The sequence below is a fragment of the Gilliamella sp. ESL0232 genome (assembly GCF_013346885.1).
Taxonomy (GTDB): Bacteria; Pseudomonadota; Gammaproteobacteria; order Enterobacterales; family Orbaceae; genus Gilliamella; species Gilliamella bombi.
The window spans coordinates 57,672-109,773 of record NZ_JAAEDW010000002.1; the positions used below are offsets into that span (position 1 = coordinate 57,672).

Sequence of the window (52,102 nt, forward strand, 5' to 3'; positions counted from 1 at the left end):
TACCTACTTTATCAAGTTTGCAATCAATACCATGAGTTTTAGCAAAATCGACGATATATTTAGTTATCATTTGTTCATGGTGAGATGGGTGCGGAATTTTACAGATATCATTAAAAATCTGCCAAACAAATTTAGGCGTTAAGGTAGAAAGCATAATATAACCTCAATATTAAGTATGTAATAAATTAATGAGTGGTTTTTTTTATTGAATCACATTATAATAAGGTGCAATTTTACATCTATTTTTAGTTCATTAATATTTATTTATTCATACAATCGATTAAAATTGCAGGTTACTCAATGTCAACAGATCAAATTTTATTAACAGAAGAAGAAATCCAAGCCAAAAAACAACATAAAGCAGAACTTATTGCTGAAAAGAAAAAATTCAATGTTACTTGGGAAATGTTGCAATCCTATGGGCGCCAACTTTCTGAACGCTTATTACCTGCAAATCAATGGAAAGGTATTATTGCCGTTAGTCGTGGTGGATTAGTTCCAGCGGCAATTTTAGCGCGCGAATTAAGTATTCGTTATGTCGATACCGTTTGTATTTCAAGTTATGATCATGATCATCAACGTGAAAAACTAATATTAAAACAAGCTAATGGCGATGGTGAAGGTTTTATTGTTGTTGATGATTTAGTTGACACTGGTAACACTGCTCATACAATTCGCGAAATGTACCCTAAAGCTCACTTCGTAACTATTTTTGCAAAACCTGCTGGTAAACCACTTGTTGATGATTATGTTGTCGATATTGCACAAGATACTTGGATTGAACAGCCATGGGATACCGGTGTTATGTTTGTTAAACCTATTAGCGATCATAAATAATTGATAAGGAAGTTAAGGTTGTTATGGCAACTACCGAAAATCTAACTGAACAGATATTTAAACCACAATTTGATTATCCTGAAACTTCAACACTTATCAATCGCATTGATAATAGTAATGGTAGTAGCATTAGCGCCTTAGATGGGGAAGTTGACTCCAGATGGTATCGAATTATTAATCCTATTTTGTGGCATTGGCGTGGATTACCCAAATTAGAGGCTGAAGCGGTTTTATCAAAAATTGCCGCTTCAACTCGACGCCACACAAATGATACCTGGCTAGACACTGTTGCTGGTTATCAATCTGGCAACTGGGTCTATGAATTTTTAAATCAAGCGGCAGTATGGCAAGCTAAAGCTGAATCAATTGATGAAGCAAATCTTATAGATGAAAATAAAAATAATTTACACAATTATTATCTCATAGCCAGCATATATGCAAGTATTGCTAGTTATCCTCATTTTAAAAATGACCAACTAGCAATGTATGCCCAAACATGCGCTTATCAGTATTATGCAAAAGCTCTTCAATTTTCGCCATTTTTGATAAAAGAACTGGAATTTAAAGTCGATAATCGTAGTGTCAAAACAATTTTACATTTACCAAAATGCGAAGGGACTTGCCCTGTTGTGTTGATTTGTAATGCATTAGGCAATTTGCAGATCGATTATTATCGTTATTTTAGTGAATTTTTAGCGCCGCATGGATTTGCCATGCTAACTGTTGATCTACCAACTGTTGGTTATAGCCGTAACTTTGCTTTATCACAAAATAGTAGCCAAATTCATCAAGCTATATTAGAGCAGTTGTCTTCTGTTCCATGGATAGATGATCATCGGATTATTGTTGCTGGATTTAGGTTTGGTTCGCATATTGCCACACGTTTAGCTTATTTGATGCCAAATAAAATAAAAGGTATATTTAACTTTACTCCATTTATTCATCAAATCTTTGTTGATAAAGATCTGCAAAAAAATCTACCGAATAGTTATAAAGATATGTTAGCTAGCCGTTTGGGATTGCCTTCAATATCCAACCAACAATTGGCAGCAGAATTAAATTATTTTTCACTAAAAAATCAAGGACTTTTAACTCATACTTGTCATGTTCCTGTTATGAATATCATCTTTGAGGATGATAAGTTAAGTGATCTTTGTGAAGCAAAATTAATTCATTCAATCAAACAAAATAAAGTAATAACTGTACCTAAAACACAGTTACAAAAAAGTTTGCATCAGGCGTTAACACAATCAGTAAATTGGATGAAATCTGTTATATAACCTGAAAAAATAAGAATATGCTATGACTATTAAAAAACAACAAACCGTGGTTGTTAAATTAGGTACCAGTGTACTAACAGGTGGAACAAAACAACTTGATCGAGCACAAATAGTTGAGTTGATAAGACAATGCGCAAGTCTACATCAAGATGGACATAAAATTATCATTGTTACATCTGGTGCAATTTCAGCTGGACGCGAATATCTTAACTTCCCTACCCTACCTAATACTGTTGCTTCAAAGCAATTACTCGCTTCTGTTGGACAAAGTAAGCTTATTCAACTTTGGGAACAGCTATTTTCTATCTATAAGATCTATATTGGTCAAATGTTACTTACCCGTGCAGACCTTGAAGATCGTGAAAGATTTTTAAATGCGCAAGACGTTTTAAAAGCAATGTTAGATAATCATATTGTTCCTGTCATCAATGAAAATGATGCTGTTGCAACCGCAGAAATTAAAGTTGGCGATAATGATAACTTATCAGCGCTAGCTGCCATTTTAGCTGAAGCAGATAAGTTGATTTTATTAACCGATATTGAAGGTCTTTATACAGCCGATCCAAGATCTGATAAAAGTGCCAAGTTAATTCATGAAATTGATCATATTGACGATAATTTACGAAGTATCGCCGGTGGTAGTGTTTCAGGGCTTGGCACGGGTGGTATGAGCACAAAATTACAAGCAGCTGAAGTAGCAGGAAGTGCGGGTATAGAAGTTATTATCGCTGCAGGAAATAAACCAAATGTTATTATTGATATTGTCAATAATAAACCGATTGGAACACATTTTTTACCACAAAAAACACCACTAGAACATCGTAAACACTGGTTGTTTGGCGCACCAAAAGCAGGCAAAGTGTTATTAGATGATGGTGCTGTTAATGCGATTTTAAATAATGGTAGTTCGCTATTACCTAAAGGAATTATCAGCGTAGAGAAAGATTTTTCTCGCGGTGAAGTTATTGATATTTGCGACAAATTTGGCAAACGCATTGCGCGCGGTGTCAGTCGTTATAATAGTGATGCTTTAAGGCAAATTGCTGGGCATCATTCTCAAGAAATTAGTCAAATTATTGGCTATGAATATGGTCACGTTGCTGTTCATCGTGATGATATGATAATAAAATAAATAATAAACAAGGAAGGAAAATCATGGGATTAGCTATTGGAGGTATAATTGCTAATTGGTTAGCAGTAGATAGATTTAAATTATATGACTGATGATGATAAGCAATCATTATTAAAATAAATAAATAATATAAAACAACTAAATAGTAATATAAAATCGTGGTGATAACAATGTTACAGCAAATGGGTAAAACTGCTAAACTTGCTTCATATCAACTAGCACAATGTCCTACCGCAATGAAAAACAACACGTTGATGGTTATTGCTGATTTATTAGAACAGCATAGCGCAAGTATACTCATTGCAAATGAAAAGGACATCCAAGCGGCAAAAAAACAAAATTTAAACGAAGCCATTTTAGATCGTCTACTCTTAACACCCAAACGATTATCATCTATTGCCAATGATGTCCGTAAAATCATTTCATTAACTGATCCTATTGGTCAAATCATTGATGGTTCTACTTTAGAAAACGGCTTAAAGTTACACCGTCACAGAGTGCCACTTGGCGTTATTGGTGCGATTTACGAGGCTCGACCAAATGTAACAATTGATATTACAGCTCTTTGTTTAAAAACAGGCAATGCCGCAATACTTCGCGGGGGTAAAGAAACAATCAATACTAATATGGCCACAATTTCTGTTATTCAAAAAGCGTTAAAACAAGTTGGTTTACCCCAGACAGCTGTTCAATGTATTAATAATCCTGATCGTAAATATATTCATGAGTTACTTAAACTCGATAAGTATATCGATATGATTATCCCCCGAGGTGGTGCATCTTTACATAAATTATGCCGTGAACATTCAACAATACCTGTCATTACAGGTGGTATTGGAGTCTGTCACATTTTTGTTGATGAAAGTGCTGATGTTGATAATGCTCTACCAATTATTGTCAATGCCAAAACTCAGCGCCCAAGCACTTGTAATACGCTTGAAACGTTACTAGTTCACCGAAATATTGCGGAGCAGTTTTTACCAAAACTTTGTCAGGTCATGGCAGATAATAACGTCGTATTACATACTGACCAAAACTGTTATGACATATTAAAAACAGGTAATGCAACTATCCTACCGGTAAAAAATGAAGAATTACGGCAAGAATGGTTATCAAAAGATTTAAACGTGATCATTGTTGATTCACTTGAATTGGCTGTAGAGCATATCCGCGAGTATGGTACGGGGCATTCGGAATCCATTCTCACGCGTAACTTGCTTAATGCAGAACAGTTCGTAAATCAGGTTGATGCAGCTGCAGTTTATGTCAATGCATCAACACGTTTTACTGATGGTGGGCAATTTGGATTAGGTGCAGAAGTAGCAGTTAGTACACAAAAACTACATGCACGCGGACCAATGGGACTAGAAGCTTTAACTACCTATAAATGGATAGGTTATGGAGACAATTTAATTCGTCAATAATAAAATTCTGTTTAATATAACTGTTCGGACATCCCGAACAGTTTTTATGCTTAACCAAACTAATCAAAATTACGCATTAATAATGCATAATTTAAATCGATTTCTTCAGGAATCGGAATATAAACAATATGACCATCACCTAAACCAGCAGGAACAGGTTGCCCTTTTTTGTTTTCCATTCGCTCAATCGTGAAAGTTTTATTACCTTTCGGTGTCATCATTTCAACGCTATCCCCAACAGAGAATTTATTTTTTACGATAACTTCAGCCAATCCATTTAATCGCTCACCACTAAACTCACCAACAAATTGTTGCCTTTCCGAAACTGAATGGCTATGTTCGTAGTTTTGCATTTCTTCATGCTTATGGCGACGTAAAAATCCTTCCGTATACCCTCGATGAGCAAGTGCATTAAGCTCTTGTAACAAGCGAGGATCAAAAGGTTTACCTTCACTCGCCGCATCAATAGCTTGGCGATACACTTGTGCTGTTCTTGCACAATAATAAAAAGATTTAGTTCTTCCTTCAATCTTGAGCGAATGTACACCAATTTTTGTTAAATCATCTACTAGTTCCACTGCTCTTAAATCCTTTGAGTTCATAATATATGTACCATGCTCATCTTCGTAAGCTTGCATATATTCACCTGGGCGACCTGATTCTTCAAGCATAAATACTTTACTAGTAGTTTGACCAATTCCTAATGTTGGTTCAACTTGTTTTACCGAGATCGGTTCACATTTATGTACAATTTGCCCCACTTCGTCTTCTTTACCCTCAGCAACTTTATATTTCCAACGGCAGGCATTAGTACATGTCCCTTGATTTGAATCACGCTTATTAATATAGCCCGAAAGCAAGCAGCGCCCAGAATATGCCATACACAATGCACCATGGATAAACACTTCTAACTCCATTTCAGGAACTTTTTCACGGATTTCAGCAATTTCATCAAGTGATAATTCACGCGATAAAACGACTCGAGTTAATCCCATTTTATGCCAAAATTTTACTGTTGCCCAGTTAACAGCATTCGATTGTACAGATAAGTGAATTTCCATATCAGGAAAATGTTCGCGAACTAACATGATTAAACCTGGATCTGACATGATAAAGGCATCAGGTTTCATATTTACAATGGGTTCTAAATCACGAATAAAAGTTTTTAACTTCGAGTTATGTGGTGCTATATTCACAACTACATAAAACTTCTTACCTTGAGCATGTGCTTCGTTAATGCCAATTGCTAGATTTTCATGATTAAATTCATTATTACGAACTCGTAAACTATATCGCGGTTGGCCGGCATAAACAGCATCTGCACCATATGCGAAAGCATAACGCATATTTTTTAAAGAACCGGCAGGAGAAAGTAATTCTGGTTTTGCATATAAATTTGTCATTAAAAATGCCTCTGATTTCAGGTCAGTATTACTTATAAGTAATAGGTTAAGCAAAATAGGATGGGCATTTTACGCTTTAGCCTATCTGTTGGCAAATTTATTATATTCCAAGCTATAAAAAACTTTCAGTTATTGCTTTTCTCGACACTTCTCACTTTATTTAAGTATGATAAGTTAGGTTTTATTATTCAATAATGGTAAATATTCATCCCATCGGTATTCTCTAATTGGCATGGGATTAACCTCTTTAAAATATAAAACTAATGCAGGTTTAATACCATTCCAATTATCCACAAACTCATATCTAACAAGTTTACCATTTTTGATTAACTTCTTTGCTTTTGCATGATAATTAAAGTAGCCCATAAATAATGTTAATAAATTAGCTTACAAAATTAAAAAATAAATATAACTGAAAAAAATAAAAATTGATTAATTTAAAAAATGGAGGCGCGTCCCGGAGTCGAACCGAGGTAGACGGATTTGCAATCCGAAAACATATCATTATAAATCAATCTGTTACAAAAATAACTTAGAATATACAGTACTTTTTATCGATTTTTTCATCGTTAAATATCAATAAGTTATTCAATTATATTCTCACATATTCTAACACTTTTTGCGACCATTTTCTCAAAATTTCACATCACAAATTCACATCAAAATACAATCAATATAAAATACTCAAAAGTTCACGCTTTCGCTTATCATGATAACAATAAACTACACACTACCAATTTACATACGCATGACGCCCGAAGACTTCGAAAATGAAATTACGGGCGAATGCTACATTATTAACAGCGACGACGAGCACAATTATGTGTTCTATCAAACAGCAAAAACGCTATACGATATCGCCGATTTTGTGATGCTACATGACGCTGTTGAGTATTGTAAGTTGAAGATTGATAGTGTGTTTGTTAATATCTCAATTATTTAATTAACTTAAAAAGTTTTATGAAATACATACATATAATTAAATTTTTATTAACGCATGATCTGACTCATTTAAAAGAGTGCTGGCTTATTGAGCTAACTTCCGGCAAAAAAATATCTGTTTACCGAGTAATAAAATCATATCTTAAGACAAGATCGCCGCAAAAAAAATATTTATTTTGGTGGCGATTAGCTAACGAAATTTACATTCATGGCAATGATAAACAAAAAAGCGTTGCAAAAAAAATTCAATCTAAATTAATTAGTAAATTTGGTATTGATATAATGCTTGGTACTAAAATCGGTAAAAATCTATCAATTGCGCACCCATACTCGATAACCATAAATAAAAATGTAATTATAGGTGAAAATTTCACTATTCATCAAAACGTTACTATCGGAATTAGTCACGAGCCAACAAATATTGTAATTGGTGACAATGTTTACATTGGGGCAAATTCTGTGATTTTGGGGGGAAGAATAAAAATAGGTAATAATGTAAAAATCGGTGCAATGTCATTTGTAAATAAAGATGTTCCAGATAATTGCACTGTTTATACGCAAAAAACAAATACAATCATTCAGTAAGGATTAAACATGAAATTATATAGAGTTGAAGCTGTTCATAAAGATTATGATGCATACGAAGAAATCTATGTTTTCGCAAATGATGAAAAACAGGCTCATAAGTTAGCTATTGAATATTCAAAAATAGAAGACGAAACAAATTATTATAAAGATTGCGATTGTTTTTTGCCGGTGGGCGGCGGTTATGTTAGCAATTTTGTAAAAGTGAGAATAACAGAAATTCAACAACCGAAAAATCCGGAAGTGCTCACAGGACTGTGGGTGAAAGGTTAATGAACTCTACTATTTCAATTTTATTTTTCAACTATCTTATTGATAAAGGCTGATTGACGTTACATATTAATATCATAAGTAGCGAAAACAAGCCTTTATGATATTTTATTAAGGTTTTTCTGGCCAATCGATATCTGGCGCAGTATCAATATCAATACGATTTAGTAACGCACGATATTTTTTCCATGCAGCGTATAGCGTTTTCTCTTCGTCTGTAGCTATTTCTGTATCAATCGCATCTTGTAAATAATCAATCTGTGAGCTAGCTTCGCTTAATAGCTGTTTTTTCTGTGCTGCTGCTACAGCTACATAGTGCTGATGCTGTTTATTTTCATCTAACACCCACTTTTCACCGTCCCACCTGTCGAATTCGCTTGATGGCTTTAACAGCGTGTAATCTGTGGGAATGTCGCCAATTTCTGCCACTGTTGATTCTGCACCTGTTTCAGTTGAATAGATTTTTTTGCCCCGATGATCTGCTGGGTATACCCACTTGTCGCCATCCCTGATGATCGCGTGCTCGTCATCAACTGGCTTTGGTGCGTCTAAACACACATGATTGGGCAAACCGATACCCTCAGCAACATATTCGTATGTTGCGTTGATAAATTCACCAGTTTTTGTATCTGTGTTATAAATTAATGCCCAGCCCTCTACTACTACAAATCCCTCATTGTTAAACTGTGCCACTTTTGGTGTTAATTGATATTTCATTATAGATCTCCTAAATTATTCTGCTTTAAGTATGTACATAAATGCTAAGTTTCGAGGGTGGTTATCATGTGAAGTTGGTACAATTCTCGACGCATCAAAATTTAAAGCAACATTAGTACCTCTCCAAGACTCACCGACATGTCCACCCGAAGACGACAAAACATCGTGACCAAATGCGCCATTACTTAAAACTTGGCTGTAAAACTGAATTGTTGATGTTGAGCCATAGATGTTTCGAATTGCATCACCCTGCCAGCTCAATATGCCACGCCCAGGATCTGTACCTTTGCCATCGTCCCATCCTCTTATGAATTCACCGCGTAAATCCGGCAAATAACCCGATGGGTACACTTGCGCAAGCTTCGGATATTTATTTTTATCAAATTTCCAACCGTTGCATTTTAGCCAGCCGTCTGGAGGTGTGGTTGTTGGCCATGGTTGGGGAATGCCGACTGGCAGCAGGTAGTCATTAATATTTGCAGTTGTGATTTGTTCAACCCATCCATGCAACACCCAACCGTCTTTTGTTTTATGTGCCGTCGCTTTGTAAAATTTGTTATTGGACTGATTAATCTCTAATGTAGCACCCGCACCCGCATCGTGATATCTACGCGTTACGGTTAATGTCCCGGTAATGCCTGAAATAGGTGAGTTAATATAATTACCAGCAAGCGTAAATGACTGGCTAACAGATAGAATATCATCTGATAACAAATCAGTGCCAGATGCTAATAAAGGAGCTCTACTAAATAAGCCGCCGTCACCAGTTTTCAATACTGATTTATTGTTAATTTTCACATCATCGACGTTTTCAAAACGCCAAGTATTACCGTTGCTTACGTATCGCAGTTTGTTTGTCCACGTGTTTGATTCAGAATTGTGGTATGCGTATACAAAACTATCACCCGAGGGTCTTAAAACAAGCTCATTTCCATTTTCGTGCAAAAATTTTATACCGTATGACGTTGGTAAAAACCTCAACTGTCCTGTTATTTCATCGCCCGATTTTTTTACGGCATTTGATGCTAAATCATATGCAGATTTCACGGCTTTAGGTGTCGCAGCTTCTGTTTCTGATGTGCTATCAGTTGATGAGTTGAGCTTTACTATACCGCTTTGTGTTGTACTTGCTTTAGAAACTTCTGCTTGCGTTTTTTTCCATTTTGTAGTGCTTGCTGCTGGGTTCGAGTTATCATTTTCAACTATTGATGTGTATAAAACACCGTTATATTTAATAATTGCATTAGCTGGATATTTGACGCTTTCGCTCCATTCTGGTACGCCCTGCTGTAATAAATACAACATGTTTTTATCAACGCGATTAAATGCGCCGTTCATCCATTCTAACGGCGGTTTTGAGCCTGTTTGCTCAATAGTTACCCCCCATCCCCTGCTCACATCTGGAAAGTCCGAAACTTCGCCTTTTTTCGCAGATTCAGCAAAAATTAAATAATCTGGTTTTTCTTGAATTTTCATGAATTGATTCCTATTTCTTGAAGCCTTACAAATTTACCCGAATTAAACCCGTATGAATTTTTGTCATGCACAAAGCCAAACGGTTTGTTATTGACTAAAACTAAATAGCGATACATAACACCAATCGGTCGAACTAAAATATCCATTTTGCTAATTGCATATAGCGTTAATGAATTAAGCTGATCGCTATTTACTAGCACGTTCATCGTCATATCTTGCGCATCAATGATGTTTCCGTGTTCACCAATCATGAATTTAATTGATTTAACAATGTTTGATATTTCGCCATTCTGATAGTTTTTAGCTATGCGTGCTTTAATGAAAAAACGATAGTCACTATCATTTAAAACGACTGATGCATGTAATGCGTCACCATGTCGATAAAACTCACCGACACCGAACGATAGCGCTGTTTTATCCTTTAACCATCCGAAATACTCTTTCGCTATTGCTGTTGGTAAAATTCTTGATACACCGACATGACGACCAACTAGGTCCAACGCATATCCCGTCGCATCGTCAATGTTGAGAATATCTGCTAATTGAACAACATTTTTAAACGTGTTATCGGTTTCTGCATAGATAGCTCTAATCGTACCCAAGGCATTGGGTTTAGTACGATATTGCCAAATAATGAAGTTTTCCCTATTCATCTATCAGCACCTCGATATTATTTATCTGTGCATATTCTCTATAACCGATATTTGCTATATTTGAGCCATTAACTGCTAGCTCTTTAATATAAAAGCCGTCAACTAAATTAATGCTCGAAATAATGCGCGATGCATAAACATTCTCGCCGATTTCAAATTCCAAACTCTTTAAATTAGTTTTGATTTGCTCAGTATTAATATCATTAAATGATTTATAACGACCAATCACCATTGAGACGTTAACATCAATTTTTTTCGGTCTGTCAAAGTAAACTCTTCGAGGTATATCATCTAACAGATAAGACGTTTCAATTTCCCCAAATAGACCACATCCGCCAATTTTCTTCTTGGTGATCACTTCCGCTATTTTTTCATCAGCACCACCCAAAATAACGGCATTAAATGAGTGAGCAGGCACACCTTTTTCATCTTTTTTATTCGTGTAATTTTCATATACAACACATTTAGTCACGCCAGTTATATTCATTAGTGCGGACTGTATGCCTCGTCTATCGTCATAGTTATTAATTGAATGAGAAAGCATGAAACGTTTTAATAATTGTGCGTCTGTTTCTTCATCAACTCCGCCATAGCTTTTTGTGTTTGCTGTGACTTTATCAACGCCGATGATAATTGTGCTTGCCGTAAACTCATCAAGTGCGTTAACAGTGTAATTACCGAGTTCTAACGACCTGAACTTAACACGTGCGCTACCCAGATCGTTTAACATTATCGGCTCTGTCGTTACCCATTTGTTTTTATTTTTATCAATATAGATTGAATTGTTCGGTATTGTCGTTTTTGGTGAGCCAGTGAAAATAACCTCATCAATATAAGAATAAGATGCTGTAATTCGAGTTATTCCTGCGTACATTGCTCGCTGCTCTAGCCAGTGACCAGTTGCTTGGTATGGATCTAACATCTGAACGATAAACGAAACAGCTTGATGAATGTTTGCAAGCTCTTGCGAGAATAATCCAAGTAATTGACCGTCTGGCGTATCACTGTCAAGGTTGACATTCTCGCCGTAAATAGATTTAAATGCGCTAACCAATCGATTTTGAATAGTGTATAAGTCATCAATTTCGACGCCTTTATCTGTTATCTGTAACATTAAATGATGCCTCGTTAGTTTTGTTAAATTTATCTGTATAACTAATTTGTATTAGAAATTGTCGAGTATCGCTATCTAACAAAATATCGAAACTATCGATATTGATCACACCATCCACTTTAAAAATCTCCGCTTTTACATCAATTTCTAGCTGTTTTGTGTTTGGGTTTTTAGTGAGATAATCAAACCATGCGATACCATCCTCACGATTTAAAAACCAATCACGTTTTAGTGCTAATAACTTGGTTTTCACGCATTGCGCTATCGCCTCGGAACTATCTAAATAGTTACCTAAACCATGTCCAAACGTCCAATCGTGATTATCATCAAGCTGTCTTACAATCATGTCGGTGCTCCAGTTTTGTCATTGCCACTTTTTACATCTGTGTGAGTGTGCGTATTTAAGTCAATGCCTTTATTTGTTTTAACATCTTCTGCCGTTATCGTGCCCGAACTTGTTGTATTTCCGCCTGTTTGATTGTAGCTACCAATTTGCTCAGTATTACCCTCATGCTCGATATTACCTTTTATATAGATTGTTCCGTTTGTTAGTCGGATATGCGTTGAGCCGTCGTCTGTTTGCATTGATACGCCGTCGTGATAAAAATCAGGGATTTTATTAGGCACGCTATTGCAACCAACTATAAAAAAGCCATCGCTTAGGTCGTTAATTCGATTGTCCAATGGTTTTGACGCATTACCCGAAGCAAACCAACCATCAATACAACGGCTAGAAAAGACAACCAACCCCTCATCCCCTGCTTTTATCGGTACAGTAATGCAAAATCCGCCAGCATGTGGAAATTGGGCAGGGACATCCACTAAAGGTGGTATCGTTATTTCTTGCCCGTTTGCTACAACCCGATTAACCATCACTTGGCAGCTAACAGTATGACCGTCAAAGCTAATAACCTTGGCAGGTAGCGCAGTGTATATATTCGATTGAGCACGCTTTATTTGATTTTCAACCGCTTCAAATAGTGAATCTGTCATCTTTTCTCCGAACAATAAAAAACCCGCCGAAGCGGGTTAAGATCAATGCTGATCATGATATAAACTTAACTAATTGATAAATAATATTTTTAAGCGTGACGTGTTTTTATGCTTTTTATTAATGTTCTATTAATCAAATAGTTACGATTGTGATCAACTTTGGATTGATAATTCATTTTATACTTTTTCAAACTTTCCGCCTGTGCAAACTAGTTTGCTGTGCCAGTTAGTACCGTATAAATCGCCGTTATGCTCTATTGATTTGATTTTGTAATCACCGTTGTACTCCGAAAGCTTTGACTCAACACGAACAAGCGAACCAATTCTATAATGCGGATTGCATAGCGTTGTAATTTCTAGTCCGCCATTAGTTTTTTTTGGGCTTCCTATCATTCCTGTATTTTTAGATATTACCCAACCCTCATTATTAGCGAGGGCTTTATTTTTAGGGATAACAACTAGCTGATCATCTTGTATAGACCAATCAGCGTTATTGTTAATAGCGATTTTATGCATTGCTTCGCGTGTGTCGCACATGAGCACCTTACCACGAGGTAATACTCTATCATTAGGTAAATCAATGTTACCTTTCTGAACACCAAAACTACTTACTGCTTCGTTTAGAAAATCGCTATCTTTTTGCCCTTTTTGCATTGTTTTAATAATGGTTTTCTCGGTATAGGCTCGGTGTCCATCACCGCACCGCATCGTTGTGATGATATCCTGCCCTGTCAGTTTATTTTCTACTGTCAAAATATCGCCACAAAATATCAACCTTAGTAAATCTTCTTTATAGCAGACTGATAACTCTAAAAAATGATATTGTTTGCTAGTGATAAGGTTGCGGTTTGAATCATTAAGATTATAAACCGATATTTCGCCAGTGTTTGGCTCTGATGTTAGCGTTTTTTTAATTGAAAAAGCGACACGCAAATTATTAATAACAATGCTTTCTTTGCGATTACCGATTTTAAGCTCTAAAACCCTGCCGAATTGACGCACGATATTCTTCCTTAGTCATTATTAATAATTGCATACGATTATTAAGATCATCTTTAGATATAGCATTAATACCCAAACCAGATTTATCATCTAATACCAACACGAAAGGTAAATTGAACTCAATTAATGACGGGCTACCGACAGACAGCCCTTTGTTTTTCGTGATATATTCATCTTTATCAATATCAAATAAATCAAATTGATACCCAGTTGATATTGCGTTATATCTTAATGTTAACCGCAAGTTCATATCGTATAATGAAAATGATTGTTCTAACACATCATCGCTTGTTGTTTGTATGACATACATTTTAACCTCTAACAATATTATCTAGCCCCGATCGTTCTTCTTGCGGTTGAGTTTTGCCAAGGTTCCTTGTTTTCGGTTTTGGTACACTCAGGCCACTAGCGATTTGTGTTTCAACTATGAAAATTTCGCGAAACGTTAATACAAATTCACCACTTGTGTTTTGCTTTTGAGTAAGTCCAACAGACGTAAGTATCATGTTTTTATACTGCCGCGTATTTGTTTGTAGCATTACAGGCTCACCGCTTCGCTGTACAGCTAACAATTTTTCATGAGCATCAGCAATACGATCGGATGATAAACTATTCAACAGCGGAGACTGATAATCAGGCAGAAAATCAGCTACAACTTGATTAACAGCTTTCGCACCAGTTTTAAAGTGTGATGCAAAGCGATTTACCATATTTTCCGCCTGTGCCGTTATGGTTTTAATGGGCATCGGGAGAGGGTAATCTGAAAAATTAAAACCTAATAAATTATCAAATGAAAATGTATTAGTTTCGTACCCAACAACCAAGCCATATACTGTCACTTCTTTCGGGTCTAATACTGCATGATCCGCAATGTTAGCCCCGTTTTCGATCGGGTTTTCGGTTACTCTTAGCTTTGACGCATGCTGTTCAATAGTATTAATATCAAGACTAAATACCGTATTCTCGGTAATTATCAAACCGCTATCTTTTGATGATTTATTTAATATAGATTGAAACATTAGTTAGACCCCAAAGCTGTTTGCGTGTTATCCACTAAATTGCGTACAGCATTATTAGAAATGCTATTCAAGCTATCAAAACCTTCTTGCGGTGTTGTAACGTTCATCGTGTTATTGATAGTTACCGCATTGTTATTATTTACGTTTTTGTTTGCTGGCATGAGACTTCCTGCCTTAGCTCCGTCTGTGCTTAGCTTCGCTTGAATGTTCGTGTTAGTTAATCGCTTAGCTGTAACTTCTACCTCATCATCGTCACCACCTAGCCCGATCCACGACAGCGCCCCTTTAACTTTACTTTTAACTGAATCAATAAATCCATAAAATTTATCTTTTATCCAATCCATCGCTTTTTTGAAAGGCGCAATAATTGACTCATGCACTTTTAAAAACGTTTCAGCAAATTTCTTGGTAGTATCTCCAACATCACCGACCCACGCTTTAAACAGGCTTTTTACAAAATTCCAAGCTGATTCAAAGGGGAATGCAACAAAATCGAAAATAGCCCAAAGCGTTTCGCCTATTTTGTCGATCGTTGTGGTAGTGTCATCTTCCCAGATGTCAAACAGATCATTAATAAGCTTCCAAGCAGCTTTAAACGGAGCAACTAATAATTCGATAATCGCTTTAAACGTCTCTCCAATAGCATTAACAGAATCCCCAGCATCAACACCTAGCCAATCCATTATTTGGCAGATTACTTTATAAGCCATGCGGTACGGTAGTGTTAGCGCATCGACAATAAAGTTAAAAATCTTACCGACTCTATCGACCGTTTTGCTCGCTTTGCTTTCAGACATACCGAAAAACATTAGTATGCTCTTGAATGCTTTTGACAACAAAGACTTGATGCCAGATATCAGTGATTTAAAACCGCTTACTATCGAATCAAACAAGCTTTTTGATAGCGATTTAACTTTTTGAGTATCACCAGACCACAGCGCTTTAATGAATTCCCAAAATGTTTTTGCAAATTCCCAAGCGGCTTTAGCGCCATCGATAAATGGTTGCCAATACTCACCGAACAGGCTTTTACCGCCGTTCATGTAGACCATCAGGTCATCAATTAACAGCATTAACGCAGTTAATAAACCCAGTATTATGCCTATTGGGCTAAATAAAAATGCTCGATTGAGAACTGCCCAAGCGATGCCAAGTGCTATTAGTGCGTTTTTCCAACCGATTGTGCCTGATATGATTTTGTCGATAAATTTAACAAAATTAACAACAACCTGAATTGCCATCCCGACTGCTTTAATGACTTTTGTAATGCCGTCAGCAATCAATTCCTTATTAACTGTTAACCAGTTTCTGAACCCAGCAATTAAATTCGTCAGCGCAGGTGCAAGATTTAGTGCAATTTTCGTTTTTATGCTATCGAGTGCTAGCCCAGTCTTGCTCATTTCTCTTTTATAAAGCTCGGCTTGTTTAAGCTCTTTTTGTGAGATACTGAACAAAGCACCTTTTTTTGTGGCAAGCTCTTTGGCTTTATCGATTGCATTATTAAAAGCACCAATCAATTTTTTACCGTACAATACAGCGGTTGCAGCTAACGCAACTAAAATCATCTTCAATGAAAATAATTTCGATTTTGTTTGACTTGCTGCTTTACCTGCTTCCGCCGTTGATTTTTTTGTCTCGCGAATAGCCTTGTTTGCATCTTCTTGTATGCTATTAGCGGTATCTGCAAGTTGATTTGCACCAGCTTGTAAATTATTAACAACTTTCGTTATTTCACCAGCTTTTGAGGCATCAACACCGATTTTTATCAAAAATTCTTCTAAAAACATTATTGCGCCTCACTTTGCTGTTGTTGCTTTTCTGCTAATTTAGTTTCAGCTATTACGTTATGCATATCGATAACATCATCAAGAGAATAAACAGTTCTAAGCTCGTGGAGCGTTGCATATTTATTTACGATAACGCCCCACACAAACCAATCTACATCGCTTTCTGAGCTATCTCCTCCAAGCTGAGCGTACTTAGATTGGATAATATGCCACTTGGTAAAAAACCCAAAAAATGGAATTTTAAACCCTCAACTATTACTTGATAGTAATGACTTCTGCGCGTGTTAAAAAACTCACCCGCTTCTTGTGGTTTTTGAAACAGTACTTTTTTACCGTTTTCATCTACCGCAGTGACATAATCAAGTATGAATTTTTCTATTTCAGCAAATTGTTCAGAGCCAATATTTGATGCTAGTTGACCAATGTCAACACCTGATTTATTTCCATTAAATGAAAAACAGCCCTGAAGTAGAGCTGTTAATTTTTTTAGGTATTTATTTGATTTGAAAAAATCTGCTTGTGTGAATGTATAAACTACATCATCAATAGTAAAATCTGTGCTTTGCATTATAAACCGCCTTTAATATCAAACTCTGCTTTAGTTGCTTTAAATGTCCACGTTACGCCGTTGTGAGCTGTGCCTCGTGCGTGTGTTGGAGGTGTTGTAAACCAGCACCCCGTTAGTAAAAACTCATCACCGTTGCGCAAATCTTTATAAGTAATTAATTTACCCGTTGCAGTTGTTGGGTTATTAATTTGAGCATTGCGTAACTGATTTAACTTCTGATTAGTTTCAGAATGCTGTAACGTTTTAATAGTAACAGTTGCGCCACGATTACATGAGTGAACAAAAACACCCTTGCCGTTAATGCCGTATGTGATATCGCCATCATCGCCAATGGGCGCAATACTGATAGCATCTTGCGCATTCTCGTAGCCCGTAATTTCAGTGCCGTCGATAGTCAAGACGGCATCCTCTAAAGAAAATGATTTAGACATATAAAATCCTTATCGATTGAATTGAACAATAATATCGACGCTATGACCTGCGCCAGCAAGTTTAAGAGCACAGTTAATAGGCATCATCTTGCGAGCTTCTCTATCCGCTGTATCTTGCATATCGAACGAATCAGAATAGAAATAGTAACCGTTAATATGATCGCCGTATGATAGCTCGCCAACATCTCCACCTGTCCATTTTCCAGAACCCAAGAACCCATTATTAATAAACTGTTCTCCCGGAATTTTCATTGCGCTAAGTAAAATTTCTTGCCCCCTATCAGTTTGCGGGATTTTAAACGGATTACCCTGTAACGTATTAAACATTTGCACTTGCGACACATTAATGAAAGCATCTAGACCAGCGGTTTCATCAATAAATGTACCGCCAAGCATAACGCCCTCAGCCAACATGTTTACACCCGCGTAATCAGTATAAAAATTTATACCCAAACGTCGGCATTTTGTTGCTTCGTTGATTGTGATTTTATCGTCTGATGTGACACTAACTTCTTGCTTGAATTTAACCGTTTTAGCCGTGTTTACACCTGTCCAAACCGTTGTTAGTGCAATTCCCATTAATTCAGCCGCGGCATGTGTATTGCCCTTATTGTTATACTGAACCATCAAACGACCGCTATTACGTTTTGATAGGGTTTTAAGTACGTTGTTATCAGTATATTCAATATTGGCTGGGCGAGTTTCGGTGTACGCCATAACCTTTGCGTTTTCAACGCCTTGGGCAACCACCCAATCGTGAGCCTCAACTAATTCAGCGTCAGTAATCGTATTAGCAAAATAAACGCCGTACCAATTCTGGTATTGGTTTTGTAACTTGCTAAGTGCTTCCGCAGGTGTTTCTTTGTTGTAAGTGATCGCATCTTCACCGTTAATTAGCGTACCTCTGCCGTCGATTAGATTAGTCATATTACCGACATATGTACCATCTAATTGCGCATCAAATACATAACCAAAATTAGCACCTTTACCCTCGGTATTTGCTGATAAGATAAATCGACTGCCGACAGCGTCATAAATGAATTTGACACCAATGTCATTTAGTTTTGCATTAACGACATTTGCCACATCTTGCATGCTTGAAACAGTAGAAAAATCTAGCTCTTTAACATCGATTTTTGCATCACCGAAATAGAATGACAGATAGCCGTCTGTGATATTTTTAAATTGAATATATGAAACCGCTAACGCTGAACCGTTTATTTTTGAACTAATCGCTGATGATGTGAAATTTTCTTTCATATATCTAGCAATTAATGCTGTTTTTGGTTTTGGTCGTGCTGAAAATAATGCGGAAGCCGCACGATACGCATCTGAATTAGTGCCAAATAAAGACGCTACACTGTTAACATCTGAAACAACGACGTAGCGAGTGTCTGGATTTGTAAATTCGTCGCACATTTCATCAGTGAAAATAGCAACTACGCTTAAATCACGCTTTTGTGCGCCACGTGGAGATTGCGGTAGAGTTACATCCACCACTTGACTAATTGGTAAACTCATTATTACCCTCTTTTTATGTTTAATTTAACTGTATCGCCACGCCTCAATTGAGCCTTGACGATCGGATTAATTGAAAATGTAAGATCGACCTGCGCACGCTGTTCTTTACCACCCGCAATAGTTGTTGGTAGACTTCTAATTTGTGAGCATTTAAGATATCCCATGCCTAACCGCTTTAGTCTTTGCCAAACCTCCGTTAATCGCATTGATTCGGTTAATTTACACAGCATATCGTAGGCATTCTTACCATAAGCATTGATTGAGATAGTGACCTCTCTGAGAGTTGATGCAATTTCTTCTTCATCTGTACCGTTGAATTTAACATCAGTACCGATATCCGATTGATACGCATTTAGTACCGTGATAAATTTATCCAGCTTTGAAACGTCCTGCATATTGTTAGCATCAAATACCAGTTCCTCAGGTAACGTCAAAACCTCCGCTATCGTGCGCCTGACTTCCATCATATCTAGTCGCGAGACAGTCGTAATAGCCATAATCACTCCATATTGATTCCGAAATCACTTTAAATCTCATACCGTGATGATGAAATAGCACGCCATTCGTTAGCTTTTCACGAGAAAATATCCTGACTGTTGGATTGTACCTATCGCCCTCCGGTAGTATTTGTAAATCATCATTACTGGCAGGTTGAATAATGCATGTAATGCTACCCAGTGATTCAAAATTAATTTTAGTAGCAAAAAACGGATCGCTTAAAAATTGCGATATTAATTCACGATTCATTTTCTCTTACCTCGTAAGTTATTGATGCCCGAAGTTGTCCAGTATCGATAAGTGGCTTATTAGCATCTTTGGCACGCTTCTTTTTCTTATTTTTAACTGGAGTTAACTTTCTTTTTAATGTTTCAGTGGTGTTAGGTTGAAATTCTCCATCAGTGATTTTTTCAATAATCTTCCCTTGAAGATAAGCACCAACTTTAGATAGAGCATTTTTGGGCGTTATTTGTCCAGATAAGCATTCTGTTACCATAACATTGGTTAATTGACTTAGGTTTTCGGCTTCTTCTACTGCTGTAGACCGCATAAAAGAGCGTTCAGGGATGCCTTTTTCTGGTACTCCAAATTCATGAATAAGCCCTAACTCAATATTGGTTATATCTGTGTTAGTGTCTTCTTCCGAGCTTTTACGTGGCTTTCCGTCACTTGGTATACCAACAACTAACTGCATACGGTTTAATCGCTCTGCCCGTTTTATCACAGCTTTCAACCTTTTACATATCTCTAACTCGCTCATCCAATAACTCCTATAGGCGTTATCAAACGACGTAACCGTAAGTATTCTTGACCGTATGATGTTGAAGTTAAATCGTAGTCACTTGGGTTGCCTGATGATGTGTTTTGTGATGTGTAGCCGATTGATAAACCGCCTGCTGATTTGCTTGATACTGATTTAAAGTTTTCGCCATTGTTAAAAATAACGTTATCGTCTAAATCCCGATTTAAAAAGCCTTTGATAGCTAATCGGTGCGCAGTGTAAGCAAATAAGCCGAGGTTATACAGCTTACCCCATGCTTTCTCACTCACAACTAGCGCACTGCTTTCTAAAAAATGCTTGATTGTGCTGTCATCGACTTTTGAAAATTCGGGGTATTCATCGCGAAAGTTCATAAATACCCCTTATTTATCAGGATTTATAGTCTACATACTGCGCAGATTTAGGCTCTTTCCACATGACGCCAGTGAATGCTGAACGATAACCACTTTGATATGAGAGTAAATCTTTTCGCATTACTTCTAAGATTTCTGGCATGTGTACTTTCATTTCAAGATAATCTTCGTCATGAGAATAAATAGCTAATCGAGATTTATTTTTATTAATCTGCTTAGCATATTGCGCTGGCACTTTAACGAAGTTGATGTTAAAGCTCTCATTTTGTGAGGCTTTACGTAGCGCAGCCATTACTCTATCTATTGCCGCAATTGGAAGTAAATCTGTACCGACGATTTGAGGGTTAGGATCGAACTTCTGCATCGCAGTCATAAAGTCTGCGGCATCCATCGCTATATGTGTTGGTTGAATGGTGTAGTTTGATCTTGACCAAACTTCATCATATGCACCAAGAATCATTTTTACGAATTCATCAGATGACATTTCAGCTAGCGTTTTGCCTGATGTGTCGTTATAAACTTCAACCTGCTTCCCAGTTAACAGTCCTTCTTGACCCGGCTTTTGTTCATGCCCAACATAACCCGCATACTGAATTGTGGCCACCGCATTCGCATACAAATCATTTTGTTTCTTGGCAGGTAAATTTATGCCCAGTTTCTGCGCTTTCTCAATTTCTTGTTGAGTGTATACAAGACCTTTAGCCCATTGAACTACTGGTGATTTTTTCGCTTCAATGGTGCTATCGATTGTTTCAAGTGATGTGGTTTTAATACCAATTACACCATTTTTAACAGACCCACGAACTTCAGTAACACCGTACTCCCATTCTTCGGTTGCAAAGTTCAGCCCATCAGTAACAGGCACAGCTTGACCGATGTTAATTTCTGGTAGTTCTTTTTCTTGTAACTGTTTATCACGCTCTAACAGCTGTTCTGTGATAACGTCACTATAATCTACATTTTCATATGCCATTATGCTTTAGCTCCTCTTGTTGCAACCTTAACCGATTGCGCATAACCTAATGTAATTGCCGCGCAGTGATTCCCATTACTAACACGTTCGACCCAGTAACCTAAGTCAATATTACCTTCTGCAACATTTGTGATTTTCCCAGCATCATCACCAGTTGGTACGATATAAACACGCTCACCACGCTTCAACTCGATATCATTTACTGCTAGCGCAACAACTGAATCGCCATGAGAGAAGTGTCCGATGTTGATGTGACGGTTATTTGGGTGCTTGTCGCCGTAAATATCACGCACGATAATTCCGTGAATTAAATCATTTGCTGATTCGATTGCTTTAATACCGCCGTCCGCATTAACTGCAACGAAAGTACCGCACAATAAATCTTTACCTGTTAAATTTTCTTCGCCCCACACCTTGCTGTCTGAGCTAGATACACGGTAAATAGAACCGGGTTGCATTGTCCCCTGTTCTGAATCCCAACTTGTAAAACTGTAACCCATATTATTTGCCTCCTAATCGTTTGCTTGCTGATTTTGCCGGTGCTTCTTTGCTGTCATTAAGCAACCTTGAAACAACCTTGTTTTTCTTCGTGCTTGTTGCTACTAGACCAGCATAAGCTGCTCTGATTTCTGCGTCTGTTAATTTTGATGCTTGGTCCTTTGTGTAAATACCATGATCGACCAATACACCGATACGAACATCACGACCACTTTTAGCGTCATTTAACTTAACTTTTGGGAATCGTGCTTTAGCATCATTCATCACACTGTCCTTGTCTTTTTCAGCCTCAAGTTCTTCAACGCGCGCTTTGTATTCGTCACGCTCTTTCTTAACTTGTTCAAGCTCTGCTGTTAAAGCCGTAATTCTGGCGTCCTTGTCGTCTTCGCCTGCTGTTGGTTCTTCATCGTTCAAAGCTTCAAGTTTTGCTTTTAGCTCATCGATTTGTTTTTGAAGTTCATCAGCCTTGGCTTTTGATTCTTCATCTTCTTTACCTTGAACTTCTTCCAGTTGTTTTGTGAGTTCATCAATCATTTTATTGATTTCCTCTTTTGACAACTCCCCCTCAGCATCATTTAGACGTTTACGAAACGAATCGATCAATGCGAGTAATTTATTTTTTTTAGGCATTAAATTTGCTCCTATTTTTGGTTTACTATCGTTTAATCTACAATCTGAGCCAGCGCGACCTTCGGCAACGATAGCAACATGATTGACCTTGATATTTTTGTGATAAAACTTACCGTTAACTTCTTGAATATCCGCAGGCTCATAACCAACCGATAATTCGCGAATATCTTTGTTTTTGAGTAACTCAATTGCTGAAGCATCTTGAATATATGCATCGCATACAATGTAATTACTCTCCACTCTTGGGTTCTGAACATGTCCAACCGTTTTGTTTTTCCAATCGCTAGCATCAACTGACTTTTTGTCCGGATGTGTGATTGTGATTGGCATACCATCAATTGATTTAAGTGTGTCTGGTTTACTGAGTTCTTCAATTGTTCTATTAACATCAACAAGCTTGTTTGCTCTGCTGTCAGTTAACCCAATTTCATGACCGTAATACTGTAAAACTCCGCCTTTAGTGATTTTTGCAGTTGTTTTTAAGTAGCCTTGCGGTGTTATTTCCCAAGCCATAAAGCCCTCTTTTAGACGTAAATAATCCTGCTCAGTTAAGAGCATGGTTTGATTAATTTTGTTTTGATTAGAATTTAATATAAGGAATAGCTAAACATCGGCACTGATAATCTTCGCCACATTTGCCAATGTATCCGCCAATTGACTTGCGCTTTTTCCATGTTTTACCCTCATCGTCTGAGTAGATTGTAGGGTCTGAATATTTGCATAACATGTTATTTAAAACTAAATGCGATTCACGCTCCCGTGCGTCACCTGTGCCTTTCCATTTGTAAATGTCAAAGCCCAGTTTTTTATTGCGCTCTTCTTCAAAATCAGCGTTAATTTTAGCTGTTTGGTCTCTTGCAATGAGTTTTGCACGAGAGTACGAGACATTGCCTCTTGCACGAATTTCATTAATTAGCTCGCCATGCCTAAAGCCCTTTTTGTAGTTTGTGAAAACATTTGAACCGATATCATTGATAAAGTCATTTTTGATTGATGTTATTAGCTCGACATTTTGCTGAATAGCTACTGCTAACGTATCGCCCAAAATTTCTTTTTCAACAATACTTGAGAGGTCAATATCAAACGCATTTTTAAAATTTCGAGTAAATTGTGTCTTATTCTGATAGTGAACCTTACTCACGAATCGAGTAGCCAATAATTTGGCTCTTTCCTCAATGCGCTCACCAGCAATTGACGCCAGCACTTCGATTAAAGAGTTGATGTAATCATCATCACTAATGGCGACAGCATCAACCAAGTTCTTTTTACTCAGCGCATCAGTAATTCGGTTTATCATCGCTCGAATAAAATCAGCTAACGCATCACGATAATAAACCTCAGCTCTTTTGCTGGGCGTTGTTGGTGGTAAAAACCTATCACGCCCCTGTAGCGAATTCTTCAGTAGAGAATAAATCTCCATCTTTCAAATCCTCTTCTGTAGTGTTAATTAGCAGTTTGCGCGCGATTAACTCGGTTTGCGCCACTTTATCAGGAATAATATTAGCAGTAACCAAAGCAGAAAAAGCACTAGCAAATTGACTAAATCTGGCGGCTTCTTTGTCTTCGTTAACCACTTTTATCGACGGGTATTCAAACGTTAGCCCATGATTCGGCATCATCTTATCAAGAATAAATTTATCGATAAATTCTTGAGCTGGTCGCAATCTGCTTTCTTGTAATGCGTTGATTGTGCCGTGGTACGATTCTAAGTCTTCTTCACCTGTGGAAAAGCCACTAGCAGATAACCCAAATAGCACTGTAATTGGTCTATCTAGCGCACCCGCGGTAACGGTAATGAGTTTTGTTAAAACCTCAGACAATCCGCCATATGTTGCTGTTTTTTGCTCCCAGCGACCTTGAGCTTCACTATTACCAGCATCAAGCGCAATAGCATTCATTGAAGATTTAGTATGATTAATTAGATTGATGAATTTTCTAATATCATCCTCTTTGCCTTGAGCTACCTTTGCTATCAAATCGGGAATAAACAACACATCAACATTACTATCTTGAATAATATCGCCAATGCATGTAATCGTTGTGTCAAATAAGCGAATAGCATTGTATTTATTTTGTAGGTCCGATATGCCAAATTGATTTCTATCTGTTAATTTTGATTTACCTAGTTTCAATCTGTGACAACGTGAATGATGAACCTTGTTATTTTTCCCGATTGTGTAGTGAATTGGCTTGCCAAAATTCGCTGACTTCAAATCATCATCAATATTACTATCTGGATTAAACTCATTTTTAGTTAACACAATAAAGCGCTGAATATCTTCGATATCCGATAATGGCAGTGACAAATCATCGGCGTCAGTAATGGCGACAATTAACGCATCACCGAACAATGAACTAAACGCCAAAAACTTCTCTTTTATTTCGTTTAGTTTTAATCGGTTTTCTTTTTCGATAACGAGTTTTAGCAGATTTTCATCATAATCACCACTAAAAACCCTTGGCAATTTGAGCATGTCCTCCGCTGTTTTATCGATGTATTTACCTGTCAGCCACGAACTGCTATACATGTTTAATAATTGTCGGTCAGATATTTTTTTGTTTGAATATTTCACCGAATCGTTTTTGTTACCAAGCGATGTATACAGGCTTTCTACTGAATCAGTAATATAATTTGCTTGTGTCATAACACATCCAAGATTGATAATTTGTTTTTAATATAACCGTCTAACGAGTATCGAACAGCATCCCAGCAGTGATTATTTGCATCAACAATAATTGGTAACACCTCACCCGTCATCCTATCGGTTTTATAGCTATATAACCGTGCTTCGGTTGCGGTATTTTTACAACGAGGGTGGATAATAATTTTCTTAAACCCTCGCAGATATGCGATACCGTCCTCAACACTGCCCTGCCATTTTTTTGCAGCTGAGATATTAAAACCCTTGCGCTTGATGTGGCTAATAGTTTCGGGTCTTGAACAATCGCCCTTGATTAGCCATTTTCTTGCTTCTGGCACTGAATCATAAAAAGTTGGCATTTCGTCGAGTTCGATATTAACGCCGTATGCTTCATATTCGATGTACAGACAATCATTTAGAATAAATGAGCGGATTAATGTATTCGGGTCATTAGCAAAGCCGAAGTCAGCACCAAATAATAAACGGTCTGCTTGTTTGTGCAGGTTGTCATCAAATTCTTCAACAACATATCGGCCACTTAAAACTTGTTTATCTGAGTTTTCAAGATAAGCACCCTCCCACACCCAAGCGTATGATGCGTAATCCAATCGGGCTAAGTCGTTTAATCGTTCTTGCTCTAAAACGTCAGGGAAAAATGGATTATCGTTATAATTCATCTCAACGATAATAGCGTTATCTGGCGGGGTTTGTCTGAATCTTACATCGGTTGGGCTTCCCTCGGTTTCAGGGTTCCACGTTACCCATATTTCGGAGTTGGTCTCACGAACCGTCGGGGTTAACTTTCGCCATGCGATTTCTGAAACATTTTCCGCTTCATCAACCCAGCATAGTAATATGCGTGCTTTTGATTTAATACTATCCAAGTTATGACGTAAACCACAAAACACATAACTAACTAATCCGTTTTTGGTCCTGATATAGTTTTGACCGATGTCATAATAATCAGCTAACCAGTCAACTGAGCGAATAGCTTGCTTGACTTCTTCCATGGAAGAATCAGCTAACGAGTTCATGAATTCACGAGCACACAGTATTACACCGCTTACCCCTGCTTCTGCAAATTGATAACCTTTGATTGCCGTCATTAATGCAAATGAACGAGTTTTAGCGCTACCTCGACCGCCGTACGCTCCTCGATACCTGACATTTTCGGCTACAAACATAGATATCAATTTTTTGGGTAACTGTATTTGTGCTGTTGTCATAATATTTACTCTTTGGGTGTAACTAACTCTATTCGTGTTGGTTTTGGTGACATCGAGCCGTCTGATGACTGGTGATCGATTTCTTGTTTTTCGCTATAGCCATGATTAGATAGCATTAGCTTTGTAATGGTTGGATTGAATGAGCTAGTTAGCCCACCATTTATTAGTTTATTCTCTTGTAACGTTTTAATTGCTTCTAGCGTGTCGGAAAACTCTTTGTTTTGTTTTGCGTATTCATACATTGATGACTTGTGCTTACCGAGATAACAAGCAAGACCTGCAACACTTGGCACTACATCCCCAAATGTTTCGTAGCCCCCAAGTAAGTATTGTTTAGCCTTAATTAAGCATTCGGCTAGTTCACTTGGGCGACCCACTTTTTTCTTTTCGCCCTTTTTCATAATCTTTCCTTTTATGCAGCCAGAATAAATTTAATCTGACCTTTTGTATTAAATATTGTTGAGCATCGAGCCTCAAAATCTTTGTAATCAATACAGCCTTTTGCAATTGTTGTTATTGCTATTAACTGGTCTTCTACTGCTTTTAGTGCGTCTGGTTTTAAGAATTGATGTATTTTTTCGCCTTTCTTGGTGCGCTCTTTGATGCTCAGATAAACCTTTTTAGGTAGCACGACACCATAAACCCATTTTTGCGTTATCAGCCCAAATAATGATGGACAACCGCCAATATGATTATTGAATGGCAAGTTAGTCATTTTTGATAATGCCTGATAAAAAGGTTGTTGGAATCGCTTTTCCCATGTTTGCGGTTGACTATAAGTTAGTATTGCTAATACTTGCTCATCTGTATAAGTAACAGCCTGAGAACGAATAAGCTTATCAATTTGCTCATCACACCATATCTCAAAATCAACAGATAACCAACGTGCAAATCTAACCGCCAACTTAGGATGAATCCAAGTACCACCATCATGTTTACCTCTTTTGGTTTTTAAATACGAGATTTCACCGTATTTAGATTGTAACGCTTTGATGTAATTGATTGTATCTGGAAGTCTTAGCCAATCGTTTGGGACCTTGTTGAACTTTTTAGCCGCTTCTGTTGCGTTAATCCATCCATCATCATTGAAACCAACTTGATGACCCTTAAAATCGAATTTAATAATATTCATGGTATTCTCCATTAGAAATGAGTTTTAGTCACACAGGGAACCAGTCAAGAGAGGTAACCATGAAAACCATCTGGTGCCCTCTAAAACTCATTCCTAAGTGGCTCTTGTTGTTAATTGCCGTGTGATGGCAAATTTCAGACATAAAAAAACCGCAATTAAGCGGTTTGATTAAATATGCAGTTATTTTTTATAACCGCCCGGGATTTTTTATAGTTTATGCGGTAAAAGTGAATAGTTATTTATACAGGTGCTTAATTGACAAGCTATTAATGATGAGTATCTAAGTTAGTAGTTTTAAGGGGAGTTGGTTCACGGTCGCCAAACTTAGAAGCCAGATCCCCTAGTACGAAGAAATTAAACATGATACGGATAAAAATGTAACAAATTGTTTAATAACACTAATAGAATAACTCAGACACAAAATACCGTCAAGTTTCATTTGCCACTAATTTCCCTTATCGCCCTTTTATCCGCATTACACTGCCTAAGTTCGTTCAATAATTCAGTGTACAAAACTGGACACTGTCCCCAAGTGATTCGTTTATCAATATGAGGCTCGTTATTTGGCTGTGTTAGCGAAGCAGGAATATTGCATTGATAAACGTACTCAGTTTTTACCGCTCCGCATCCAGTCAGACACGTTACTAGGCATAAAATCATTAGCACATTGATTATTTTTAAGCGCATCTTTTATTTGCTCTTGAAGTTGTTTAATTGACATAGCGTCTTGAGCTTTTTCTTGCTCTCGTTGCGTTATAATTTGATTGTTTTTAGCAATATCCCGGTTCAACTGTTCGATTTTTCCGAACAGTTCAGCGTTATCTTTTTGTAGACGTTTCTTCTCTTGATAATTGCTGTAACCGAAATAGACAGCAAAGACAAAAACAGCAATGGTTAATGCGATGCTTAATATCTTTTCTTTACTCATACCAAACCACTTAAATAAACCGTTTTACCGCCCTGCTTAACCGCTGTTAACACTATTTGACGATTGTTAGTTGGGCTAAATCCAATATGGACCCATTGGTTGTGCTCTTGAATTAATTTATCGAACTGTACCCCAGCCTCAATCAAACGCCGACAAATTTCTTTAGGTGTTCCAAATGATGATTTAAAATCAACTGCCAATCCTTGAGTATGAGCACTTGTTGCTACACCGCCAACTTTAGCATTTAGTGCAGGGCAGCGATATCCAGACGTGATAATAATTGGCTTACCTAAAGCTTTTCTTACTAACTCAAGATGAGTAGCTGTTAATTGCACGTTAGGCATTAAATCGGCAGGCACAGAGTTATCAATTTTTAATCTGCTGGCTGTTGTCGAGCGCGTAAATTCTTCTAGCGTAAAATGTTCAGTTAGCTTGGTCATCGTTGTTATCAACCCTTTTTCTTAACATTGAATTTGATATTTGACGTAATTTATCAACCCCTAAAAATCCAATTGCGCCACCAATAAAAGGATTCATGCTGACAGGCAAACCAAAATAATCTAACCCACTGCTAGCGGCTAATGACAACGCACCACACAATAACGCTTCTACCCATTTACGACGTCCACCCACACCATCATACGTTAAACGACCGTAGGCGATGATGATGGACAAAACGACGCCATAAATTAACGGCGCATTCGATTGCAACCATTCCATGATTGATGATTTATACATGTTATTATTCTTCTTGTTAGTTAATGATGTGACAGCGTACTAGCTAAATGTTAGTTATATGTGTGTCTAGCTTTGCTGTCGATTCTGTAGAAATAAATAGACCTAAACATGATTACAGAGGTTTAGGCACGGTCACGACTCGACGACATCAATGTCGCCGACATGCATGAAATTTGGACATGAAAAAACCGCAATTAAGCGGCTTCATTTAATAATTCTATTCGGTAATAAATATATAAAAAAACAATATTTTTTGATAAATAGTGTTGACTTTTACTGTAGGATACCTTACAATAATAACCATCAAGTAAGGGACTTGATAAGGTAAACCCCCGACCTAAGACGAGGGCTTAAGGAGAAGTAAAATGAAGTTCAAAATACTCATTTTAATTCTGCTACTTTTGATTAGCTCGCCAGCATTCTAAAGTAGTTCAAAGGAGAGGGAAACCTCTCCGATGACCTTAAATATATCAACTATTATTTAATAAATCAAGGTGGTTATATGGCATTAACAAGAGCCGAAATTAACGAACGAAGCAATGAAAAACGAGGCATTAAAAATAAAGCCTTTAAATTAAATATAGACGATATCGCAATGATTAAACAAACGGCTTTAGACTTAAATATATCAGAAGCCAAACTTGTAGTAGAAGCAATTAAATTCTACAGAGAAAACAAAAAAGCCTCTTAATTGAGGCTTATATGTAACTATTTACACTGTTGAGTAATGAACTTATTATCATTACCCTGAATTTTTTCTATTAGCTTGTTGCGCTCGCATTCCCATTTTTCAGGCGGAAACATTTTATCCCACGCTGTCATCAGCTTTTCTTCTTGATTAGATAAATTAATTTTGTATTTATCAGACATATATAGATATGTGCGAGCTATCATCCCTCGAATTTCATCTCTCGGCTGAAATTTTCTTTCTTTGAAATCTACAGCCGTTTTACATTGTCCGTATTGATTAAATTTGTCCGTAAACTGCGAATAACGATAGTTAGAACGGTCTCCATTTACTTCACCGATAGCTGGTTGCAAGTTGTGCATGTCACCTTCCATTTTATTAAAAGTAACATCTTTTTTACACGCTGTACGTCCACCATCACGCCAGCACTGCAAGTGACGTCCAAAATTTTCGGCAGGCATAACATGCTCCCATTCAATGCGTTCAGCTCTATTTAAATTCTTTCTTGGCTCATATCCGCATTTAGTGAAATTAACAATGCCTTTCTTGCCAGTAAATACGAACTCACAACCACAATAAAAGGTAGTCTGTTCAGGATTTGATTTATATAACTGGACTAATTGTGTTTTTGCGGTATTAAAATTTTGAGCTGAATTAGCAAATAAGGGAATAATAAGGAGAACTACAAGAAACTTTTTCATAAATCCATTTGAAGTAGAAAATAAAAGCCAATCTTTTTGTTTTATCTTGATTTTTATGCGCTCTGAACCGCACTATAGACATATTATCTGTTTAAACGTTTAAACAGTCAAGTTATTAATTCTAATTTTTTATTTATTTTTTTCTAAAATTAATTTTGCTCCCTCCAAAATCAGATCATGATTAGAGCCTGCAACATCAACAGCTTTTTTTATTAGTTCAAGATCTTCACTATTAAAGCGTGCGCCAAACATTTTTAATGAAGCTAACCTTTTTTTTTCATATACAGTATCTGCTTTTTTTTGTGAATCACTTCGACTTTTTTTTTCAGTCATCTTTTAACTCCATCTTCTCGTTAAAATAGTCGCGATCACCCATTTTCGATTGATATCGATATGCATTAATTTGCTTATTATTTTTTGACATTAATAGCAAATGCCGGCTATCAAATTCTTTATTTAGTAAATCGAAAAATGCCGCACATGCGACATTAAAGCTATTTGTATTAGTTCGTGTATCAACAAGAACCTGGCTAGTGCCTTTTTTAATTTGTTTAATTACATAAACGCGGTACATTTAATTCCCCACAATATACTTGATAACACCTTTACCACGTCGATCTGTATAGATTTTAGTTGACCCCAAAGATCTATGACCTAGCAAATTATTAATATTTAAACCTTGTTCATTATACAACAACGCAGATAGAGATCTAATCTCATAAAACGACGGAGCCAATCGCCCATCATTTGCAAAAATTCCTGCGGCTTCTCGCATTTTTGAAAACCAAGTTGTCAATGAATGAGATGAGACTTTTGCTTTTCTCCGATCGCTTTCAACCAAGTATTTTTTACCTCTAGTCATGACAAACAAATCGCGAATTGATGTCCCGATTGCTTCAAGTTTCAAATCAAGAGGCATAGATACAATCACACCGCTTTTAGCTGTTCTGACATTCAAATAGTCGTTTTCAATATCGTCCATAGCTATATTAACAATTTCGCATGGGCGACGTCCAGTGACCAATGCTGTAAGCATTCCAATATAAAAATATTCAGGCGCGCACAATTTTGCGATTTTCAAAATTTTTAGAAATTCATCAAGTTCAAGACGTTCACGCTTAACTTTGCAGATCGGTCGCTCAAGCCTTGCAGCGGGGTTATTTTCAATAATACCTCTTGACCATGCTGTATGAAAACTCTGTTTTATAAATAAATATGTTCTAACCGCTTTATTTTGTTTTTTTTGTTGCCAAACCTCATCTATAATTATAAACAGATCAAGCGTTCTAATAATATCCATTGGGCGATTACCTATCTTTTTTCGTATGAAATTCGCAATATAAATTTTCTCTTGAACTGTTCTAAATGTTATATCACGTTGCTTTTGAATTTCAATAAATTGATCTAACCATTCATTAACACTGATTGTAGCCATAAAATCCTCTTTTTGTCTAGAAGCTCGGAGCCTTCCGAGCCAGTTTTAGAAGTTTAACTATTTTGAAAATTCAACTAATTTAGTTGTTAAATTTTCCAACTGTTTTGCAATACTTAATGCTTGTTGCTTTAAGTTATTTATTTCAGTTCTTAACTGTTCTACATCGCTGTCATTGTTAACAATGGTTTCAGTTTCAAGATTGTGTGTAGCTATTATTTTGTAATTAATATCATCTCTATTTTCTAAAAATTTTAATGCGCCTAGTGGCAAATCAAGAATTCTAAAAACAGATTCAGATTTAACTACAGTTAACCAGTTTTTTACTGAACCGCCAGACTTAATTTCACCACTGACAAGCACAATACCATCGCCAATAGTGGCGCCTGAATCTCTACCACGTGCACCAGCAATAATACGACCTGCCAAGTAAATTGAATCTTGATGCCCAAGCAAATTGTCATCTCCCACTGTAATATCAACATCCACAAATGTTGTTTCAGAGCCATCATTACCATAAACTTCAAGCAGAATCTCTTTTACTAAATCTTCAGATCTAATATCAAAAGACCATGATTTTGATGAGTAATCGTATTGCCCATTAAGTTTTCTTGCTTTAGAAGAAAATAACGGATTGTACTGAGATGTTACATTAATTGTTTTATTAGATTTTTTGATAGAAACTTGCATGATATATACCTTATTCGATAATCACGGTTCCCGCCGTGTCGGTTGAGTTATTCTTAACTCTTGTGATATATAATATATCGGTATTCCGATAATGTCAACGCCATTTTTTATTTATTTTTAAAATTTCCCGATTTCGAAAACAATTCGATGATATGACCTCTAATAAAGCATTCTGCGGCAAGTAATGTTTTAGTTATTTCTGTTGTTTGCTTACCTAAAATTCGAGCTTGTTTACTGCATGAAATTTCACGAAGATAAAAAGAAGTTAATACAGCCCAGTGTTCAATATTATCGGATTTAAGTCTTAACACCGCATTATCAACAATTTCAGCTTCATCTTCTGTTAAATATTGACGATAATCAAAATCCATTGGCGCACCATCAATACCTGCCGATTTTGATGGGTATTCTGTTCCCATTCTTTTTAAAATACGGGTGTTTTTCCATGCCGTTAAAATATCTTTAGTTTCTCTCATTGCTCCCCCAATTTACTTATAGATAATTCTATTCTGCCACCCTTGATAACTTCTTTTCTTTCGCTGTGTAATACATCTATTTGCTCATCATCTAAAATGACACCGCTATGAATTAATGCATCAAAAATAGCTTTATTTATATTATCTAGGTCTCGTTTTCTTCTATCTGGCATATAAGCTTTGATATCAACCATTACCCGTTCAGATAGCTTCTTATCAGCTTTATTCTGCAACACAATAGCTATAACGGCGTTTCTAAATTTAATGCCGTCAGGTTTAATGTATCTTCGCTTTCCTGCCGTTCCCCAATAATGATTAACCGTTGGAGGATATGGCAAAGTCAGATGAATCATAATCTAATCTTCCCTTCTTTGATTAGTATGTCCTGAGTTCTAATTACACCCTCAGCGTGCGCTAATCTAACGAATTCATGCTCGTGATTTCTTGTCCTGCGGTCGATTTCATCATGACAAGCTGAGCAAGCCCAAGCTCCTTGTAAATCATTCGGCTTCATACCTATGCCACACGTTCCTGCCAGTCTGTAATGAGCTAGTACTGTAGTCTCTGGATTATGATTACAGCACGGCAATCGAACCGTGCACTCTCTCCCTCTTGCTTCTTTAGTTAGCCTGCTCATCGTTAACCCTGTTTAAATTATGCTGATTAATGTATTCTCTGCGTTGTTCTCTAACTATTGCAATTGCTCGCTCTAATTCTTGCTCTTTATCATCGTATAGTTTCAGTTGTTCTTTGTGTGTGTTAATCATTATTTTCAGCCTCTTTTATCATTTGCTTAATTTCTTCAATACTTGACGTGCAAAGATATCCAGGTGCTCCGCAGCTATTTGTAACGAGAACTATTACTGATTTGAAATCACCGTAATTCTTGACAGTTTCCAACGACACTATACTGTCAATACTAATCGAAACTTTGTGTGTTTTTGCTTGATTTTCTTTAACGTTGTTGCAACACTCGACAACAACATCAACAAATTTTTTCTTACTTGTTTTACTTGCTTCCGCCCTTTTAATTACATCTTTTATTAGCTCTGTTTGTAATTGCTCAAACTGTTTATCTGTCAATTTAATTTCCATCATGCCACCTTTGATAATTGGTCTTTGTACCAATCAAATATTAATAAATCTGACTTAGACTGCTCGCTCCAATTGACGCCCTTCTTAGCTCCAAATGCATATGCTAACTCCAATAAATCACTTAATTCTTTTTTACTCATTGTTCTTGTTGATTGACCTAAAACAATAAAGCCTGTCCCATCTAAATTGGGTACCGTTTTTTGTCCTTTTAGTGTTGCTGTAAAAACGTGCTTCCATTCTTCTGGAGTTAGCGTTAATCCGTGCCAATTAACTTGTTTCGATATATCCGTTAATGTTGCCCACATACGGGCGTTTTGCTCTAAAGTTCTAGTCATCTCTTGAATACAAACTACTAATGGATTTTTACTATCAACTGGTAATGAGCGAATAAAATTAATTAAATTGTTTTTTACTGTTTCGCTAACTAGTTTAAATATTTTCTTATTTGCCATTACTTAGTTGCCCTCCAACATCAATGCAAAGATGTTTTTTATTTTCAAAAATCTTCTCGTACTCGTTTGCTTTTGCGATATCTTGCTCTAACGCATCTTTTTTACCTGCCCTGATTCGATATTTCAGAATGTTACCTAGGCAAAATCCCCTAAACTGCTCTACAGTCATGCTACGCGCTATGATGTCGATAGATTCGACACCCTCGATTATTTGGTAATGTTTAGGATTTTTTACGTTGTCACTCATCACCCGATCCCCCGTCTAATTCAGCCCGTGCCTGCCAAATTAGTAAAATGAGTCCAATTTATCGGTTGGTGTCCGTCTTTTATGATTGTTGCTGTTATTTTGTAAGCCATTTCTGTATCAACTCCCTCAATTTTGCCTTATCTTCTTCTGAATATTTTTTAACTCGTTCTGCTAATTGCTGTTTAATCTTTGCCGTATTAGCTCCCCTGCTCTTTATCTCTCTCACATAGTCGTACGCTATTTTGTCGAGCATGTGATTGAGTCCGAGCGGGCAGTGGTTAACCTGCTCTCGCATATTTACGCTCTTTCTTAACTGGTTCTGTGTTTGCTCTAGCTTGTGATTCGAGCTGATCTACTTCATAAATGCGACCATTGCTAATGCCTGCAAAAACAGTGAAATTACCTGAGCCATGGCGATTTAAAGCAACGTTAATTTCCATTAAGTTTTTATCTGCGTTATCGTTGTAAACTGCATCACGATAAATACCCACCCAATAATCACAGTCTTGCTCAATTTGCCCTGTGTCACGGCTGTCGCTTGGTATTGGTCGTTTATCCGCTCTTGATTCAAGATTACGATTTAATTGAGTTAACATAACAACAACGCAATTAAGCTCTTTAGCCAATGCTTTTAGCCCTTTAGTGATTGCGCCATAAGCCAAGTCATTGCGAGTATCATCACCAGTTTTTTCTTTCTCCATTAGAGTTAGATAGTCAACCATGATCATGCCTATTTGCCCCTTTTCTCTTGCCATTCGTCGAGCTTCTGAACGGATATGCGATAGTGTGATCGCAGGTGTATCGTCAATGTAAATGTTATCGGTGTTTGATAATTCGTTGAGATGATGCATAACGCGCGCAAACTCTGAATCCGAACCTAAACCACCGTCATAGAAAATATTGCTGTTTACTGCTGATTCTTGGGCTAAAATGTTTTCAAGCATTTGCTCATCTTGCATTTCTAACGAAAACATTAGTACGGGTAGTTTTTCATTCATCGCGCAATGACGAGCCATGTTGATCTCGAATGTTGTTTTACCCATTTTTGGACGAGCACCAACCACAAACAGCGAGCCTCTAACCAACCCTTTAGGTGCTAATTTCTCATCTAATGCTTTGATTCCAGTTGATAAACCACGCGCACTATCTGCGTTTTCTAATCGTTGCCCAAGGGTTTCTGTCCATTTATCAGCAATTGTTTTTAACGACTTAAGTCCAGTTGTTTTACCAGTTTTGTTATAGTCATCAATTTGCGTAAATAGCGCATGAATAGCTGATATTTTGTCGCTAGTAGATAGATTTGATTTCTCAAAAATCATAGCGCTACAGTCGTTTAATTTTTGCAATGTGTAACGTTCAATAGCTTTATCTCGAACGATTCCAGCATAGGCTGTAACGTTGATCATCGACGGCGTATTTTTGGATAATTCAGCCAGATAAGCTAAACCACCGCAATCTTTCAAAGTTCCTTTTGCTTCCATACTGTCTGACAAGGTAATCAGATCAATCGGGTAGTTTTTACGATTTAATTCAAGCATTTCAGAAAAAATAACCTGATGATGTCTGCTGTAGAATGATTCTGGCTTCAATGAATAGATTGCTTTTTGGCAGCGGTCTGATTGAAAATCTAACATCATTGAGCCAAGCACAGCTTGTTCAGCAACTAAGTCATGTGGGATCACGTTCATAGCGTACCCTCCACAACTTTCAAGTATGTACTTGGTTTTATGATGTAATCGAAATCAGCACGCCAGCCCCTGTCATTTTCGCCGAAGTAAAACGGTTTTGCATGGTCCACAAAATCATAAAAATAATTAGCCAAGTTTTGGAATGTTGGTTGATCAAGCTCCTTGAGTAATTTCTTCACTGCGTTTTTTCGTGCAGTAGTCATTTTTTGAATTTGAGGTAATCTGTTTTCTACAGCATCGTTGTATGCATCCATGACCAAATCAAAATCAATATTATTTTCTTTTGTAATATTGTTTTTAATAGTGTCTTTTGTAGAGTGACATTTTTTGTCACTGGTGGTAGTGACATTTTTTGCTACTGGTTCCATGCATTTTTTGCTACCAGTGACATTTTTTGTACCTACATTTTTTGCTACTGGTTCTGATGTTTCTAACACTAGTGAATATTCAGTAATTTCACCATTATTTTTAATTGCATTGATCAAACCTAAATTTGTTAATTCAGATAGAGCTGCATAAACAGTTCTCTTGTCTTTTATCCCTAAATATTGCATAAATTGAGATATGCTGATTTTATCGCTTGTTTTGCCCCATCCCGTAGTTTTGCGAGTAATCAGTAAATAACAACGTAACGCATTAGCTGACATATCAGCCATTAATTCATCAATAACAGCGTTTGGTACTTGAAATGAGTTTGAAATGAATTTACTCATTAATTAACCCTCATAGAATATTCAGCATACTTCTTGCCGTTTCGGCTTTTTACCATGCGGCTATCTATTGAATGACCACGTTTTTTTAAGTCATAAATACGCGCACCTAGCCTAAGACAACCGTATTGATCTAATGCCTGTAACTGATTAATGGTTTTACCACTTTGCAAATGTCGTAAAATGTTTTTGCATTGGCTTTGTGTGCTTTCATTGTTCAATGTGCTCATGAGCGACCTCGAATAACAGACCAGTTGACATCAGGTCGGAGCTCTTCGCATTTAACTGCTCCGTTTGTTTTGTCTTCTATATCAATTGCTTTTTCTATTGCTATTGCGTTAACGTTGTTTAACCATTGCCAAACTTGTGACTTAGAGACATTAAGTTTTTTAGACGTCTCAACTTGAGAGCCACCAAAGAAATCAACGACCTTTTTTATTGCTGGATTTTTCTTTTTCATATTGCCTCATGTATAAAAATAAAATACATAATAAGAAAAGTATAATTTGACTATACAAATAAGTAAAGTATTTTTATACGACAAAAGTATAAAATTACTTTACTATCTTAAAAAAGGAGAAAATATGGATTTAAATGTCGCTGAATGGGTTAAACAATCCCGGTTAAAAGCTGGTTATACACAAGATCAACTAGCTGAAAAATTATCAATGACTAAAGGTAATGTCTCAGCCTTTGAAAATGGCAGAACATCGCCTAGTTTTAATGTTATGTTAAAAATATGTAATATTTGTGACGTATCGTTGCCAACAAATGAATTAAAAACACCGACCGAAGAAACTGCAGTGATAATTGATGAATTAACAGTTAGAGCGGAATGTGGAACGGGTGAATACAATGATTACTTTGAGCTTCGAGGTGGTTTATCTTTTAGTAAAGAATGGCTGAAAGAAATGGGCATCAATCCAAAATATTGCTATGTAATATACGCAAAAGGTTTAAGTATGTATCCGACATTACAGGATGGACAAGCTGTTTTAATTGATACAAGCCAAACAATGCCAATTGAAAATAAAGTTTATTTGATAATGAGAGATCTTAACGGTCTAATCATGAAGCGAATCACTAGAGATAAAAATGGGGACTGGATCTACATCAGTGATAACGCTGACAAAAGTGCATTTCCAAATATGTATGCTTTTCAAAATGATAAAATAATTGGGCGGGTTGTTTGGACTGGAGGTAATGCTGGTCTGTAACCTTAGCGGTTGTGCGTAGAAAATTTAAAAAGATGGGGAAATAATTATTATGGCTGTAAGATTTAGGAAAAGAATAAAAATAATTCCGGGCGTAAAACTAAATTTAAGCTCAAGTGGTGCTAGTGTTAGCTTAGGTGGAAGAGGAGCTTCACTAAGCATTGGGAAAAAAGGCACATATGGCAATTTAAGTTTGCCCGGCAGTGGTTTGTCATATCGCACAAAGTTATCAAGCAATCAAAACGTCAAACGACCGACAACAACACAAAAATCAATATCAGATATCTCGATAAAAGTTAGGATAAATGAAGACGGTTCTGTTGAATATTTGAATCCAAATGACAATACACGTTTACCCGAAAATATAGTCTCCGATATCAAAAAAAATAACAAAGAAGTATTAATATCCATTTTTAAACAGGCTTGTAAAAAAAATAATGACGGTTTAGATTTACTAGATAAACTTCATTTGACTGCAATGCCACCATCTGATACTAGAATTTATCATAAAAAAGATTATCCTGAGCCTCGACCACAAAAAACAAAGTTAAAGGAAAAAAACTTTTTCAGCAAAATATTACCTTTTATTGAAAAAAATCGATTAAAATTCAATGAATCTATGGAGATTGCATATAATGAAAAACTGAAAATTTGGTCTCAAAAAAAAGAAAATTTTGATAAAAACGAGAGTGATATAGCATATAGAATCAACGAATTACTAGCTTCTGGCAATGAAGAAGTAATAAATTCTGAATTGGTAACTTTATTATCCAATATTTCATTTCCAAAGGAAACTAATGTCGATTTTGAGATAAATGAAGATAATTTAGTTCTTGATGTAGATTTACCAGAAATTGAAGACATCCCGAATAAAAAATATACGGCATCAGATAACTCTCTAAGAATTTCAGTAAAAACGATTTCTGACACAGAGCGAAGAAAAATATACATGACACATATTCATTCTATAATTTTTAGAATAATAGCTGATGTATTTAGTTTGATCCCAACAATAAAAAGAATTACCCTTTCCGCGTACTCGCAGAGGCCGAACAATCAAAATGGAAATATAGAAGATCAGTATCTTGTGAGTGTCAATATTAATAAAGCGGAATGGAAGTCAATCAATTTTAATAATATTGAACATATTGATGTGGTTGAATGTTTTAATCAATTTGATCTGATTCGCGACATGAGTAAAACTGGGGTATTTAAAGCTATTACTCCTTTTGCAACAATCATAAGAGACAACAATGAAAAGGAGCAAGAAGAAGTAAGCGAGCTTAAATATCCTGATGAAGATAACGGTTTATCAGCAAAGGAATCACAGAAAAGAGAAGACAAACCACAACATCAATCGCTTAGTATATTACTTATAATTGGGATTATCTTTTTTCCATGTATTTTCGCTTGGTTCACCTTAAAAAAAGGGTATTCTAAAACAGCAAGGATTATCAGCTTTGCGTGGATGGTGTTATCGATTATTGCATATTGCTCATAAATTAATAAATAGAAAATTACCATCAACCGCCTCATGGGCGGTTTTTTTATACCTGAATCCCACCTCTACTAATATAACCATACCAAAAAGATTAAAAAATAATCAATCAGTATATTTTTTTTATACTTTTGTTTAAAAACAGTTTACATAAAGTATAAATATACTATACTTAATCACATCAAAACAAATCAACTTAACCAAAAGTTGAAGCTCTTTAAAAATTCGGAAAGTCGGGACAACTTATAAAGTGTTATTCAAGTAGACAGTGTGAAAGCGAAGCTCATCTTAGAACGAAATGCCTAGCTCCCTCTAAGCTGATGAAAGGATGACACGGAATAAGGGAGCGCAACACCTACTGGGGTATGTACCAGCATTCAAATCAAAGCGCATTTAAACAAGTGCGCTTGAGTTTGAGATTAATAATAACTGTAGAGGTTAACATATGGATTTAATAGATAACAGCATTACCGAACCATGGAAAATAAATGCAGAATTACGACGACTAGCTCACAATCCAAACACTGACGCAAAAACACTTGCTGAGCTAGTTAGAATTGGGAATTCAAGCATTAGAGCAGCTGTTGCGTGCAACAAAAACGTATCACGTGAAACTATATTAATTCTTTCAGAAGACATAGATTATGTGGTTCGATATGAAGCTGCTAGAAATGAAACTCACGAAGAGTGGCTTAGACGTCAAAAAGCCTTATTTCAACCATTATCAACACTGTAAATTGAGGTGAGTTATGCAATTACATAGAGCTGTAGAGAACGGTTACGAAAGAGCATATTGCAAAATGATGAATAATTCTGAAATGCAAGACGCTAAAGAAGCAGAAATTAAAGCTCAATCAAACAAGCTTTATGACAAACTCAGCGATAGTGATTATCTAGAAATTGAAGAAACAATAATGAAAGCGTTTGGTTGGGATGATGTTGACACTGATTCAGTTCAAAAAGCATTAAAGCTCATATGTTATGAAAAAGCTGAATTTATTTTTAATGAAAAAAATAAAAAATCATTTTATTAAGCTAACGAATTCTGACAACTCGGAAAGACGAGTACATGCAAATCCGTTTGCCCTCGCTTGAGGGCTTTTTTTGAGGGATTCATTAAATGAATAAAAAAATTAAAGAAGATAGCGATTTAACTAACAAATTAATATCTGATGCTGTTAAAAATCTTCAATCAAATAACGACGATTACATCATAGATTATTTTGATGAATTAGTATCATCAATCAAAGCAAAACTCGGAGCTACTCAATTTAATGATGTAAAAATTGCATTAAAGAAAGAAATCAACATCCGACCAGATTTCATGAGCGTTCTAGATAGCGCAATAGTTTTTGCTAGAAGAATAATATATCTAAATTTAATTCTAAAACAAAACACGGCTTGGCGTCTGCCGTAAAAACGCCACCTTTCTTAGTGTATTTGCCCGTGAATTGAGTAACGGGCTTTTTTACAGATTTAGCGGCTAGAATTCATGGGGATTAAACAATGACAAGTAAAAAGATTATTGAGCGGTTACAGCAAAAAGATTGGTTTGTTAAGTGTGAAACTGAGCATGAATTAGCGTTAGTGTTAAATGCTTGTTTAGATACTAGTGTTGGTTGGTACGATGGAAGAAGTGCAACAGATATTGTATACAGTGATCCATTTCCCATTCTAATTGGGCGGTCGTCAAAACATTGGAATGATAATCTGTGTTTTTATGTTGGTTTAACTGATGAAGATTTAAAGCAACATCAAGACATAACAGATTGGTTTTTCGAAGAATTGAGGAAATAGCATGAACACAATACCAATTGACTACGTCGGCTGTAATGTACATGACACAGACCGATTTAATATTAATTACAAACTAAACAAGGGCGAACAACTATACGCCCTTTTTTGTGTCTTAATTGTGACATTCGGCGGATTGTTTATGTGGTTTAGCTGGATGTTAGAAGTGGCGACGGAGTAAAGATAATGAAACAAGGTATTTATTACGATATATCTAACGAAGATTATCACAATGGCGCAGGTATTAGTAAATCGCAACTAGATTTTATTGAAGAAAGTCCCGCTCTTTATCAGTGGGTAAAAAATGCGCCAGTTGATAAAAGTAAAATGTCATCACTGGACATGGGGACAGCTTTTCATTGTTTACTATTAGAGCCTGAAGAATTTAAAAGGCGTTTCATAATACCAAAGCCAATCAATTTAAGAACCAACGCAGGAAAAGCCGAGTACCAAGAGTTACTCAAAGAAGCCGAAGAATTTAATCGAGCAATCATCACCAATGAAGATTACAGAAAGCTGCTTCTAATGCGTGATAGTGCAATGGCTCATCCATTAGCGAAATGGATTATTGAAGAGCGGGGGTATACAGAATCATCTATATATTGGAATGATATTGATACAGATATTTTATGCCGATGCCGACCTGATAAATTTATAGAAAAATTTAACTGGGTAGCGGATATAAAAACATCTGCTGATATTGATCGCTTTTATGCTCATTCATATGACTATCGTTATCATGTGCAAGACTCGTTTTATAGCGACGGCGTTCAATCTATTACTGGAGAAAAACCTACTTTTGTTTTCTTGGTAGTTAGCACAACTATCAATTGTGGAAGATACCCTGTAAAAACTTTCATGTTAGATGAGGTCGCTAAAAACATTGGCCGTCAAGCTTATAAAGCTAATTTATTTAGATTCAAACAATGTACAGAAGACAACAATTTTCCAGCACTTCAAACATTATCATTGCCTCATTGGGCTAAGGAATTAAAAAATGAGTGAACAAAATCAACCACCTATTGCTAAATCTGACCTAGAAAAAACTCAACTAACAAATCAAGACAAAAAGCCAGCAACATTAGCTGAATTAGTTAACTCTCCAAAAATTAAAAACCAACTAGCCATGGCACTGCCAAAACACATGAACCCCGACAGAATGGCAAGAATCGTTACAACAGAAATTCGGAAAACACCAGCATTAGCAGATTCAAACATTCAAAGTTTTTTAGGAGCAGTTGTTCAATGCTCGCAATTGGGTTTAGAACCGGGAGGTGCACTTGGGCATGCCTACCTACTCCCATTTGGTAACGGTAAAGCGAAGGATGGAAAATCTAACGTACAGTTAATTATTGGTTATAGAGGCATGATTGATCTTGCCAGACGTTCAGGGCAAATCATCAGCATATCAGCAAGAACTGTTCGAGAGGGCGATGATTTTCATTATGAGTATGGTTTAAATGAAGATTTAAAACACACTCCAAAAGCCGACGAATCAGCACAAATCACCTATGTTTATGCTGTTGCCCGCTTGAAAGATGGCGGTTCTCAGTTTGAAGTAATGACATTCAACCAAATTGAATCGGTTCGCAAACAAAGTAAAGCTGGTGATAAAGGACCTTGGATAACTCACTGGGAAGAAATGGCAAAGAAAACAGTCATTCGACGATTATTTAAGTATTTACCTGTTTCAATTGAAATCCAACAAGCTGTAATTTTGGATGAAAAAGCGGAAGCTGGCATAAGTCAAGATAATGAAATGATTTTAGATGCTGATTTTTCTGTAGTCGAAGCATAACAGCAAGCTAAAAATAACGTCTGGTATATGCGTTGATGATTAGTGTTAGCAGAGACACTGTCCGCAATTGCAGTTAGCCCGCTAATTTGAAATATACAAGCCATATTGTTTGATAGACGGTAGTCACGCCGTTGGCGACAGAGTGACACCCACCAAATCACTACATCAGAGAGTTTTTAAAATGGCTATTCTAAACAAATCACAAACAGAGAAGCAAAACAAGGATTATTGGCGAACATCAGAGTTATTAATCAATGATGCGTTAACACTGCTAAATATAAAAGGCTTTGATATTGATGTATGTTGCTCAAGCGAAGATGTTCAAATAGAAAAAAGCGACTGGTGTTTAACTGAGGATTATGACGCATTGAGCGATATAGATTGGTTTTCTGATTCATATTCTAATAGTTCATTTCCACCATTTACGACCTCATTTTGCAACCCTCCTTTTTCACGGAAATGGGAGTTTTTCCAAAAAGCAGTCGAACAAGTGAATAAATGGAGCAAGCAAGTTTTAATGGTCCTGCCTTACACCCCTGCTACTAGGGCATGGAGCGACAATGTACACGGACAAAACTGTATTATTTACGTCCCAGATGGTCGTTATCAGTATTTATTGCCGAGCGGTGAAAAATCAGTCAATAACTGTAATTTTGATACATGCTTGATTCTGATTGTACCGTTCAAATGTGGAAATGTAATTGTTAATTATAAGCGAGGTTTAAGTGAGTGAAACATAACAATAACAGAGGTAAATTATGAATAAGTATTATGTAATATTAAAAGTGGTAACAGAATCTTACAAAAGGATAGAAGTTGAAGCTAATTCCGAAGAAGAAGCCGAGGTAAAAGCTAAAGAATTACTTAATAGTACTTTTTATACATACACTGATATGGGAGAAGATACTACAGTTGAATTAGAGCAGGTTATAAAATATAAAAATAGGTGATAATAATGATGATGAACGTATGTTGGCATAAATATCCTGATGAAAAACCTTGTGATAGTTGGAAATTTAATGATGTTATTGTTGTAATAGAGAATATATATGATGACTGTCCCAGTATACAAGCGTGTTGTTACGATGAACGTGAAGATAAATTTTTTACGGAAAGTGCTATTTGCCCTCGTTGTAATATGAGTACTAAACATTACATTAACGGGAAAGTATTGTACTGGATATTTGTGTGTGAATTAGAAACACCCGAGGATGTGAATGATGACTAAATTGAATTGGCGCAAATTTCCAGATGAAGTGCCAGAGAAAGAAGATGGTATTGCTCAAAAACTGTGTATCGTACGTATTAAGTTTTTAAATAATTGCGGTGAATTATGTGAGTCAACAACATTTGACTGGTACGACGAACACGCAGAATTCGACGAGTGGTTAGATGATTATGTTGGTAAATGGTCTGTGCATGATAACGATGAAATAACTCACTGGATTTATGCAGATGAGCTACCGCTACCTAAGGAGTAATTATGTCAGAAAAAATAACGTTTGTTGTGTATGCACGGATTGGACCGTCAAGAAATGAAGAAAAAATCGAAATTGATAAAGCTGAATATGAATCTCTGGAAGATAAGGATGTGTACCTGCAAGAGTTAATTAATTCTTATCTTCCCGATCTTGTAGACAGCGGAATATATATTGAGGAGTAAATTATGAAATATTTTACTTATGATCACGAGGGCGATGGTTTTGAATATCACAACACAGAAGAAGAAGCAAAAAGCTATGCTGAACAATGCTTGGATTTTTATTTGCAAAACGACAATCATGATTTCGTTGATATTTGTTGGGGTGAGATAAAAGAGTCTGTGTATTCAAATGATGCAGTGCTTGAGTTAAAAGAGGTTAAATAATATGCAATGGATAGACAACAATTTAATAGATGATAAAAACAAATATTTAGTCGGCTATGATTGTGGTGGTTGCTGTTGTGACTGGGCAAGTATAACTGTTCATGATAATAACGGTAAGAATATAACAGATGATGATCTAACTGATTGGGAGTTTTGCGAATTTCCAGATTTAAGCAATATAGATGGTGAAGATAGGATCGCTATTGTTAATAAAAAACTTGGCGTTACAGGTTATGTGCATTGTGAAAGCTCGAATAATGGCTATTATTCAGCATGTTATTGGGCTGAAAAAACGGAGTGATTATGATTATTATAAAAAAAGATAAACGAAATAGAGTCTAATAAATCTCTTTTTACAAAGAGCTATGAACAACTGGAGCAAGAAAATGGCGATACGCACTTATACTGAGTACACATATCAATGTGACATGTGTCAAAAAAAGTCAAACAAAGCCCCACCTGATATTTTAAATATTTTCCATTTTCAGTCCTCAGAACCACCAATTAAATTGGACCTAAAAATAAATTTTTCTTACGAATGGGTTACAAACCCCGTTATTTGTAATGATTGTGTTATTAAATATTTGAAAAAATTTATCGAGAAACAGGAGTTAGAAAATGGCAAATAGAGGAATAAACAAAGTGATTTTAGTAGGGCATTTGGGGCAAGACCCTGAGGTCCGTTACATGCAAAATGGTAACGTTGTTGCTAGTTTAAGTATCGCAACATCAGAATCATGGAAAGATAAACAAACAAATGAATACCGTGAACGTACTGAATGGCATCGCGTTGTTATATTCGGTAAATTAGCTGAAATTGCTGGCGAATACTTAAAAAAAGGTTCCCAAATTTATATTGAAGGGCAATTACAAACTCGAAAATGGCAAGATCAATCAGGACAAGATCGTTACACGACAGAAGTTGTGATCAACCCAATTGGTGGTACTTTACAGATTTTAGGTGGTCGTGATAGCGATAACACTAGCCAGCAACAAGCACAACAATCTAAACCGCAAGCAACTGCTCAGGCTCAGCAAGATACATTTGATGACGATATTCCTTGGTAGGTATATATGGATAAACAAGAAATAATTAAAAGGTGTGTTGAGTCTTATTTAAGACTAAAAAATTTAAAATTAGTTGGACTTGAAGTTGGTATTCCGTGGCAGACGGTTTATGTATATCTAAAACGAGAGGGAATAGCAGTTACTGGCGATAAAGCCAGATACGGTTCAGCTACAGATAGAATAGCTATCATCGGTGAGCAACGCTTCTATAAGGCGGTACCTTTCGCAATAGATAACAATAACCTGCAATTCCAAGCCTCAGTAGATTTTAGCGTCTTCAATCTAACCGTTGATGTAAAAACCTCAAAATTACAACATAAAAAGATAAATACAAGATCATCTGATAGATGGGCTTATTGTATAAATAAGCAAAAGGATATTGCCGATTTATTTGTCTTTTATGCTTTAAATGACGAGCTAGAAACAGAACATGTTTTTCTCATGCCGAATGAGATAGTCACAAACGCAACCACAATATCGATACCTAAATCGGGAAAAAGCAAATGGTTCGATTATAAAGTTAATGAGAATGAACTTGCAGGATTCTTTAAGCAATTAGCAGCTTAACTCTCTATTTCTTCCAATAACTCACTGAACAACCACCCTATTCTATTAATTTATTACAAATATCTGCGCTGATTATTTAGCGTGCGATTTCTATTATCTAAAGGAAACAATAATGACAACACACGAACTAAAAATTAAATCAGAGTATTTTATTGATGTTGTAAAGGGCATAAAAAAAGCTGAAATACGCTACAACGACCGAAATTACAAGGTCGGAGATATTCTAAAGGTGCATGAAATTGATGAGCACGGTAATCGTACGGGCAATCAATGTGGCGTTATTGTCTCTCATATTCTAGACGATACTGAGTATTTGCGAGATGGGTATGTGATGTTGAGTATCGGAGTAATGTCTAGGTTTGTATCGAATGAGGCGTCGAACAATGAACAGTAACACACTGAAAAAATATCAAACTCAATTACAAAAATTAAAAGCAAAGCAGAATGTAATCAAAACAGAATTAACAGATTGTCAGCAACGCTACAACTCAATCAAAAATGAAATACTCGACGTACAAACAAAGATAAATGAACTATCACGTAATAATAAACTAATAGTTAGCGAACATGCAACAATTAGGATATTAGAGCGCATGTTTGGAATAAATTTGAGCGAAATACACGAGCAAATAATTGCTGAAATTTTGCCGGTTTATACAAAGCTTGGAGATGGAACTATACCAGTTAAATGTATTGGTTTACGTGCTGTAATAAAAAACGGCGTGATAGTAACAGTTAAATGAGGAGAAAAATTATGACTAAACAATTAAAACCATGTCCATTTTGTGGCAGTGAACATTCATTCATTGATGATATTGATTATAGTCTCAATGAAGATATTCCAGAGCATCTCAGAGAGGGCGTTTGCTTTGCAGTAGTTTGCTATGATTGTAATGCAAGAGGATGCGAAGAAAATACCGAAAGTAAAGCGATTTTGGCTTGGAACTCAAGAATCAGTGAATCACAAAAACACATCAACGAAATCAAAGAGCAATAATTGCTATTACTGAGTGTTATTTGTTGATGAGAGATGAGAAGAAATTTTAGGAGTAAATAATGACAGAGTTAACAAAAAAGCAAAAAAACGTGTTAGATGCTATAAAAGAATTTATTAAAACTAATGGATACCCGCCAACTCGCTCGGAAATGGCTAGCTTTTTTAATTATAAATCCGCTAACGCAATAGAATGTTTTTTTAAATCATTACAGAAAAAAGGATACATAAAAATCACCAAAGGGATCGCAAGAGGAATTATTATCGTTAATAGAGAGGTGTAATTATGGCGGAATCAATTATATTAACAGATGATGAACTACATATTTTAACAGGCAAAAAAAGAAAAAATTTACAAATACAATGGTTAAGAGAAAACAAATTCTGCTTTTATACCAATTTGCTTGGTAAACCAATAATCTTGCGTTCATCATTGAATCAAAAAGTAAACATTGAACAAAAACAACAACAAGAGCCGGATTTTGGAGCTTTAAATGGCAAGGAACCGTAAAGACAAAAAAGACAATATCCTCCCTCCTCGCGTGTCAAAAAATAAATATTCATACTATCTAAAAACCAGAGAAAACAAAACCGTTACACTAGGCTCGATAAATATGAGCATGGTAGAGCTGTGGGCGAAGTACGAGGGGGTTATTGCTGAACAAAAAGAGGAAATGACGTTTAGTAAACTGTGGAGTATGCACCTAAATAGTGCCGTTTTTCATAAACTGTCATCACGATCGCAAGAGGATAAATTACGAGGAGCTAAAAAAATATTGCCCGTTTTTGGACATATAAACGTTAATAACATTAGACCAGAGCATATAAGACGCTATATGGACATCAGGGGTGAGCAAAGCAAGGTGCAAGCAAATCACGAGTTATCTTATATGTCTGTAGCGTTTGGCTGGGGGTACGAACGTGGGTATTGTAAAATGAATCCTTGTGCTGGCATTAAAAAATTCAGCATTCAAGCGAGAGATAAATATATTGAAGACATAGAGTATTACACCATTTATGATGAAGCGATCGATATACTAAAAGTGGCGATGGAAATATCGTATCTGTGCGCAGTTCGGGAGGGTGATATATTCAAGCTTAAGCACAGCCAAATACTCAAAGAGGGTATTTACATAAAACAAGGTAAAACAGGGAAAAGGCAAATCAAACAATGGACAGAGCGGCTAGCAGACGCAATTAATTTAGCTAAAAAACTGTTCCCACCATCTTCCCCCGATTCTCTCGTGCTACAAAATAAATCCGGAGGCAAGCTAATCCAGAAGACCTTTAACTCGTACTGGTTGGATGCAAAAAGAAAAGCAGAAGAAAAACTAGGTAGAAAAATCAATTGCACATTTCACGATATTAAAGCCAAAGCTATTTCGGACTATGACGGAGCAACTAAAGATAAACAGCTATTTAGTGGTCACAAAACCGAGGCTCAGGTTAATACATACGACCGAAAAGTGAAAATAACACCGACGTTAAACCCACCTAAAAAAGAAGATTTATTCTAACTGTATATTCTAAGTTAATTCCAAGTATTGATTACTTTAAAATGACAATATTTCATCTTATTGATTTTGTTGGTGATAAATGGAGGCGCGTCCCGGAGTCGAACCGAGGTAGACGGATTTGCAATCCGCAGCATGGCCACTCTGCCAACGCGCCTTGGAGGTCTATCTGAATAGGTTGCAAATAGTATCACTGGCTTGACTAATCGTCAAGATTAAATAGATTATAATTACAGCAGTCACTTTATTTTTAACTAAATTTTAAATAATCGACTTTTTTGACAAAATTTTAGTAGCCCAATACATACCAAATAATGATAAGTTTAAAAGTTAATACTAAAATTAGTCAAAACTGATTAAAATTATATAAATAACATGTACCATAAAAATATTTTCTATTTTTTATACTAATTTTATATACTTGTGTTAACTATATTTCATATCATAGGCCTAATTATGATTAATTTAAAATTCAGAGAAGTAAAAAAAGACTTGTCTTCCAAAGAATTAAAGGTCGCTCTGTACATTATGGATCACTCACAAACCCTAAAAAATATGAGTATTCAGACCTTAGCAAAACTTAACCATGTTAGTACAAGTACTATTTTACGTTTGTGTAATAAATTAGGTTATAACGGTTTTAGTGATTTTAAAGTTGACTTGATTTCATCCTCTCCACAAAAACTAAGTGCTGATATTTTACAAGATGATATAAATCTTAATGATACTTTGATAGATGTAAATAGAAAGGTGCAAGCAATGGAAAAATCATCTATCGATGAAACTCATTCAATGATCAAACCTAAAGAGCTAGATAAAGCCATAGATCTAATAATTGCTAGTAATAAAATTATTATTTTTGGTAGCAGTAGCAGTGGTTTAGTCGGTAAAGAGCTTGAATACCAACTTATTAAAATAAAAAAAGATGTTAATTGTCATTTTGACGCACATATTCAAAAAAGTATTGTCAGTACCCTTGATAAAAATGATTTAATTATAATTATATCTCACTCAGGAGAAACACCTGAATGTATTGAGTTATTAAAATTAGGACAAGAAAATAAAGTACCATCAATTGCTATAACTAAAATGGGACAAAGCCAAGTTTCTATGCTAGCTGATATTATATTGAATACTACATCTACAGAACATGTTTCACGTTTAATTCCTATTCGATCTAAAATTTCGCAAATTTCAGTTATCAATATGATTGTGACTAATTTATTTATACGCAAATATGACAAACGTTTGTTATTACAAACTCAAAATAGAGAAGAACGCAAGTACCCTCATCGGTAATATACTCACAGCCATTTAATAATATTTTAGCTATCTTCACAATGATATAGTATTTAATTATTTCATAATAGCTACGATCTTCCTCTTTTTATCTATCAAACTAATAACTCCTATAGAAATTAAAGAAACTTCACAAAACATTTTATTTGTTAAATAGTTACAATTAAACATGATCTAAATCACAATTTTTTAAAAATTTTAAAAAAAATTGATGACTAAAATTAAGTATAGATGTAATTTTATTACTAAATAAATTTAAAACTAAAGTAATAATGTTACATTAAAAATAATTAAAAAGGAAATTGATAATGCATAGACAATTGCCCGTTATTTTAGCTAGCCATGGCTCATTTGCACAAGGTGCACTTGATTGTGCTCAAATGCTAATAGGTAAACAACAAAATATCCGTGTGATATCTGTTCAAATCGATAGCAATATCGAAGAATTACGCCAACAAATAGAGGAAAGTTATCAAGCGCTCAACCAGGGTGACGGTGTAATTATCCTTGTTGATATTATAGGTGGTACACCATGTAATTTGGCGGGAGAATTACTTTTTAAACATGAAGGAATTTTACTTTTTTGTGGATTTAATATTCCAATATTACTTGAAGTTTTAAATAATCGAGAAGGTACACTTAATAATGTAAAAACAGCGATTGAAGAAATATTTCCGCAAAGTTGTATTGATGTTGGACAAGTTTTAAATACCAAATCTGAGCAATCTACTCTACTGTAAGGAGGTAACAATGCCAA

The 52,102-nt window shown here is 36.0% G+C and carries 85 protein-coding genes and 1 tRNA gene (2 of these 86 only partly in view); 35 read left to right on the forward strand and 51 right to left on the reverse strand.

The genetic code is table 11. From position 1 onward, the window contains the following. Positions 1-154 carry the beginning of an aminoacyl-histidine dipeptidase gene (locus tag GYW75_RS03050; RefSeq protein WP_085165796.1) on the reverse strand. It extends 1,310 nt beyond the left edge of the window, so only the first 154 of its 1,464 coding nucleotides appear in the window; it begins with the start codon at positions 152-154; its stop codon lies off the left edge, out of view. A 146-nt stretch (positions 155-300) separates the two neighbouring features. Here GYW75_RS03050 and gpt point away from each other — a divergent pair, with 146 nt between their 5' ends. The 4 genes from gpt (at position 301) to proA (ending at position 4,673) form a co-directional block, all read left to right on the forward strand. Beyond that, positions 301-837 carry a xanthine phosphoribosyltransferase gene (gene gpt / locus GYW75_RS03055; protein ID WP_081296839.1) on the forward strand — a complete coding sequence of 179 codons (537 nt, stop codon included), beginning with the start codon at positions 301-303 and terminating at the stop codon, positions 835-837. A 23-nt stretch (positions 838-860) separates the two neighbouring features. Beyond that, complete coding sequence (locus GYW75_RS03060; protein WP_174798387.1) at positions 861-2,117, forward strand: alpha/beta hydrolase; 1,257 nt, start codon at positions 861-863, stop codon at positions 2,115-2,117. A 22-nt stretch (positions 2,118-2,139) separates the two neighbouring features. Continuing rightward, positions 2,140-3,249 carry a glutamate 5-kinase gene (gene proB / locus GYW75_RS03065; protein WP_194240421.1) on the forward strand — a complete coding sequence of 370 codons (1,110 nt, stop codon included), beginning with the start codon at positions 2,140-2,142 and terminating at the stop codon, positions 3,247-3,249. Between the two features lie 170 nt (positions 3,250-3,419). Beyond that, positions 3,420-4,673, forward strand: a complete 1,254-nt coding sequence (gene proA, locus GYW75_RS03070; protein WP_065590526.1) for a glutamate-5-semialdehyde dehydrogenase — start codon at positions 3,420-3,422, stop codon at positions 4,671-4,673. Positions 4,674-4,732: 59 nt separating this feature from the next. Here the strand turns inward: proA and trhP are convergent, their stop codons facing one another. Both trhP and GYW75_RS03080 read right to left on the reverse strand, forming a co-directional pair. Next, on the reverse strand, positions 4,733-6,076 hold the full coding sequence (trhP, locus tag GYW75_RS03075) for a prephenate-dependent tRNA uridine(34) hydroxylase TrhP (RefSeq protein ID WP_065610101.1): 1,344 nt from the start codon (positions 6,074-6,076) through the stop codon (positions 4,733-4,735). 174 nt (positions 6,077-6,250) lie between these two features. Continuing rightward, positions 6,251-6,442 (reverse strand): thermostable hemolysin delta-VPH, encoded by a 192-nt coding sequence (locus GYW75_RS03080; protein ID WP_174798388.1) that lies wholly within the window; start codon positions 6,440-6,442, stop codon positions 6,251-6,253. 343 nt (positions 6,443-6,785) lie between these two features. Here GYW75_RS03080 and GYW75_RS03085 point away from each other — a divergent pair, with 343 nt between their 5' ends. From GYW75_RS03085 to GYW75_RS03095, 3 genes are read left to right on the forward strand one after another with little or no spacing between them, the layout of a single operon-like run. Beyond that, complete coding sequence (locus GYW75_RS03085; protein WP_174798389.1) at positions 6,786-7,019, forward strand: hypothetical protein; 234 nt, start codon at positions 6,786-6,788, stop codon at positions 7,017-7,019. 17 nt (positions 7,020-7,036) lie between these two features. Beyond that, the gene (locus GYW75_RS12445) at positions 7,037-7,603 is read left to right on the forward strand and encodes a serine O-acetyltransferase (RefSeq protein ID WP_174798390.1); all 567 of its coding nucleotides are present in this window, start codon (positions 7,037-7,039) and stop codon (positions 7,601-7,603) included. Between the two features lie 9 nt (positions 7,604-7,612). Then, the gene (locus GYW75_RS03095; RefSeq protein ID WP_174798391.1) at positions 7,613-7,876 is read left to right on the forward strand and encodes a hypothetical protein; all 264 of its coding nucleotides are present in this window, start codon (positions 7,613-7,615) and stop codon (positions 7,874-7,876) included. A 108-nt stretch (positions 7,877-7,984) separates the two neighbouring features. Here the strand turns inward: GYW75_RS03095 and GYW75_RS03100 are convergent, their stop codons facing one another. The 30 genes from GYW75_RS03100 to GYW75_RS03245 all read right to left on the reverse strand — a co-directional run bounded on the left by GYW75_RS03100 (position 7,985) and on the right by GYW75_RS03245 (position 29,553). Next, entirely contained in the window at positions 7,985-8,590 is a 606-nt protein-coding gene (locus GYW75_RS03100; RefSeq protein WP_174798392.1) for a tail fiber assembly protein, read from the reverse strand. A 15-nt stretch (positions 8,591-8,605) separates the two neighbouring features. Beyond that, a complete protein-coding gene (locus tag GYW75_RS12335) occupies positions 8,606-10,066 on the reverse strand; it encodes a phage tail protein (protein WP_202983912.1) in 1,461 nt (486 codons plus the stop codon). Beyond that, positions 10,063-10,719: a DUF2612 domain-containing protein gene (locus GYW75_RS03115; RefSeq protein ID WP_174798393.1), complete on the reverse strand. Its 657-nt coding sequence runs from the start codon at positions 10,717-10,719 to the stop codon at positions 10,063-10,065. The genes GYW75_RS12335 and GYW75_RS03115 overlap by 4 nt, the downstream gene beginning before the upstream one ends. Further along, on the reverse strand, positions 10,712-11,833 hold the full coding sequence (locus tag GYW75_RS03120; protein WP_174798394.1) for a baseplate J/gp47 family protein: 1,122 nt from the start codon (positions 11,831-11,833) through the stop codon (positions 10,712-10,714). Before GYW75_RS03120 ends, GYW75_RS03115 begins: the two co-directional genes overlap by 8 nt. Next, entirely contained in the window at positions 11,814-12,179 is a 366-nt protein-coding gene (locus tag GYW75_RS03125) for a hypothetical protein (protein WP_065590531.1), read from the reverse strand. Before GYW75_RS03125 ends, GYW75_RS03120 begins: the two co-directional genes overlap by 20 nt. Then, positions 12,176-12,826: a Gp138 family membrane-puncturing spike protein gene (locus GYW75_RS03130; protein ID WP_174798395.1), complete on the reverse strand. Its 651-nt coding sequence runs from the start codon at positions 12,824-12,826 to the stop codon at positions 12,176-12,178. Before GYW75_RS03130 ends, GYW75_RS03125 begins: the two co-directional genes overlap by 4 nt. Positions 12,827-13,003: 177 nt before the next feature. Further along, complete coding sequence (locus GYW75_RS03135; protein WP_174798396.1) at positions 13,004-13,828, reverse strand: phage protein; 825 nt, start codon at positions 13,826-13,828, stop codon at positions 13,004-13,006. Further along, positions 13,797-14,138: a phage baseplate plug family protein gene (locus tag GYW75_RS03140; protein WP_174798397.1), complete on the reverse strand. Its 342-nt coding sequence runs from the start codon at positions 14,136-14,138 to the stop codon at positions 13,797-13,799. The genes GYW75_RS03135 and GYW75_RS03140 overlap by 32 nt, the downstream gene beginning before the upstream one ends. 1 nt (position 14,139) lies before the next feature. Beyond that, positions 14,140-14,847, reverse strand: coding sequence for a phage baseplate protein (locus GYW75_RS03145; RefSeq protein ID WP_174798398.1), 708 nt, complete (start codon positions 14,845-14,847; stop codon positions 14,140-14,142). Beyond that, positions 14,847-16,634, reverse strand: a complete 1,788-nt coding sequence (locus GYW75_RS03150) for a phage tail protein (protein WP_174798399.1) — start codon at positions 16,632-16,634, stop codon at positions 14,847-14,849. The genes GYW75_RS03145 and GYW75_RS03150 overlap by 1 nt, the downstream gene beginning before the upstream one ends. Next, positions 16,634-16,777: a hypothetical protein gene (locus GYW75_RS03155; RefSeq protein WP_174798400.1), complete on the reverse strand. Its 144-nt coding sequence runs from the start codon at positions 16,775-16,777 to the stop codon at positions 16,634-16,636. Before GYW75_RS03155 ends, GYW75_RS03150 begins: the two co-directional genes overlap by 1 nt. 8 nt (positions 16,778-16,785) lie before the next feature. Next, positions 16,786-17,202: a phage tail assembly chaperone gene (locus GYW75_RS03160; RefSeq protein ID WP_174798401.1), complete on the reverse strand. Its 417-nt coding sequence runs from the start codon at positions 17,200-17,202 to the stop codon at positions 16,786-16,788. After that, positions 17,202-17,633, reverse strand: a complete 432-nt coding sequence (locus GYW75_RS03165) for a phage protein (protein WP_065569045.1) — start codon at positions 17,631-17,633, stop codon at positions 17,202-17,204. Before GYW75_RS03165 ends, GYW75_RS03160 begins: the two co-directional genes overlap by 1 nt. Positions 17,634-17,642: 9 nt before the next feature. Further along, on the reverse strand, positions 17,643-19,154 hold the full coding sequence (locus GYW75_RS03170) for a DUF3383 domain-containing protein (protein ID WP_174798402.1): 1,512 nt from the start codon (positions 19,152-19,154) through the stop codon (positions 17,643-17,645). Positions 19,155-19,156: 2 nt separating this feature from the next. After that, complete coding sequence (locus tag GYW75_RS03175; protein WP_174798403.1) at positions 19,157-19,621, reverse strand: phage neck terminator protein; 465 nt, start codon at positions 19,619-19,621, stop codon at positions 19,157-19,159. Next, positions 19,575-19,901, reverse strand: a complete 327-nt coding sequence (locus GYW75_RS03180) for a hypothetical protein (protein WP_174798404.1) — start codon at positions 19,899-19,901, stop codon at positions 19,575-19,577. The genes GYW75_RS03175 and GYW75_RS03180 overlap by 47 nt, the downstream gene beginning before the upstream one ends. Beyond that, entirely contained in the window at positions 19,891-20,412 is a 522-nt protein-coding gene (locus tag GYW75_RS03185) for a hypothetical protein (RefSeq protein ID WP_174798405.1), read from the reverse strand. Before GYW75_RS03185 ends, GYW75_RS03180 begins: the two co-directional genes overlap by 11 nt. Next, entirely contained in the window at positions 20,409-20,786 is a 378-nt protein-coding gene (locus tag GYW75_RS03190; RefSeq protein WP_174798406.1) for a DUF4054 domain-containing protein, read from the reverse strand. The genes GYW75_RS03185 and GYW75_RS03190 overlap by 4 nt, the downstream gene beginning before the upstream one ends. A gap of 16 nt (positions 20,787-20,802) precedes the next feature. Then, the gene (locus GYW75_RS03195) at positions 20,803-21,759 is read right to left on the reverse strand and encodes a major capsid family protein (RefSeq protein ID WP_174798407.1); all 957 of its coding nucleotides are present in this window, start codon (positions 21,757-21,759) and stop codon (positions 20,803-20,805) included. After that, entirely contained in the window at positions 21,759-22,259 is a 501-nt protein-coding gene (locus GYW75_RS03200; RefSeq protein WP_174798408.1) for a structural cement protein Gp24, read from the reverse strand. Before GYW75_RS03200 ends, GYW75_RS03195 begins: the two co-directional genes overlap by 1 nt. 1 nt (position 22,260) lies before the next feature. Then, positions 22,261-23,400: a DUF2213 domain-containing protein gene (locus GYW75_RS03205; RefSeq protein ID WP_174798409.1), complete on the reverse strand. Its 1,140-nt coding sequence runs from the start codon at positions 23,398-23,400 to the stop codon at positions 22,261-22,263. Between the two features lie 67 nt (positions 23,401-23,467). Then, positions 23,468-24,307: a phage head morphogenesis protein gene (locus GYW75_RS03210; RefSeq protein ID WP_174798410.1), complete on the reverse strand. Its 840-nt coding sequence runs from the start codon at positions 24,305-24,307 to the stop codon at positions 23,468-23,470. Further along, complete coding sequence (locus GYW75_RS03215; RefSeq protein WP_174798411.1) at positions 24,264-25,532, reverse strand: phage portal protein; 1,269 nt, start codon at positions 25,530-25,532, stop codon at positions 24,264-24,266. The genes GYW75_RS03210 and GYW75_RS03215 overlap by 44 nt, the downstream gene beginning before the upstream one ends. After that, the gene (locus GYW75_RS03220) at positions 25,529-26,755 is read right to left on the reverse strand and encodes a PBSX family phage terminase large subunit (protein WP_174798412.1); all 1,227 of its coding nucleotides are present in this window, start codon (positions 26,753-26,755) and stop codon (positions 25,529-25,531) included. Before GYW75_RS03220 ends, GYW75_RS03215 begins: the two co-directional genes overlap by 4 nt. Before the next feature lie 5 nt (positions 26,756-26,760). Next, complete coding sequence (locus GYW75_RS03225) at positions 26,761-27,156, reverse strand: DNA-packaging protein (RefSeq protein WP_174798413.1); 396 nt, start codon at positions 27,154-27,156, stop codon at positions 26,761-26,763. Positions 27,157-27,167: 11 nt separating this feature from the next. After that, positions 27,168-27,887, reverse strand: coding sequence for a KilA-N domain-containing protein (locus GYW75_RS03230; RefSeq protein WP_202983913.1), 720 nt, complete (start codon positions 27,885-27,887; stop codon positions 27,168-27,170). 435 nt (positions 27,888-28,322) lie between these two features. Further along, positions 28,323-28,574 carry an Rz1-like lysis system protein LysC gene (lysC, locus tag GYW75_RS12700; RefSeq protein ID WP_446719036.1) on the reverse strand — a complete coding sequence of 84 codons (252 nt, stop codon included), beginning with the start codon at positions 28,572-28,574 and terminating at the stop codon, positions 28,323-28,325. Next, on the reverse strand, positions 28,495-28,815 hold the full coding sequence (locus tag GYW75_RS03235) for a hypothetical protein (RefSeq protein WP_174798415.1): 321 nt from the start codon (positions 28,813-28,815) through the stop codon (positions 28,495-28,497). The genes lysC and GYW75_RS03235 overlap by 80 nt, the downstream gene beginning before the upstream one ends. Next, entirely contained in the window at positions 28,812-29,255 is a 444-nt protein-coding gene (locus GYW75_RS03240; protein ID WP_174798416.1) for a D-Ala-D-Ala carboxypeptidase family metallohydrolase, read from the reverse strand. Before GYW75_RS03240 ends, GYW75_RS03235 begins: the two co-directional genes overlap by 4 nt. Further along, a complete protein-coding gene (locus tag GYW75_RS03245; protein ID WP_174796895.1) occupies positions 29,239-29,553 on the reverse strand; it encodes a phage holin, lambda family in 315 nt (104 codons plus the stop codon). The genes GYW75_RS03240 and GYW75_RS03245 overlap by 17 nt, the downstream gene beginning before the upstream one ends. Before the next feature lie 502 nt (positions 29,554-30,055). Here GYW75_RS03245 and GYW75_RS03250 point away from each other — a divergent pair. Beyond that, complete coding sequence (locus tag GYW75_RS03250) at positions 30,056-30,244, forward strand: ribbon-helix-helix protein, CopG family (protein WP_160413105.1); 189 nt, start codon at positions 30,056-30,058, stop codon at positions 30,242-30,244. 17 nt (positions 30,245-30,261) lie between these two features. On the opposite strand, the gene GYW75_RS03255 is transcribed toward GYW75_RS03250, so the two are convergent. The 17 genes from GYW75_RS03255 to GYW75_RS03335 form a co-directional block, all read right to left on the reverse strand. Continuing rightward, the gene (locus GYW75_RS03255; RefSeq protein WP_174798417.1) at positions 30,262-30,942 is read right to left on the reverse strand and encodes an endonuclease; all 681 of its coding nucleotides are present in this window, start codon (positions 30,940-30,942) and stop codon (positions 30,262-30,264) included. Positions 30,943-31,071: 129 nt separating this feature from the next. Next, positions 31,072-31,275 carry a hypothetical protein gene (locus tag GYW75_RS03260; protein ID WP_174798418.1) on the reverse strand — a complete coding sequence of 68 codons (204 nt, stop codon included), beginning with the start codon at positions 31,273-31,275 and terminating at the stop codon, positions 31,072-31,074. Then, positions 31,268-31,516, reverse strand: a complete 249-nt coding sequence (locus GYW75_RS03265) for a hypothetical protein (protein WP_174798419.1) — start codon at positions 31,514-31,516, stop codon at positions 31,268-31,270. Before GYW75_RS03265 ends, GYW75_RS03260 begins: the two co-directional genes overlap by 8 nt. After that, on the reverse strand, positions 31,517-32,377 hold the full coding sequence (locus tag GYW75_RS03270; protein ID WP_174798420.1) for a tyrosine-type recombinase/integrase: 861 nt from the start codon (positions 32,375-32,377) through the stop codon (positions 31,517-31,519). Positions 32,378-32,434: 57 nt separating this feature from the next. Further along, the gene (locus tag GYW75_RS03275; RefSeq protein WP_174798421.1) at positions 32,435-33,064 is read right to left on the reverse strand and encodes a hypothetical protein; all 630 of its coding nucleotides are present in this window, start codon (positions 33,062-33,064) and stop codon (positions 32,435-32,437) included. Between the two features lie 107 nt (positions 33,065-33,171). Next, positions 33,172-33,540 carry an antiterminator Q family protein gene (locus tag GYW75_RS03280; protein ID WP_174798422.1) on the reverse strand — a complete coding sequence of 123 codons (369 nt, stop codon included), beginning with the start codon at positions 33,538-33,540 and terminating at the stop codon, positions 33,172-33,174. Further along, positions 33,537-33,893 carry a RusA family crossover junction endodeoxyribonuclease gene (locus tag GYW75_RS03285; RefSeq protein ID WP_174798423.1) on the reverse strand — a complete coding sequence of 119 codons (357 nt, stop codon included), beginning with the start codon at positions 33,891-33,893 and terminating at the stop codon, positions 33,537-33,539. Before GYW75_RS03285 ends, GYW75_RS03280 begins: the two co-directional genes overlap by 4 nt. Next, positions 33,890-34,177: a DUF1364 domain-containing protein gene (locus GYW75_RS03290; protein ID WP_174798424.1), complete on the reverse strand. Its 288-nt coding sequence runs from the start codon at positions 34,175-34,177 to the stop codon at positions 33,890-33,892. The genes GYW75_RS03285 and GYW75_RS03290 overlap by 4 nt, the downstream gene beginning before the upstream one ends. Continuing rightward, positions 34,161-34,307 carry a hypothetical protein gene (locus GYW75_RS03295; RefSeq protein WP_174798425.1) on the reverse strand — a complete coding sequence of 49 codons (147 nt, stop codon included), beginning with the start codon at positions 34,305-34,307 and terminating at the stop codon, positions 34,161-34,163. The genes GYW75_RS03290 and GYW75_RS03295 overlap by 17 nt, the downstream gene beginning before the upstream one ends. Further along, positions 34,300-34,623, reverse strand: coding sequence for a hypothetical protein (locus tag GYW75_RS03300; protein WP_238786392.1), 324 nt, complete (start codon positions 34,621-34,623; stop codon positions 34,300-34,302). Before GYW75_RS03300 ends, GYW75_RS03295 begins: the two co-directional genes overlap by 8 nt. 11 nt (positions 34,624-34,634) lie before the next feature. Further along, on the reverse strand, positions 34,635-35,087 hold the full coding sequence (locus GYW75_RS03305; protein WP_174798427.1) for a recombination protein NinB: 453 nt from the start codon (positions 35,085-35,087) through the stop codon (positions 34,635-34,637). Beyond that, the gene (locus GYW75_RS03310) at positions 35,077-35,334 is read right to left on the reverse strand and encodes a DUF3310 domain-containing protein (protein WP_174798428.1); all 258 of its coding nucleotides are present in this window, start codon (positions 35,332-35,334) and stop codon (positions 35,077-35,079) included. Before GYW75_RS03310 ends, GYW75_RS03305 begins: the two co-directional genes overlap by 11 nt. Before the next feature lie 20 nt (positions 35,335-35,354). Beyond that, positions 35,355-35,444: a DUF1187 family protein gene (locus GYW75_RS03315; RefSeq protein ID WP_174798429.1), complete on the reverse strand. Its 90-nt coding sequence runs from the start codon at positions 35,442-35,444 to the stop codon at positions 35,355-35,357. 168 nt (positions 35,445-35,612) lie between these two features. Further along, positions 35,613-37,022: a replicative DNA helicase gene (locus GYW75_RS03320; RefSeq protein ID WP_174798430.1), complete on the reverse strand. Its 1,410-nt coding sequence runs from the start codon at positions 37,020-37,022 to the stop codon at positions 35,613-35,615. Continuing rightward, the gene (locus GYW75_RS03325; protein WP_174798431.1) at positions 37,019-37,735 is read right to left on the reverse strand and encodes a replication protein; all 717 of its coding nucleotides are present in this window, start codon (positions 37,733-37,735) and stop codon (positions 37,019-37,021) included. The genes GYW75_RS03320 and GYW75_RS03325 overlap by 4 nt, the downstream gene beginning before the upstream one ends. Beyond that, the gene (locus GYW75_RS03330) at positions 37,735-37,962 is read right to left on the reverse strand and encodes a helix-turn-helix domain-containing protein (RefSeq protein WP_174798432.1); all 228 of its coding nucleotides are present in this window, start codon (positions 37,960-37,962) and stop codon (positions 37,735-37,737) included. Before GYW75_RS03330 ends, GYW75_RS03325 begins: the two co-directional genes overlap by 1 nt. Beyond that, the gene (locus tag GYW75_RS03335; protein WP_174798433.1) at positions 37,959-38,192 is read right to left on the reverse strand and encodes a transcriptional regulator; all 234 of its coding nucleotides are present in this window, start codon (positions 38,190-38,192) and stop codon (positions 37,959-37,961) included. The genes GYW75_RS03330 and GYW75_RS03335 overlap by 4 nt, the downstream gene beginning before the upstream one ends. A 124-nt stretch (positions 38,193-38,316) precedes the next feature. Between GYW75_RS03335 and GYW75_RS03340 the strand changes: the two genes are divergently transcribed. From GYW75_RS03340 to GYW75_RS03455, 24 genes are all read left to right on the forward strand, one after another. Continuing rightward, positions 38,317-38,949, forward strand: a complete 633-nt coding sequence (locus GYW75_RS03340; protein WP_174798434.1) for an XRE family transcriptional regulator — start codon at positions 38,317-38,319, stop codon at positions 38,947-38,949. Positions 38,950-38,998: 49 nt separating this feature from the next. Further along, complete coding sequence (locus GYW75_RS03345; RefSeq protein ID WP_174798435.1) at positions 38,999-40,447, forward strand: DUF4236 domain-containing protein; 1,449 nt, start codon at positions 38,999-39,001, stop codon at positions 40,445-40,447. A gap of 442 nt (positions 40,448-40,889) precedes the next feature. Further along, positions 40,890-41,180, forward strand: a complete 291-nt coding sequence (locus GYW75_RS03350) for a hypothetical protein (RefSeq protein WP_174798436.1) — start codon at positions 40,890-40,892, stop codon at positions 41,178-41,180. Between the two features lie 13 nt (positions 41,181-41,193). Continuing rightward, a complete protein-coding gene (locus GYW75_RS03355; protein WP_174798437.1) occupies positions 41,194-41,478 on the forward strand; it encodes a hypothetical protein in 285 nt (94 codons plus the stop codon). 86 nt (positions 41,479-41,564) lie between these two features. Next, the gene (locus tag GYW75_RS03360) at positions 41,565-41,861 is read left to right on the forward strand and encodes a hypothetical protein (protein WP_174798438.1); all 297 of its coding nucleotides are present in this window, start codon (positions 41,565-41,567) and stop codon (positions 41,859-41,861) included. Positions 41,862-41,950: 89 nt separating this feature from the next. Then, positions 41,951-42,241 (forward strand): hypothetical protein, encoded by a 291-nt coding sequence (locus GYW75_RS03365; protein ID WP_174798439.1) that lies wholly within the window; start codon positions 41,951-41,953, stop codon positions 42,239-42,241. Position 42,242: 1 nt separating this feature from the next. Next, entirely contained in the window at positions 42,243-42,419 is a 177-nt protein-coding gene (locus GYW75_RS03370) for a hypothetical protein (protein ID WP_174798440.1), read from the forward strand. A gap of 5 nt (positions 42,420-42,424) precedes the next feature. Beyond that, positions 42,425-43,243: a PD-(D/E)XK nuclease-like domain-containing protein gene (locus tag GYW75_RS03375; protein ID WP_174798441.1), complete on the forward strand. Its 819-nt coding sequence runs from the start codon at positions 42,425-42,427 to the stop codon at positions 43,241-43,243. Continuing rightward, a complete protein-coding gene (gene recT / locus GYW75_RS03380; protein WP_174798442.1) occupies positions 43,236-44,036 on the forward strand; it encodes a recombination protein RecT in 801 nt (266 codons plus the stop codon). The genes GYW75_RS03375 and recT overlap by 8 nt, the downstream gene beginning before the upstream one ends. Before the next feature lie 181 nt (positions 44,037-44,217). Then, the gene (locus GYW75_RS03385) at positions 44,218-44,769 is read left to right on the forward strand and encodes a DNA N-6-adenine-methyltransferase (RefSeq protein ID WP_174798443.1); all 552 of its coding nucleotides are present in this window, start codon (positions 44,218-44,220) and stop codon (positions 44,767-44,769) included. 52 nt (positions 44,770-44,821) lie between these two features. After that, a complete protein-coding gene (locus GYW75_RS03390) occupies positions 44,822-44,986 on the forward strand; it encodes a hypothetical protein (protein WP_174798444.1) in 165 nt (54 codons plus the stop codon). Positions 44,987-44,997: 11 nt separating this feature from the next. Then, entirely contained in the window at positions 44,998-45,264 is a 267-nt protein-coding gene (locus GYW75_RS03395; RefSeq protein WP_174798445.1) for a hypothetical protein, read from the forward strand. Further along, complete coding sequence (locus GYW75_RS03400) at positions 45,257-45,517, forward strand: hypothetical protein (protein WP_174798446.1); 261 nt, start codon at positions 45,257-45,259, stop codon at positions 45,515-45,517. The genes GYW75_RS03395 and GYW75_RS03400 overlap by 8 nt, the downstream gene beginning before the upstream one ends. A gap of 2 nt (positions 45,518-45,519) precedes the next feature. Continuing rightward, entirely contained in the window at positions 45,520-45,699 is a 180-nt protein-coding gene (locus GYW75_RS03405; RefSeq protein WP_174798447.1) for a hypothetical protein, read from the forward strand. 3 nt (positions 45,700-45,702) lie between these two features. After that, the gene (locus tag GYW75_RS03410; RefSeq protein ID WP_174798448.1) at positions 45,703-45,903 is read left to right on the forward strand and encodes a hypothetical protein; all 201 of its coding nucleotides are present in this window, start codon (positions 45,703-45,705) and stop codon (positions 45,901-45,903) included. Between the two features lies 1 nt (position 45,904). After that, positions 45,905-46,204 carry a hypothetical protein gene (locus GYW75_RS03415; protein ID WP_174798449.1) on the forward strand — a complete coding sequence of 100 codons (300 nt, stop codon included), beginning with the start codon at positions 45,905-45,907 and terminating at the stop codon, positions 46,202-46,204. Positions 46,205-46,521: 317 nt separating this feature from the next. Then, entirely contained in the window at positions 46,522-46,971 is a 450-nt protein-coding gene (ssb, locus tag GYW75_RS03420; protein WP_174798450.1) for a single-stranded DNA-binding protein, read from the forward strand. A 6-nt stretch (positions 46,972-46,977) separates the two neighbouring features. Further along, a complete protein-coding gene (locus GYW75_RS03425; RefSeq protein ID WP_174798451.1) occupies positions 46,978-47,538 on the forward strand; it encodes a hypothetical protein in 561 nt (186 codons plus the stop codon). A 112-nt stretch (positions 47,539-47,650) separates the two neighbouring features. Beyond that, positions 47,651-47,932, forward strand: a complete 282-nt coding sequence (locus GYW75_RS03430) for a DUF3850 domain-containing protein (protein WP_174798452.1) — start codon at positions 47,651-47,653, stop codon at positions 47,930-47,932. Continuing rightward, positions 47,922-48,281, forward strand: a complete 360-nt coding sequence (locus tag GYW75_RS03435; protein WP_174798453.1) for a hypothetical protein — start codon at positions 47,922-47,924, stop codon at positions 48,279-48,281. Before GYW75_RS03430 ends, GYW75_RS03435 begins: the two co-directional genes overlap by 11 nt. Before the next feature lie 11 nt (positions 48,282-48,292). After that, complete coding sequence (locus GYW75_RS03440) at positions 48,293-48,535, forward strand: Lar family restriction alleviation protein (RefSeq protein WP_174798454.1); 243 nt, start codon at positions 48,293-48,295, stop codon at positions 48,533-48,535. A 59-nt stretch (positions 48,536-48,594) separates the two neighbouring features. Beyond that, a complete protein-coding gene (locus tag GYW75_RS03445) occupies positions 48,595-48,816 on the forward strand; it encodes a LexA family protein (RefSeq protein WP_174798455.1) in 222 nt (73 codons plus the stop codon). A 2-nt stretch (positions 48,817-48,818) separates the two neighbouring features. After that, complete coding sequence (locus GYW75_RS03450; RefSeq protein ID WP_174798456.1) at positions 48,819-49,043, forward strand: DUF4224 domain-containing protein; 225 nt, start codon at positions 48,819-48,821, stop codon at positions 49,041-49,043. Next, positions 49,027-50,049 carry an integrase gene (locus GYW75_RS03455; RefSeq protein WP_174798457.1) on the forward strand — a complete coding sequence of 341 codons (1,023 nt, stop codon included), beginning with the start codon at positions 49,027-49,029 and terminating at the stop codon, positions 50,047-50,049. The genes GYW75_RS03450 and GYW75_RS03455 overlap by 17 nt, the downstream gene beginning before the upstream one ends. 80 nt (positions 50,050-50,129) lie before the next feature. Here the strand turns inward: GYW75_RS03455 and GYW75_RS03460 are convergent. After that, positions 50,130-50,203: transfer RNA gene (locus GYW75_RS03460), tRNA-Cys, on the reverse strand. Positions 50,204-50,502: 299 nt separating this feature from the next. Between GYW75_RS03460 and GYW75_RS03465 the strand changes: the two genes are divergently transcribed. The 3 genes from GYW75_RS03465 to GYW75_RS03475 form a co-directional block, all read left to right on the forward strand. Continuing rightward, the gene (locus tag GYW75_RS03465) at positions 50,503-51,345 is read left to right on the forward strand and encodes a MurR/RpiR family transcriptional regulator (protein ID WP_174798458.1); all 843 of its coding nucleotides are present in this window, start codon (positions 50,503-50,505) and stop codon (positions 51,343-51,345) included. Positions 51,346-51,653: 308 nt separating this feature from the next. Next, positions 51,654-52,085 (forward strand): PTS sugar transporter subunit IIA, encoded by a 432-nt coding sequence (locus GYW75_RS03470; protein WP_174798459.1) that lies wholly within the window; start codon positions 51,654-51,656, stop codon positions 52,083-52,085. Positions 52,086-52,095: 10 nt separating this feature from the next. Next, on the forward strand, positions 52,096-52,102 hold the 5' portion of the coding sequence (locus tag GYW75_RS03475) for a PTS system mannose/fructose/N-acetylgalactosamine-transporter subunit IIB (RefSeq protein WP_174798460.1). 467 nt of this gene lie beyond the right edge of the window; the window shows 7 of its 474 coding nt (coding positions 1-7); its start codon is at positions 52,096-52,098; its stop codon lies off the right edge, out of view.

What these genes read in the sequence shown, in the direction of transcription:
- GYW75_RS03450 (WP_174798456.1), top strand. Translation starts at nt 48,819, where the DNA reads ATGGCGGAATCAATTATATTAACAGATGATGAACTACATATTTTAACA.
- GYW75_RS03095 (WP_174798391.1), top strand. Translation starts at nt 7,613, where the DNA reads ATGAAATTATATAGAGTTGAAGCTGTTCATAAAGATTATGATGCATAC.
- GYW75_RS03385 (WP_174798443.1), top strand. Translation starts at nt 44,218, where the DNA reads ATGGCTATTCTAAACAAATCACAAACAGAGAAGCAAAACAAGGATTAT.
- GYW75_RS03400 (WP_174798446.1), top strand. Translation starts at nt 45,257, where the DNA reads ATGACTAAATTGAATTGGCGCAAATTTCCAGATGAAGTGCCAGAGAAA.
- GYW75_RS03295 (WP_174798425.1), bottom strand. Translation starts at nt 34,307, where the DNA reads ATGATTAACACACACAAAGAACAACTGAAACTATACGATGATAAAGAG.
- GYW75_RS03125 (WP_065590531.1), bottom strand. Translation starts at nt 12,179, where the DNA reads ATGATTGTAAGACAGCTTGATGATAATCACGATTGGACGTTTGGACAT.
- GYW75_RS03350 (WP_174798436.1), top strand. Translation starts at nt 40,890, where the DNA reads ATGGATTTAATAGATAACAGCATTACCGAACCATGGAAAATAAATGCA.
- GYW75_RS03325 (WP_174798431.1), bottom strand. Translation starts at nt 37,735, where the DNA reads ATGAGTAAATTCATTTCAAACTCATTTCAAGTACCAAACGCTGTTATT.
- GYW75_RS03240 (WP_174798416.1), bottom strand. Translation starts at nt 29,255, where the DNA reads ATGACCAAGCTAACTGAACATTTTACGCTAGAAGAATTTACGCGCTCG.
- recT (WP_174798442.1), top strand. Translation starts at nt 43,236, where the DNA reads ATGAGTGAACAAAATCAACCACCTATTGCTAAATCTGACCTAGAAAAA.
- GYW75_RS03280 (WP_174798422.1), bottom strand. Translation starts at nt 33,540, where the DNA reads ATGAGAGAAACTAAAGATATTTTAACGGCATGGAAAAACACCCGTATT.
- GYW75_RS03180 (WP_174798404.1), bottom strand. Translation starts at nt 19,901, where the DNA reads ATGAATCGTGAATTAATATCGCAATTTTTAAGCGATCCGTTTTTTGCT.
- GYW75_RS03355 (WP_174798437.1), top strand. Translation starts at nt 41,194, where the DNA reads ATGCAATTACATAGAGCTGTAGAGAACGGTTACGAAAGAGCATATTGC.
- GYW75_RS03360 (WP_174798438.1), top strand. Translation starts at nt 41,565, where the DNA reads ATGAATAAAAAAATTAAAGAAGATAGCGATTTAACTAACAAATTAATA.
- GYW75_RS03225 (WP_174798413.1), bottom strand. Translation starts at nt 27,156, where the DNA reads ATGAAAAAGGGCGAAAAGAAAAAAGTGGGTCGCCCAAGTGAACTAGCC.
- GYW75_RS03150 (WP_174798399.1), bottom strand. Translation starts at nt 16,634, where the DNA reads ATGTTTTTAGAAGAATTTTTGATAAAAATCGGTGTTGATGCCTCAAAA.
- GYW75_RS03060 (WP_174798387.1), top strand. Translation starts at nt 861, where the DNA reads ATGGCAACTACCGAAAATCTAACTGAACAGATATTTAAACCACAATTT.
- GYW75_RS03190 (WP_174798406.1), bottom strand. Translation starts at nt 20,786, where the DNA reads ATGAACTTTCGCGATGAATACCCCGAATTTTCAAAAGTCGATGACAGC.
- GYW75_RS03175 (WP_174798403.1), bottom strand. Translation starts at nt 19,621, where the DNA reads ATGATGGAAGTCAGGCGCACGATAGCGGAGGTTTTGACGTTACCTGAG.
- GYW75_RS03130 (WP_174798395.1), bottom strand. Translation starts at nt 12,826, where the DNA reads ATGACAGATTCACTATTTGAAGCGGTTGAAAATCAAATAAAGCGTGCT.
- GYW75_RS03170 (WP_174798402.1), bottom strand. Translation starts at nt 19,154, where the DNA reads ATGAGTTTACCAATTAGTCAAGTGGTGGATGTAACTCTACCGCAATCT.
- GYW75_RS03120 (WP_174798394.1), bottom strand. Translation starts at nt 11,833, where the DNA reads ATGTTACAGATAACAGATAAAGGCGTCGAAATTGATGACTTATACACT.
- GYW75_RS03220 (WP_174798412.1), bottom strand. Translation starts at nt 26,755, where the DNA reads ATGACAACAGCACAAATACAGTTACCCAAAAAATTGATATCTATGTTT.
- GYW75_RS03315 (WP_174798429.1), bottom strand. Translation starts at nt 35,444, where the DNA reads ATGGCTTACAAAATAACAGCAACAATCATAAAAGACGGACACCAACCG.
- GYW75_RS03320 (WP_174798430.1), bottom strand. Translation starts at nt 37,022, where the DNA reads ATGAACGTGATCCCACATGACTTAGTTGCTGAACAAGCTGTGCTTGGC.
- GYW75_RS03210 (WP_174798410.1), bottom strand. Translation starts at nt 24,307, where the DNA reads ATGGAGATTTATTCTCTACTGAAGAATTCGCTACAGGGGCGTGATAGG.
- GYW75_RS03205 (WP_174798409.1), bottom strand. Translation starts at nt 23,400, where the DNA reads ATGGCTTGGGAAATAACACCGCAAGGCTACTTAAAAACAACTGCAAAA.
- GYW75_RS03425 (WP_174798451.1), top strand. Translation starts at nt 46,978, where the DNA reads ATGGATAAACAAGAAATAATTAAAAGGTGTGTTGAGTCTTATTTAAGA.
- GYW75_RS03375 (WP_174798441.1), top strand. Translation starts at nt 42,425, where the DNA reads ATGAAACAAGGTATTTATTACGATATATCTAACGAAGATTATCACAAT.
- GYW75_RS03335 (WP_174798433.1), bottom strand. Translation starts at nt 38,192, where the DNA reads ATGAAAAAGAAAAATCCAGCAATAAAAAAGGTCGTTGATTTCTTTGGT.
- GYW75_RS03100 (WP_174798392.1), bottom strand. Translation starts at nt 8,590, where the DNA reads ATGAAATATCAATTAACACCAAAAGTGGCACAGTTTAACAATGAGGGA.
- GYW75_RS03215 (WP_174798411.1), bottom strand. Translation starts at nt 25,532, where the DNA reads ATGACACAAGCAAATTATATTACTGATTCAGTAGAAAGCCTGTATACA.
- GYW75_RS03370 (WP_174798440.1), top strand. Translation starts at nt 42,243, where the DNA reads ATGAACACAATACCAATTGACTACGTCGGCTGTAATGTACATGACACA.
- GYW75_RS03345 (WP_174798435.1), top strand. Translation starts at nt 38,999, where the DNA reads ATGGCTGTAAGATTTAGGAAAAGAATAAAAATAATTCCGGGCGTAAAA.
- GYW75_RS03465 (WP_174798458.1), top strand. Translation starts at nt 50,503, where the DNA reads ATGATTAATTTAAAATTCAGAGAAGTAAAAAAAGACTTGTCTTCCAAA.
- GYW75_RS03245 (WP_174796895.1), bottom strand. Translation starts at nt 29,553, where the DNA reads ATGTATAAATCATCAATCATGGAATGGTTGCAATCGAATGCGCCGTTA.
- GYW75_RS03195 (WP_174798407.1), bottom strand. Translation starts at nt 21,759, where the DNA reads ATGGCATATGAAAATGTAGATTATAGTGACGTTATCACAGAACAGCTG.
- GYW75_RS03470 (WP_174798459.1), top strand. Translation starts at nt 51,654, where the DNA reads ATGCATAGACAATTGCCCGTTATTTTAGCTAGCCATGGCTCATTTGCA.
- GYW75_RS03445 (WP_174798455.1), top strand. Translation starts at nt 48,595, where the DNA reads ATGACAGAGTTAACAAAAAAGCAAAAAAACGTGTTAGATGCTATAAAA.
- GYW75_RS03145 (WP_174798398.1), bottom strand. Translation starts at nt 14,847, where the DNA reads ATGTTTCAATCTATATTAAATAAATCATCAAAAGATAGCGGTTTGATA.
- proA (WP_065590526.1), top strand. Translation starts at nt 3,420, where the DNA reads ATGTTACAGCAAATGGGTAAAACTGCTAAACTTGCTTCATATCAACTA.
- GYW75_RS03305 (WP_174798427.1), bottom strand. Translation starts at nt 35,087, where the DNA reads ATGGCAAATAAGAAAATATTTAAACTAGTTAGCGAAACAGTAAAAAAC.
- GYW75_RS03255 (WP_174798417.1), bottom strand. Translation starts at nt 30,942, where the DNA reads ATGAAAAAGTTTCTTGTAGTTCTCCTTATTATTCCCTTATTTGCTAAT.
- GYW75_RS03405 (WP_174798447.1), top strand. Translation starts at nt 45,520, where the DNA reads ATGTCAGAAAAAATAACGTTTGTTGTGTATGCACGGATTGGACCGTCA.
- GYW75_RS03270 (WP_174798420.1), bottom strand. Translation starts at nt 32,377, where the DNA reads ATGGCTACAATCAGTGTTAATGAATGGTTAGATCAATTTATTGAAATT.
- GYW75_RS03440 (WP_174798454.1), top strand. Translation starts at nt 48,293, where the DNA reads ATGACTAAACAATTAAAACCATGTCCATTTTGTGGCAGTGAACATTCA.
- GYW75_RS03160 (WP_174798401.1), bottom strand. Translation starts at nt 17,202, where the DNA reads ATGCAAAGCACAGATTTTACTATTGATGATGTAGTTTATACATTCACA.
- GYW75_RS03265 (WP_174798419.1), bottom strand. Translation starts at nt 31,516, where the DNA reads ATGTACCGCGTTTATGTAATTAAACAAATTAAAAAAGGCACTAGCCAG.
- GYW75_RS12445 (WP_174798390.1), top strand. Translation starts at nt 7,037, where the DNA reads ATGAAATACATACATATAATTAAATTTTTATTAACGCATGATCTGACT.
- GYW75_RS03230 (WP_202983913.1), bottom strand. Translation starts at nt 27,887, where the DNA reads ATGAATATTATTAAATTCGATTTTAAGGGTCATCAAGTTGGTTTCAAT.
- gpt (WP_081296839.1), top strand. Translation starts at nt 301, where the DNA reads ATGTCAACAGATCAAATTTTATTAACAGAAGAAGAAATCCAAGCCAAA.
- trhP (WP_065610101.1), bottom strand. Translation starts at nt 6,076, where the DNA reads ATGACAAATTTATATGCAAAACCAGAATTACTTTCTCCTGCCGGTTCT.
- GYW75_RS03080 (WP_174798388.1), bottom strand. Translation starts at nt 6,442, where the DNA reads ATGGGCTACTTTAATTATCATGCAAAAGCAAAGAAGTTAATCAAAAAT.
- GYW75_RS03275 (WP_174798421.1), bottom strand. Translation starts at nt 33,064, where the DNA reads ATGCAAGTTTCTATCAAAAAATCTAATAAAACAATTAATGTAACATCT.
- GYW75_RS03430 (WP_174798452.1), top strand. Translation starts at nt 47,651, where the DNA reads ATGACAACACACGAACTAAAAATTAAATCAGAGTATTTTATTGATGTT.
- GYW75_RS03330 (WP_174798432.1), bottom strand. Translation starts at nt 37,962, where the DNA reads ATGAGCACATTGAACAATGAAAGCACACAAAGCCAATGCAAAAACATT.
- GYW75_RS03365 (WP_174798439.1), top strand. Translation starts at nt 41,951, where the DNA reads ATGACAAGTAAAAAGATTATTGAGCGGTTACAGCAAAAAGATTGGTTT.
- GYW75_RS03250 (WP_160413105.1), top strand. Translation starts at nt 30,056, where the DNA reads ATGGCATTAACAAGAGCCGAAATTAACGAACGAAGCAATGAAAAACGA.
- GYW75_RS03285 (WP_174798423.1), bottom strand. Translation starts at nt 33,893, where the DNA reads ATGATTCATCTGACTTTGCCATATCCTCCAACGGTTAATCATTATTGG.
- GYW75_RS03455 (WP_174798457.1), top strand. Translation starts at nt 49,027, where the DNA reads ATGGCAAGGAACCGTAAAGACAAAAAAGACAATATCCTCCCTCCTCGC.
- lysC (WP_446719036.1), bottom strand. Translation starts at nt 28,574, where the DNA reads ATGCGCTTAAAAATAATCAATGTGCTAATGATTTTATGCCTAGTAACG.
- GYW75_RS03415 (WP_174798449.1), top strand. Translation starts at nt 45,905, where the DNA reads ATGCAATGGATAGACAACAATTTAATAGATGATAAAAACAAATATTTA.
- GYW75_RS03410 (WP_174798448.1), top strand. Translation starts at nt 45,703, where the DNA reads ATGAAATATTTTACTTATGATCACGAGGGCGATGGTTTTGAATATCAC.
- GYW75_RS03200 (WP_174798408.1), bottom strand. Translation starts at nt 22,259, where the DNA reads ATGGGTTACAGTTTTACAAGTTGGGATTCAGAACAGGGGACAATGCAA.
- GYW75_RS03290 (WP_174798424.1), bottom strand. Translation starts at nt 34,177, where the DNA reads ATGAGCAGGCTAACTAAAGAAGCAAGAGGGAGAGAGTGCACGGTTCGA.
- ssb (WP_174798450.1), top strand. Translation starts at nt 46,522, where the DNA reads ATGGCAAATAGAGGAATAAACAAAGTGATTTTAGTAGGGCATTTGGGG.
- GYW75_RS03185 (WP_174798405.1), bottom strand. Translation starts at nt 20,412, where the DNA reads ATGAGCGAGTTAGAGATATGTAAAAGGTTGAAAGCTGTGATAAAACGG.
- GYW75_RS03140 (WP_174798397.1), bottom strand. Translation starts at nt 14,138, where the DNA reads ATGTATGTCATACAAACAACAAGCGATGATGTGTTAGAACAATCATTT.
- GYW75_RS03260 (WP_174798418.1), bottom strand. Translation starts at nt 31,275, where the DNA reads ATGACTGAAAAAAAAAGTCGAAGTGATTCACAAAAAAAAGCAGATACT.
- GYW75_RS03310 (WP_174798428.1), bottom strand. Translation starts at nt 35,334, where the DNA reads ATGAGTGACAACGTAAAAAATCCTAAACATTACCAAATAATCGAGGGT.
- GYW75_RS12335 (WP_202983912.1), bottom strand. Translation starts at nt 10,066, where the DNA reads ATGAAAATTCAAGAAAAACCAGATTATTTAATTTTTGCTGAATCTGCG.
- GYW75_RS03085 (WP_174798389.1), top strand. Translation starts at nt 6,786, where the DNA reads ATGATAACAATAAACTACACACTACCAATTTACATACGCATGACGCCC.
- GYW75_RS03115 (WP_174798393.1), bottom strand. Translation starts at nt 10,719, where the DNA reads ATGAATAGGGAAAACTTCATTATTTGGCAATATCGTACTAAACCCAAT.
- GYW75_RS03165 (WP_065569045.1), bottom strand. Translation starts at nt 17,633, where the DNA reads ATGTCTAAATCATTTTCTTTAGAGGATGCCGTCTTGACTATCGACGGC.
- GYW75_RS03435 (WP_174798453.1), top strand. Translation starts at nt 47,922, where the DNA reads ATGAACAGTAACACACTGAAAAAATATCAAACTCAATTACAAAAATTA.
- GYW75_RS03235 (WP_174798415.1), bottom strand. Translation starts at nt 28,815, where the DNA reads ATGAGTAAAGAAAAGATATTAAGCATCGCATTAACCATTGCTGTTTTT.
- GYW75_RS03395 (WP_174798445.1), top strand. Translation starts at nt 44,998, where the DNA reads ATGAACGTATGTTGGCATAAATATCCTGATGAAAAACCTTGTGATAGT.
- proB (WP_194240421.1), top strand. Translation starts at nt 2,140, where the DNA reads ATGACTATTAAAAAACAACAAACCGTGGTTGTTAAATTAGGTACCAGT.
- GYW75_RS03340 (WP_174798434.1), top strand. Translation starts at nt 38,317, where the DNA reads ATGGATTTAAATGTCGCTGAATGGGTTAAACAATCCCGGTTAAAAGCT.